Source organism: Pseudomonas umsongensis (genome assembly GCF_012647205.1).
Lineage (GTDB): Bacteria > Pseudomonadota > Gammaproteobacteria > Pseudomonadales > Pseudomonadaceae > Aquipseudomonas > Aquipseudomonas umsongensis.
This window is the reverse complement of record NZ_CP051487.1, coordinates 5,084,320-5,140,774: the sequence shown is the minus strand read 5'-3', so window position 1 is coordinate 5,140,774 and position 56,455 is coordinate 5,084,320. Positions and strand designations below refer to the sequence as shown.

Annotated in this window: 54 protein-coding genes and 1 tRNA gene (2 of these 55 running past the window's edge); 33 read left to right on the top strand and 22 right to left on the bottom strand. The window is 59.4% G+C overall.

Translation table 11 applies throughout. From position 1 onward, the window contains the following. From HGP31_RS23065 to HGP31_RS23045, 5 genes are all read left to right on the top strand, one after another. Window positions 1-90, top strand: partial view of a hypothetical protein gene (locus HGP31_RS23065; protein WP_033043848.1) — the 3' end only. 144 nt of this gene lie to the left of the window's left edge; 90 of the gene's 234 nt are visible here — the last part of the coding sequence; the start codon falls outside the window, past its left edge; its stop codon occupies window positions 88-90. Window positions 91-288: 198 nt separating this feature from the next. Beyond that, complete coding sequence (locus HGP31_RS23060) at window positions 289-633, top strand: ribonuclease E inhibitor RraB (RefSeq protein ID WP_020796118.1); 345 nt, start codon at window positions 289-291, stop codon at window positions 631-633. Window positions 634-934: 301 nt separating this feature from the next. Beyond that, complete coding sequence (locus HGP31_RS23055; RefSeq protein WP_020796117.1) at window positions 935-2,344, top strand: circularly permuted type 2 ATP-grasp protein; 1,410 nt, start codon at window positions 935-937, stop codon at window positions 2,342-2,344. Window positions 2,345-2,356: 12 nt separating this feature from the next. Then, window positions 2,357-3,307, top strand: coding sequence for an alpha-E domain-containing protein (locus tag HGP31_RS23050; protein WP_020796116.1), 951 nt, complete (start codon window positions 2,357-2,359; stop codon window positions 3,305-3,307). Continuing rightward, window positions 3,304-4,113 (top strand): transglutaminase family protein, encoded by an 810-nt coding sequence (locus HGP31_RS23045; RefSeq protein ID WP_020796115.1) that lies wholly within the window; start codon window positions 3,304-3,306, stop codon window positions 4,111-4,113. The genes HGP31_RS23050 and HGP31_RS23045 overlap by 4 nt, the downstream gene beginning before the upstream one ends. 132 nt (window positions 4,114-4,245) lie before the next feature. Here the strand turns inward: HGP31_RS23045 and HGP31_RS23040 are convergent, their stop codons facing one another. Further along, the gene (locus HGP31_RS23040; RefSeq protein ID WP_168758741.1) at window positions 4,246-5,067 is read right to left on the bottom strand and encodes a c-type cytochrome; all 822 of its coding nucleotides are present in this window, start codon (window positions 5,065-5,067) and stop codon (window positions 4,246-4,248) included. Window positions 5,068-5,142: 75 nt separating this feature from the next. Continuing rightward, a complete protein-coding gene (locus HGP31_RS23035) occupies window positions 5,143-5,388 on the bottom strand; it encodes a hypothetical protein (RefSeq protein WP_168756984.1) in 246 nt (81 codons plus the stop codon). Window positions 5,389-5,673: 285 nt separating this feature from the next. On the opposite strand from HGP31_RS23035, the gene HGP31_RS23030 reads away from it, so the two are divergent. The 3 genes from HGP31_RS23030 (at window position 5,674) to HGP31_RS23020 (ending at window position 9,865) form a co-directional block, all read left to right on the top strand. After that, entirely contained in the window at window positions 5,674-6,879 is a 1,206-nt protein-coding gene (locus tag HGP31_RS23030; protein ID WP_168758740.1) for an acetyl-CoA C-acetyltransferase, read from the top strand. Between the two features lie 24 nt (window positions 6,880-6,903). Continuing rightward, window positions 6,904-9,048 carry a 3-hydroxyacyl-CoA dehydrogenase NAD-binding domain-containing protein gene (locus HGP31_RS23025; RefSeq protein ID WP_168758739.1) on the top strand — a complete coding sequence of 715 codons (2,145 nt, stop codon included), beginning with the start codon at window positions 6,904-6,906 and terminating at the stop codon, window positions 9,046-9,048. A gap of 94 nt (window positions 9,049-9,142) precedes the next feature. After that, window positions 9,143-9,865, top strand: a complete 723-nt coding sequence (locus HGP31_RS23020; RefSeq protein WP_020796110.1) for an amidotransferase — start codon at window positions 9,143-9,145, stop codon at window positions 9,863-9,865. 118 nt (window positions 9,866-9,983) lie between these two features. Here the strand turns inward: HGP31_RS23020 and HGP31_RS23015 are convergent, their stop codons facing one another. The 3 genes from HGP31_RS23015 to HGP31_RS23005 form a co-directional block, all read right to left on the bottom strand. After that, window positions 9,984-10,955, bottom strand: a complete 972-nt coding sequence (locus HGP31_RS23015) for a magnesium and cobalt transport protein CorA (RefSeq protein ID WP_083349594.1) — start codon at window positions 10,953-10,955, stop codon at window positions 9,984-9,986. A 169-nt stretch (window positions 10,956-11,124) separates the two neighbouring features. Beyond that, window positions 11,125-11,847: a lysophospholipid acyltransferase family protein gene (locus tag HGP31_RS23010; RefSeq protein ID WP_020796108.1), complete on the bottom strand. Its 723-nt coding sequence runs from the start codon at window positions 11,845-11,847 to the stop codon at window positions 11,125-11,127. Between the two features lie 213 nt (window positions 11,848-12,060). Further along, window positions 12,061-12,750, bottom strand: coding sequence for a crotonase/enoyl-CoA hydratase family protein (locus HGP31_RS23005; protein WP_033045540.1), 690 nt, complete (start codon window positions 12,748-12,750; stop codon window positions 12,061-12,063). Window positions 12,751-12,814: 64 nt separating this feature from the next. On the opposite strand from HGP31_RS23005, the gene HGP31_RS23000 reads away from it, so the two are divergent. Together HGP31_RS23000 and HGP31_RS22995 are read left to right on the top strand one after the other, a co-directional pair. Continuing rightward, window positions 12,815-12,973, top strand: a complete 159-nt coding sequence (locus HGP31_RS23000; RefSeq protein ID WP_168758738.1) for a hypothetical protein — start codon at window positions 12,815-12,817, stop codon at window positions 12,971-12,973. 85 nt (window positions 12,974-13,058) lie between these two features. Then, window positions 13,059-13,148, top strand: a tRNA-Ser gene (locus HGP31_RS22995). An 80-nt stretch (window positions 13,149-13,228) separates the two neighbouring features. Here the strand turns inward: HGP31_RS22995 and HGP31_RS22990 are convergent. The 4 genes from HGP31_RS22990 to phbB form a co-directional block, all read right to left on the bottom strand. Next, window positions 13,229-13,495 (bottom strand): hypothetical protein, encoded by a 267-nt coding sequence (locus HGP31_RS22990; RefSeq protein ID WP_033040196.1) that lies wholly within the window; start codon window positions 13,493-13,495, stop codon window positions 13,229-13,231. A 149-nt stretch (window positions 13,496-13,644) separates the two neighbouring features. After that, window positions 13,645-15,348, bottom strand: a complete 1,704-nt coding sequence (gene phaC, locus HGP31_RS22985) for a class I poly(R)-hydroxyalkanoic acid synthase (protein WP_033040193.1) — start codon at window positions 15,346-15,348, stop codon at window positions 13,645-13,647. Window positions 15,349-15,502: 154 nt separating this feature from the next. Beyond that, complete coding sequence (locus tag HGP31_RS22980) at window positions 15,503-16,681, bottom strand: acetyl-CoA C-acetyltransferase (RefSeq protein WP_083349593.1); 1,179 nt, start codon at window positions 16,679-16,681, stop codon at window positions 15,503-15,505. Window positions 16,682-16,745: 64 nt separating this feature from the next. Beyond that, a complete protein-coding gene (phbB, locus tag HGP31_RS22975; RefSeq protein WP_080725291.1) occupies window positions 16,746-17,492 on the bottom strand; it encodes an acetoacetyl-CoA reductase in 747 nt (248 codons plus the stop codon). Between the two features lie 271 nt (window positions 17,493-17,763). On the opposite strand from phbB, the gene HGP31_RS22970 reads away from it, so the two are divergent. After that, window positions 17,764-18,891, top strand: a complete 1,128-nt coding sequence (locus HGP31_RS22970) for an AraC family transcriptional regulator (RefSeq protein WP_020796101.1) — start codon at window positions 17,764-17,766, stop codon at window positions 18,889-18,891. 61 nt (window positions 18,892-18,952) lie between these two features. Here HGP31_RS22970 and HGP31_RS22965 read toward each other — a convergent pair whose 3' ends face one another. Further along, window positions 18,953-20,824, bottom strand: a complete 1,872-nt coding sequence (locus tag HGP31_RS22965; RefSeq protein ID WP_168758737.1) for a DUF3141 domain-containing protein — start codon at window positions 20,822-20,824, stop codon at window positions 18,953-18,955. Between the two features lie 193 nt (window positions 20,825-21,017). Between HGP31_RS22965 and phaP the strand changes: the two genes are divergently transcribed. Further along, entirely contained in the window at window positions 21,018-21,575 is a 558-nt protein-coding gene (phaP, locus tag HGP31_RS22960; protein WP_020796099.1) for a TIGR01841 family phasin, read from the top strand. A gap of 35 nt (window positions 21,576-21,610) precedes the next feature. On the opposite strand, the gene phaR is transcribed toward phaP, so the two are convergent. Then, window positions 21,611-22,144 carry a polyhydroxyalkanoate synthesis repressor PhaR gene (gene phaR / locus HGP31_RS22955; protein WP_020796098.1) on the bottom strand — a complete coding sequence of 178 codons (534 nt, stop codon included), beginning with the start codon at window positions 22,142-22,144 and terminating at the stop codon, window positions 21,611-21,613. Window positions 22,145-22,400: 256 nt separating this feature from the next. On the opposite strand from phaR, the gene HGP31_RS22950 reads away from it, so the two are divergent. The 5 genes from HGP31_RS22950 to HGP31_RS22930 all read left to right on the top strand — a co-directional run bounded on the left by HGP31_RS22950 (window position 22,401) and on the right by HGP31_RS22930 (window position 25,482). Further along, entirely contained in the window at window positions 22,401-22,589 is a 189-nt protein-coding gene (locus tag HGP31_RS22950; RefSeq protein WP_020796097.1) for a hypothetical protein, read from the top strand. A 309-nt stretch (window positions 22,590-22,898) separates the two neighbouring features. Beyond that, the gene (locus HGP31_RS22945; protein WP_008061778.1) at window positions 22,899-23,267 is read left to right on the top strand and encodes a hypothetical protein; all 369 of its coding nucleotides are present in this window, start codon (window positions 22,899-22,901) and stop codon (window positions 23,265-23,267) included. Window positions 23,268-23,380: 113 nt separating this feature from the next. Then, on the top strand, window positions 23,381-23,848 hold the full coding sequence (locus HGP31_RS22940) for a glycine zipper domain-containing protein (RefSeq protein ID WP_020800469.1): 468 nt from the start codon (window positions 23,381-23,383) through the stop codon (window positions 23,846-23,848). 106 nt (window positions 23,849-23,954) lie between these two features. Next, window positions 23,955-24,173: a hypothetical protein gene (locus tag HGP31_RS22935; RefSeq protein WP_033041340.1), complete on the top strand. Its 219-nt coding sequence runs from the start codon at window positions 23,955-23,957 to the stop codon at window positions 24,171-24,173. A 613-nt stretch (window positions 24,174-24,786) separates the two neighbouring features. Next, window positions 24,787-25,482 carry an HAD-IA family hydrolase gene (locus HGP31_RS22930; protein ID WP_168758736.1) on the top strand — a complete coding sequence of 232 codons (696 nt, stop codon included), beginning with the start codon at window positions 24,787-24,789 and terminating at the stop codon, window positions 25,480-25,482. Between the two features lie 114 nt (window positions 25,483-25,596). Here the strand turns inward: HGP31_RS22930 and HGP31_RS22925 are convergent, their stop codons facing one another. Further along, entirely contained in the window at window positions 25,597-26,343 is a 747-nt protein-coding gene (locus HGP31_RS22925; protein ID WP_020800465.1) for a 3-oxoacyl-ACP reductase family protein, read from the bottom strand. Window positions 26,344-26,468: 125 nt separating this feature from the next. Here HGP31_RS22925 and HGP31_RS22920 point away from each other — a divergent pair, with 125 nt between their 5' ends. Further along, a complete protein-coding gene (locus HGP31_RS22920) occupies window positions 26,469-27,392 on the top strand; it encodes a LysR family transcriptional regulator (protein WP_033044112.1) in 924 nt (307 codons plus the stop codon). 117 nt (window positions 27,393-27,509) lie between these two features. Here HGP31_RS22920 and HGP31_RS22915 read toward each other — a convergent pair whose 3' ends face one another. The 3 genes from HGP31_RS22915 to HGP31_RS22905 form a co-directional block, all read right to left on the bottom strand. Beyond that, window positions 27,510-28,238 carry an aspartate/glutamate racemase family protein gene (locus tag HGP31_RS22915; protein WP_020800463.1) on the bottom strand — a complete coding sequence of 243 codons (729 nt, stop codon included), beginning with the start codon at window positions 28,236-28,238 and terminating at the stop codon, window positions 27,510-27,512. Between the two features lie 56 nt (window positions 28,239-28,294). Next, window positions 28,295-29,836: an NCS1 family nucleobase:cation symporter-1 gene (locus HGP31_RS22910; protein WP_151142974.1), complete on the bottom strand. Its 1,542-nt coding sequence runs from the start codon at window positions 29,834-29,836 to the stop codon at window positions 28,295-28,297. Window positions 29,837-30,411: 575 nt separating this feature from the next. Continuing rightward, on the bottom strand, window positions 30,412-31,146 hold the full coding sequence (locus tag HGP31_RS22905) for a phosphoadenylyl-sulfate reductase (protein WP_033044110.1): 735 nt from the start codon (window positions 31,144-31,146) through the stop codon (window positions 30,412-30,414). Window positions 31,147-31,309: 163 nt separating this feature from the next. On the opposite strand from HGP31_RS22905, the gene thrH reads away from it, so the two are divergent. After that, on the top strand, window positions 31,310-31,927 hold the full coding sequence (gene thrH / locus HGP31_RS22900) for a bifunctional phosphoserine phosphatase/homoserine phosphotransferase ThrH (protein WP_020800459.1): 618 nt from the start codon (window positions 31,310-31,312) through the stop codon (window positions 31,925-31,927). 112 nt (window positions 31,928-32,039) lie between these two features. On the opposite strand, the gene pabB is transcribed toward thrH, so the two are convergent. The 4 genes from pabB to rloA form a co-directional block, all read right to left on the bottom strand. Then, window positions 32,040-33,383: an aminodeoxychorismate synthase component I gene (gene pabB, locus HGP31_RS22895; protein ID WP_020800458.1), complete on the bottom strand. Its 1,344-nt coding sequence runs from the start codon at window positions 33,381-33,383 to the stop codon at window positions 32,040-32,042. Window positions 33,384-33,588: 205 nt separating this feature from the next. Then, a complete protein-coding gene (locus HGP31_RS22890; RefSeq protein ID WP_020800457.1) occupies window positions 33,589-34,575 on the bottom strand; it encodes an alpha-L-glutamate ligase-like protein in 987 nt (328 codons plus the stop codon). Further along, window positions 34,575-36,110 carry an osmotic stress tolerance membrane protein RloB gene (rloB, locus tag HGP31_RS22885; RefSeq protein WP_033044105.1) on the bottom strand — a complete coding sequence of 512 codons (1,536 nt, stop codon included), beginning with the start codon at window positions 36,108-36,110 and terminating at the stop codon, window positions 34,575-34,577. Before rloB ends, HGP31_RS22890 begins: the two co-directional genes overlap by 1 nt. Before the next feature lie 5 nt (window positions 36,111-36,115). After that, window positions 36,116-36,652: a retropepsin-like aspartic peptidase RloA gene (gene rloA, locus HGP31_RS22880; protein ID WP_020800455.1), complete on the bottom strand. Its 537-nt coding sequence runs from the start codon at window positions 36,650-36,652 to the stop codon at window positions 36,116-36,118. Between the two features lie 302 nt (window positions 36,653-36,954). Between rloA and HGP31_RS22875 the strand changes: the two genes are divergently transcribed. From HGP31_RS22875 to prpD, 6 genes are all read left to right on the top strand, one after another. Beyond that, window positions 36,955-37,671 (top strand): GntR family transcriptional regulator, encoded by a 717-nt coding sequence (locus HGP31_RS22875; RefSeq protein WP_173667179.1) that lies wholly within the window; start codon window positions 36,955-36,957, stop codon window positions 37,669-37,671. Next, complete coding sequence (prpB, locus tag HGP31_RS22870) at window positions 37,668-38,558, top strand: methylisocitrate lyase (RefSeq protein ID WP_020800453.1); 891 nt, start codon at window positions 37,668-37,670, stop codon at window positions 38,556-38,558. Before HGP31_RS22875 ends, prpB begins: the two co-directional genes overlap by 4 nt. A gap of 160 nt (window positions 38,559-38,718) precedes the next feature. Then, entirely contained in the window at window positions 38,719-39,846 is a 1,128-nt protein-coding gene (prpC, locus tag HGP31_RS22865) for a bifunctional 2-methylcitrate synthase/citrate synthase (RefSeq protein WP_168758735.1), read from the top strand. A gap of 204 nt (window positions 39,847-40,050) precedes the next feature. Next, window positions 40,051-42,645, top strand: coding sequence for a Fe/S-dependent 2-methylisocitrate dehydratase AcnD (acnD, locus tag HGP31_RS22860; protein ID WP_020800451.1), 2,595 nt, complete (start codon window positions 40,051-40,053; stop codon window positions 42,643-42,645). 56 nt (window positions 42,646-42,701) lie between these two features. Next, window positions 42,702-43,892 carry a 2-methylaconitate cis-trans isomerase PrpF gene (prpF, locus tag HGP31_RS22855; protein WP_020800449.1) on the top strand — a complete coding sequence of 397 codons (1,191 nt, stop codon included), beginning with the start codon at window positions 42,702-42,704 and terminating at the stop codon, window positions 43,890-43,892. Window positions 43,893-44,071: 179 nt separating this feature from the next. After that, window positions 44,072-45,556, top strand: coding sequence for a 2-methylcitrate dehydratase (prpD, locus tag HGP31_RS22850; protein WP_033044496.1), 1,485 nt, complete (start codon window positions 44,072-44,074; stop codon window positions 45,554-45,556). 134 nt (window positions 45,557-45,690) lie between these two features. On the opposite strand, the gene ppsR is transcribed toward prpD, so the two are convergent. Further along, complete coding sequence (gene ppsR / locus HGP31_RS22845; RefSeq protein ID WP_020801102.1) at window positions 45,691-46,509, bottom strand: posphoenolpyruvate synthetase regulatory kinase/phosphorylase PpsR; 819 nt, start codon at window positions 46,507-46,509, stop codon at window positions 45,691-45,693. A gap of 174 nt (window positions 46,510-46,683) precedes the next feature. Here ppsR and ppsA point away from each other — a divergent pair, with 174 nt between their 5' ends. The 8 genes from ppsA to HGP31_RS22805 all read left to right on the top strand — a co-directional run bounded on the left by ppsA (window position 46,684) and on the right by HGP31_RS22805 (window position 54,870). Next, window positions 46,684-49,059 (top strand): phosphoenolpyruvate synthase, encoded by a 2,376-nt coding sequence (gene ppsA, locus HGP31_RS22840; protein ID WP_033039437.1) that lies wholly within the window; start codon window positions 46,684-46,686, stop codon window positions 49,057-49,059. Between the two features lie 203 nt (window positions 49,060-49,262). After that, window positions 49,263-50,252, top strand: coding sequence for an alpha/beta fold hydrolase (locus tag HGP31_RS22835; protein WP_033043617.1), 990 nt, complete (start codon window positions 49,263-49,265; stop codon window positions 50,250-50,252). Window positions 50,253-50,389: 137 nt separating this feature from the next. Further along, window positions 50,390-50,881: a ribonuclease E activity regulator RraA gene (gene rraA / locus HGP31_RS22830; protein ID WP_110749526.1), complete on the top strand. Its 492-nt coding sequence runs from the start codon at window positions 50,390-50,392 to the stop codon at window positions 50,879-50,881. A gap of 34 nt (window positions 50,882-50,915) precedes the next feature. Next, complete coding sequence (locus HGP31_RS22825; RefSeq protein WP_020801097.1) at window positions 50,916-51,911, top strand: zinc transporter ZntB; 996 nt, start codon at window positions 50,916-50,918, stop codon at window positions 51,909-51,911. Window positions 51,912-51,974: 63 nt separating this feature from the next. Then, entirely contained in the window at window positions 51,975-52,223 is a 249-nt protein-coding gene (locus tag HGP31_RS22820) for a hypothetical protein (protein ID WP_020801096.1), read from the top strand. 2 nt (window positions 52,224-52,225) lie between these two features. After that, window positions 52,226-53,050 carry a mechanosensitive ion channel family protein gene (locus HGP31_RS22815; protein WP_008048604.1) on the top strand — a complete coding sequence of 275 codons (825 nt, stop codon included), beginning with the start codon at window positions 52,226-52,228 and terminating at the stop codon, window positions 53,048-53,050. A 90-nt stretch (window positions 53,051-53,140) separates the two neighbouring features. Further along, window positions 53,141-53,731, top strand: a complete 591-nt coding sequence (gene sigX / locus HGP31_RS22810; protein ID WP_075949123.1) for an RNA polymerase sigma factor SigX — start codon at window positions 53,141-53,143, stop codon at window positions 53,729-53,731. A 107-nt stretch (window positions 53,732-53,838) separates the two neighbouring features. Then, a complete protein-coding gene (locus HGP31_RS22805; RefSeq protein WP_020801095.1) occupies window positions 53,839-54,870 on the top strand; it encodes an OmpA family protein in 1,032 nt (343 codons plus the stop codon). A 104-nt stretch (window positions 54,871-54,974) separates the two neighbouring features. Here HGP31_RS22805 and cobA read toward each other — a convergent pair whose 3' ends face one another. Together cobA and HGP31_RS22795 are read right to left on the bottom strand one after the other, a co-directional pair. Then, window positions 54,975-55,742, bottom strand: a complete 768-nt coding sequence (gene cobA / locus HGP31_RS22800) for a uroporphyrinogen-III C-methyltransferase (protein ID WP_168758734.1) — start codon at window positions 55,740-55,742, stop codon at window positions 54,975-54,977. A gap of 50 nt (window positions 55,743-55,792) precedes the next feature. Beyond that, window positions 55,793-56,455, bottom strand: the 3' portion of a protein-coding gene (locus HGP31_RS22795) for a bifunctional protein-serine/threonine kinase/phosphatase (protein WP_168758733.1). It continues 1,008 nt past the right edge of the window; only the last 663 of its 1,671 coding nucleotides appear in the window; its start codon lies off the right edge, out of view; its stop codon occupies window positions 55,793-55,795.

Genomic DNA, 56,455 nt, shown 5'->3' with positions numbered 1-56,455 from the left:
AACGACTATGAGGGCCGCACCCCGGATGCAGGCGTCAAAAGCCTGAAGGCCCAGAACAGTATTGAAATTCGCAGCATCACCCCCGTCTGAACCTCTTCTCGTTATCGACTACAGCAGAACCAGGCCTTGGCAGCGGCTCTATCTTGGGGCTACTCTGCAAGCGAGATCAGCGAATGGATCGCTAAGGTCTGGTCTTGTCAGCTCCATGCTTGTTTCCCGTCGCGCGCACCCTTGGGTTCGCACAAGGGAGTACGGAAAGTCTATCCATCAGTTTGAGGAGGACGTTTCATGAGCACAGCCTATCAAGAAGACATCAGCAGCAGTGTGTTGCGCCGCATGAAAGAAGGCGGTTTTGATTTTTCCCGGTTCCATCCCATCGAGTTCTACGCCATTTTCCCGGACGAGGAGCGGGCACGCAGGGCGGCAGGTCATTTTCACCGTGGTGAATCCCTGGATGCGCAAATCAGTGTGCGCGACGATGGCGCCTGGGCTTTGGAGTTGTGCAAGGTCATGTATGCGACCTACGACGACATTGGCGATTTCGAACAGGGTTTCGAGGCAGTGGTCGAGCCTCTGGGCGGCATCATCGAAGGCTGGGGTGTGAAACAGGAGGTACGAGGGCGACTCGCATAAACCTATGAACAGTTACAACCAGCAATGACGGCTAACCTTCGGGTTGGCCGTTTTCGTTTTTGTCGATGGCAATCGAACAAGGCCGACCCGTTCGCCGGCAAGCCGGCGCCTACGGTCTATGCTGGTGATGGGCGACGACAACGCCTTGCAATGAAGCGGGGGCCGTCAGGTGGGGGCATTTGCCGCACAGGATTGGTGCGGCGCTCGCGTGGTGATTATCCAACCGATTGAAATCAAAGCGTTTCTGCCGATGGCACGGGCCTTGCGAAGGCCTGTATGTCCGGGTGACAAGGAGTACGGCATGATCCGCACCTATTTTGATGAGATGTACGACGCTGGCGGCCAGGTCCGCCCGCATTATCGGGAGTTTGCCCGTTGGCTGGCCGAGACGCCTGACGAGCTTCTGGCACAACGGCGACGCGAGGCCGATCTGCTGTTTCATCGCGCCGGGATTACCTTCACGCTCTACGGTGATGAGCAGGGCACAGAGCGCCTGATTCCCTTCGACACCATCCCGCGCAGTATCCCCGCCAGTGAATGGCGCGTGGTCGAGCGCGGCTGTATCCAGCGGGTCAAGGCGTTGAACATGTTTCTCGCCGACCTTTACCACGAGCAGCGCATCATCAAGGCCGGGATCATTCCGGCCGAGCAGGTGCTGGCCAACGAGCAGTACCAGTTGGCGATGCAAGGCCTGGACCTGCATCGGGATATCTATTCGCACATTTCCGGCGTCGACCTGGTGCGCGACGGCGACGGCACGTACTACGTGCTCGAAGACAATCTTCGTACACCGAGCGGCGTCAGCTACATGCTCGAAGACCGCAAGATGATGATGCGCCTGTTCCCCGAGTTGTTTGCGGCCCAGCGCATTGCCCCCATCGACCATTACCCGAACCTGTTGCTCGACACCCTGAAAAGCTCAAGCCCGATCGAAAATCCGAGTGTCGTGGTGCTGACGCCGGGGCGCTTCAACAGCGCCTTCTTCGAGCATGCATTCCTGGCGCGAGAAATGGGCGTGGAGCTGGTGGAGGGTGCGGACCTGTTCGTGCGTGACGACAAGGTGTTCATGCGCACCACCGACGGGCCGAAAGCCGTCGATGTGATTTACCGCCGTCTCGACGATGCGTTCCTTGACCCGCTGGCGTTCAATCCCGACTCGATGCTGGGCGTGCCCGGCCTGCTGTCGTCCTATCGTTCGGGCAATGTCGTGTTGGCGAACGCCATCGGAACCGGGGTGGCAGACGACAAATCGGTGTATCCATTCGTCACCGACATGATCCGTTTCTACCTGGACGAAGAACCGATCCTGAAAAACGTACCCACGTGGCAGTGTCGCAATCCTTCTGAGCTGTCCCACGTCCTGGCCAACCTTCCGGAGCTCGTGGTCAAGGAAACCCAGGGCTCCGGCGGCTACGGAATGCTGGTGGGGCCCGCGGCGAGCGCAGCGGAAATCGAAGCCTTCCGCGCGCGCATCATCGCCAAGCCCCATGCCTACATCGCACAGCCGACACTGTCGCTGTCGACCTGTCCGACCTTTGTCGAAAGCGGCATCGCGCCACGCCATATCGACCTGCGTCCGTTTGTACTGTCTGGCCGCGAAACCCGGGTCGTGCCCGGCGGCTTGACCCGTGTCGCCCTGCGCGAAGGCTCCCTGGTGGTGAATTCCTCCCAGGGCGGCGGAACCAAGGACACCTGGGTGGTTGAGGATTGAAGGAAGCCTGACATGTTAAGTAGAACTGCCTCGGATTTGTATTGGATGTCGCGTTACCTGGAGCGGGCGGAAAACCTCGCGCGGATGCTCGACATCAGTTATTCGCTGTCGCTGATGCCCCAGGATGGCCGTGGGAACGGCCTGCACGAGTTGGCCATGCCGTTGCTGATTACCGGCACGCTGGATGATTATCTCGAACGCCACGGCGAGCTGCATGCCGAAAGGTTGTTGCATTTCTTTGCCCTGGACGCGGCCAACCCGGCCAGCATCTACAGTTGCCTCGGGGCCGCACGGGCCAGTGCCCACGCGGTACGTGGCCGCATCACCGCCGACATGTGGGAAAACATCAACGCCACTTGGCTGGAGATTCGCGGCATCGCCGAACAGGGCCTGGGCCGCTACGGCATGAGCCGTTTCTGCGAGTGGATCAAGGAACGTTCCCATCTGTTCCGTGGTGCGTCCTACGGCACCATCATGCGCAACGACGCGTTCCGTTTCATTCGCCTGGGGACATTCATCGAAAGGGCCGACAACACACTGCGCCTGCTCGATGCGCGCTACGAAATGGCCGGTGATCAGGCCGAAGCGGTCAGCGACGGCACGGCCCACGCCTATTACCAATGGAGTGCGTTGTTGCGGGCCCTGTCGTCTTTCGAGGCGTACACCGAGATCTACCGTGACGCCCCCGGCGCCCGGCATGTGGCCGAGTTGCTGCTGCTGCGGGCCGATGTTCCACGCTCTTTGCGGGCCTGCACCGAAGAAATCGATCTGATCCTGGCGCAACTGCCAGGGGCCAATGGCCGCCCGGCACAGCGCTTGGCTGCGGAGATGGACGCACGATTGCGCTATACCGGCATCAACGAAATCCTCGACGAAGGCCTGCATGCCTGGCTGACCGAGTTCATCCCGCTGGTGCGCCAGTTGGGTAATGCCATTCACAGTTCCTACCTGGAGGCTGCATGAGACTTTCCATAAGCCACGAGACCACCTATCACTACGAGGATCAGGTGCGGGCGAGCATCCAGTACCTGCGGCTGACGCCTCACGACAGCGAGCGCCAACACGTGCTCAGTTGGCAGCTCGATCTGCCGCGGCCGGTGCGCGCGCAACTGGATCCGTTCGGCAACATCCTGCACGTACTGACCATGGACGAACCCCACGCGGCCATCATCATCGGTGCCCGTGGCCAGGTCGACATCGACGAGTTGCGCGAAGCCGAGCACGAGAGCCAGTCGGCATTGCCGTTCTTGCGTTTCACCCGGCTGACCGAGGCCGACCAGGCGCTACGCGCGTTCGCCGACAAGGCGTGCAAGCAGCGCCGCGACCGAACGGCGCTGATCGACTTGATGCATGGCTTGAACCAGCACATGACCTACACGCCGGGCGCCACCGAAGTGGACACCAGCGCCGCGCAGGCTTTCGCCGGGCGTTCGGGCGTGTGCCAGGACCATACCCACGCGTTCCTCGCCTGCGCCCGCAGCCTGGGCGTGCCGGCGCGTTATGTGTCGGGTTACCTGTACAGCGAAAACAGCGAACACTTGGCCAGCCATGCCTGGGCCGAAGCCTGGCTCGATGACGCCTGGTACAGCTTCGATGTGACCAATGAACTGGCCCGTCCTGAACGCCATTTGAAGCTCGCGGTAGGGCTCGATTACTTGGACGCCTGCCCGGTACGTGGCATGCGCCGCGGTGGTGGGTGTGAGCAGATGCATGCAAAAGTGTTCGTATCGCCGACGCCTGTGCCGGTGATTTCCGTGCAGCAACAGTAAAATCGGGGATACCGCTTCGCGAGCAAGCCCGCTCCCACATTTGATCTTTGTTGGTCACAAATTCTGTGTTCGCAGAAGATCGAATGTGGGAGCGGGCTTGCTCGCGAAGAGGCCGGCCCAGACACCACAAGCTCAGGGTTTAACCTTACGCCCGGCCATGTGCTGCAAATACCCCACCAACATCTGCAGATCCCCATCCGGCAACACCTCGGCCGAGAACCCCGGCATTTTCGCCTGCGGCCACTGGCGCAAACTCTGCGGGTCGCGGATATAGCGCTGGAGGAAATCCGCGCCGAAGTACTCGGTCGGGTTGTACGGGATATTCAGGTCCGGGCCGAACTGCGAATCACCGGCACCGTTGAGTCGATGGCACGCCAGGCAGTTTTTCTGAAACAGCGCAAAGCCCTTGTTCACCGGATCGTCGGCCTTCAACGCAGGATCAGGCAGCAGGGCAGGGAAACGCGCGGCCACCGGTGCCATGCGCTTGATGCTGGCGACTTCGAACGGCCATTGTTCGGGGCTGATGTTGCCTGCCCGCGGATCGGTCCAGACCAGGTAAAACGGCCCGGCGCTGTGTTTGCCTTCAGCCAGTGGCGGCCACGGCTGGGCCGGATCTTCGATCGCCAGCCAGGCACGCGCGCCTTGGGTATTGAGCAGCGGCGCCGCGGACAACTCGGCCGCGAAGCCGTCCAGCGCCACGGCTTGCAGGTGATCGTCAGGCTTGATGTCGGTCAATAGCGCAGCGAGCGGCACGGCGCGATAAGTCATGTCACGCTTGTAGGACACATCATTGCTGATACTGATGGTCTGGATCTGAGGATGCTTGAGCAACTCCTCGGATTGCCACGTGCGACTGTTCGCGCCCAGCTCAAGGTTCAGCTGTGCGGCATGAAGAGGCGTGCTGAGTAGCAGGGCCCCGAACACAATAAGCGTTTTCAAATGATCGCCATCCATGTCGTGCAAGTGCCGCAGAGGTTGGCACAGCCATACTGGCACGGGAAGCGGGCCAGTCACATTTTTACATGGCGATTAAAGACCTGCCGCCGTCTTTTCAAGATCGACTAACCGATCACCTTGGTCAGATTTGGCAAAATCAACAATAGAGTGGTGGCGAAAAGAATGAGCCCGGCTTGACGAACTTTCGATTGTTTGAACATGGCTGACCGCCTTTTTTTTGTTATTTCCTGATGCCTGCCTGCCCATCTCCATGACGGCAAACGTTGCACTTCCTGTAGCACGAGCGCCTCGGCAAAACCCGACGACAACTTCGTACACCTTCACCTTAGAGCCCGCGTCACACTTGGTTTAGATCCATTTAGTATGGTGTTCTAACGGAATGCTATTAAAAAGGCATGAGGCCAATTGCCAGCTTCTTGAGCGGCCTTTTGCTAGACACCTGCGTGTGCTGAACCCCTTCACCGGTGGCGGGATGACCGTCCGTCTGAGCGTGTGGGTCAACGTCGATGAACGTTGCGGTCATTGAATGGCCGGCAGCTCGGAATAAGGTGGAGGCTCTCTGGAAGATCAGAAGATTGCAGCCCCATCAGGTTCGAGGACGCCATGACCCAAGCTTTGATTTTCGACGCGTTACGTACGCCCCGTGGCAAAGGCAAGCCCAGTGGCGCCTTGCACAGTGTCAAGCCGGTGAGCCTGGTGGCCGGCTTGCTCACGGCGCTGCAACAGCGAACCGACCTTGATACCAGCCAGGTCGACGACGTGGTGCTCGGATGCGTGACGCCCATCGGCGACCAGGGCTCTGACATCGCCAAGACCGCGGTCCAGGTGGCGGAATGGGACGTCAGCGTGGCGGGCGTGCAGATCAACCGTTTCTGCGCCTCGGGGCTGGAGGCAGTGAACCTGGGGGCGATGAAAGTCCGTTCCGGTTTCGAAGACCTGGTGGTGGTCGGCGGCGTCGAGTCGATGTCACGCGTCCCCATGGGCAGCGACGGCGGGGCGTGGGCGCTGGACCCGCAAACCAACCTGCACGGCCATTTCATTCCACAGGGCGTGAGCGCCGACCTGATCGCCACGCTTGAAGGTTTCAGCCGGCAGGACGTCGATGCCTACGCCTTGCACTCGCAACAAAAAGCCGCAAGGGCGAGGGCTGACGGGGCGTTCAAAAACTCATTGGTGCCGGTGCAGGACCAGAACGGCATCATCCTGCTCGATCATGACGAGTTCATCCGCGCCGAATCGACCCTGGAAGGCCTTGGCAAACTCAAGCCGAGTTTCGAAATGATCGGGCAAATGGGGTTCGACGCCACTGCGCTGCGGGTTTTCAGCCAGGTGGAGCGGATCGATCATGTACACACCCCCGGCAACAGTTCCGGGATCGTCGACGGCGCGGCGTTGATGTTGATCGGCTCCGAAGCCATGGGCCGGGTCCTGGGCTTGCAGCCACGGGCGCGGATCGTCGCCACCGCCGTCACCAGCACCGATCCGACCCTGATGCTCACCGGTCCTGCGCCGGCCACCCGCAAGGCGTTGGCCAAGGCCGGGCTGCGGGTCGAAGACATTGATCTGTTCGAGGTCAACGAGGCGTTTGCCTCGGTGGTGTTGAAGTTCATCAGGGACATGGCCGTCGACCCGGACAAGGTCAATGTCAACGGCGGCTCCATCGCCATGGGCCACCCGTTGGGCGCCACAGGCTGCGCCATTCTCGGCACGCTGCTCGATGAACTGGAAAACCGGAACCTGCGCTATGGCCTGGCGACCTTGTGTGTCGGCGGCGGCATGGGCATTGCCACCATCATCGAACGCCTCTGAGCCCCGATTGCAAGGAACCTGTATATGAGCCAAGCCATTCGCTACGAAAAAGGCCAGGACCGGATCGTTGTCCTGACCATCGACCTGCCGGGCCAGAGCGCCAACACCATGAATGCGCTTTACCGCGAAGCCATGGCCGACTGTGTCGCCCGCCTGCAGGCCGAAAAAAACAGCATCGCGGGTGTGATCATCACCTCGGCCAAGAAAACCTTCTTTGCCGGCGGCGATCTCAATGAGCTGATCAAGGTCGACAGGCCCCAGGCCACGGCTTTTTACAACAGGGTGCTGAGCCTCAAGGGCCAACTGCGCACCCTGGAAACCCTTGGTAAACCCGTGGTCGCCGCAATCAATGGCGCGGCGTTGGGTGGAGGCTGGGAAATCTGCCTCGCTTGCCATCACCGCATAGCGCTGGACGATCCCTCCCTGCAACTCGGCCTGCCGGAAGTGACCCTCGGTTTGCTGCCGGGGGGTGGCGGCGTGGTACGCATGGTGCGAATGTTGGGCATTGAAAAAGCCCTGCCGTACCTGCTCGAAGGCAAGAAAATCCGCCCGCAGCAGGCCTTGCAGGCGGATCTGATCGATGACCTGGCGAGCGATCGCGAGACGCTGCTGAACAAGGCACGCACTTGGATCAAGGCCAATCCGACGGCGATCCAGCGCTGGGATGTGAAGGGCTTTCAGATTCCAGGTGGCACGCCGTCGAACCCGAAAGTCGCCCAGATGCTGGCGATTGCACCGTCTATCCTGCGCAGTAAAACCCAGGGTACGTTGCCCGCGCCGGAGAAAATCCTGTGTGCGGCGGTGGAGGGTGCCCAGGTGGATTTCGACACGGCGCAGCTGATTGAAACCCGCTACTTCACAGAACTGGTCACCGGCCAGGTCGCGAAAAACCTGATTGGCACCTTCTGGTTCCAGCTCAACCAGATCAATGCCGGTGGTTCGCGTCTTGAAGGTTTCGCGCCTTATGTGACGAAAAAAGTCGGCGTGCTCGGCGCCGGGATGATGGGGGCGGGTATCGCTTTTGTCAGCGCGTCGGCCGGTGTCGACGTGGTGCTCAAGGACGTCAACCTGGCAGCGGCCGATAGGGGCAAGGCGCATTCAGCGGCGTTGCTGGACAAGAAATTGGCGCGCCGGCAGATCAGCGTTGAGCACCGTGAAGCCGTGCTGGCGCGCATCCATACCACGGACAACGATGCCGATCTGGCGGGTTGCGACTTGATCATCGAAGCGGTATTCGAGGACCGTGAGCTGAAGGCCAAAGTCTCCTCGGCCGCGCAAAAAGTGGTGGGCGCCGATGCACTGATCGCCTCCAACACCTCGACCCTGCCGATCAGTGGCCTCGCCACCGCGGTGGCGGACCCAAGCAAGTTCATTGGCCTGCATTTCTTCAGCCCCGTGGAAAAAATGCCATTGGTGGAAATCATCAAGGGCGCCCGCACCAGCGACGAAACCCTGGCCCGCGGGTTCGATTTCGTCCTGCAAATCCGCAAAACCCCTATCGTCGTCAACGACAGTCGGGGTTTCTTCACCTCTCGGGTGTTCGGCACGTTCACCAATGAAGGCATTGCCATGCTGGGTGAAGGCGTCTGCGCGGCGATGATCGAGACCGAGGCGCGCAAGGCTGGCATGCCAGTCGGACCTCTGGCGATCTCCGACGAAGTTTCCCTCAGCCTCATGAGCCATATCCGCCAGCAAACCGCCAAGGACCTGCAGGCAGAGGGCAAGGCGCTGGTCGAGCACCCGGCGTACGCCGTGATTGACTTGCTGCTCAGCGAGTACAAGCGTGCTGGCAAGGCCGCCGGGGGCGGGTTCTATGAATACCCGGCGGGCGGGCAAAAACAATTATGGCCAGAACTGAAAACCCGCTTTGAAAAGGCTGACAGGCAGATTTCGCCCAAGGATGTGCGCGATCGCCTGCTGTTTGTACAAGCCATCGAAACCGTGCGCTGTGTGGAGGAGGGTGTGCTGACGTCGACGGCGGATGCCAATATCGGCTCGATCTTCGGCATCGGTTTCGCTGCCTGGACCGGCGGTGCACTGCAGTTCATCAATCAGTACGGGGTCAAGGACTTCGTCGCCCGCGCCCAGTACCTGGCCGGGCAATACGGCGAGCGCTTTGCACCGCCGGCCCTGCTGCTGGAAAAAGCCGCCAAGGGCGAGGCGTTTTAGGGATCGGTGACACACTGCGGGGCTTGCCTTGTCACGGTGTTTCAAGGCAGGCTCTGGGGTGTGCATTATTCCCATCACGTGTCAGGTATTTTTTATGTCGTTACGCATCTGCATTCTGGAAACCGACAACCTGCGTCCGGAATTGGTCGACCAATATCAGGGCTACGGGCAGATGTTCAAACACCTGTTTTCGCAGCAACCCATCGCCGCTGAATTCACGATCTATAACGTGGTACAGGGTGAATATCCCAGCGATGACCAGACCTTCGATGCCTACCTGGTCACCGGCAGCAAAGCTGACTCCTTTGGCACCGATCCGTGGATCCAGACCCTCAAGGAGTACCTGCTGACCCGCTATGAGCGTGGCGACAAACTGTTGGGCGTGTGCTTCGGCCATCAGTTGCTGGCGCTGTTGCTGGGCGGCAAAAGCGAACGTGCAACGCAAGGCTGGGGCGTTGGCACGCATAAATACAAACTCGCTGCCAAGGCGCCTTGGATGAACCCGGTGAGGGAAGAGCTGACCCTGTTGATCAGCCACCAGGATCAGGTCACCTCGCTACCGGAAAACGCTACGGTGATCGCCTCCAGCGATTTCTGCCCGTTTGCCGCCTACCACATCAACGACCAGGTGCTGTGCTTCCAGGGGCATCCGGAATTCATCCACGACTATTCCCGGGCCTTGCTGGAAATTCGCCAGCAGGCGCTGGGGGAGCAGGTGTATTCCAAAGGAATCGCGAGCCTGGAAAGTGAACACCACGGCACCACGGTCGCCGAGTGGATGATGCGGTTTGTGGCGCACAAGCCAGAAACCGTTTAACACCGATCTCTTGTAGGAGCTGCCGAAGGCTGCGATCTTTTGATCTTGCATTATAAAAATCAAAAGATCGCAGCCTCGTTGCACTCGGCAGCTCCTACAAAAGAGCGCGAGCTCGCTCCTAAAGCCACCCCGACCTCTTGAAGCTCACCCACAACCCCACACACCCCACCGTGATGAACCCCAGAACCCCGAAATACCCGTAATGCCAGGTCAACTCCGGCATGTTCTGGAAGTTCATCCCGTAAATTCCCGCCACCGCCGTCGGGAACGCCAGGATCGCCGCCCACGCGGCAAACTTGCGCTGCACCACGCTCTGGCGAGAGGCCTCCAGCAACACCCCGACCTCAATGGTCTGGCTGGCAATGTCCGCCAGGGTCGTCAGGTCCTCCATCTGCCGCGTCACATGAATCTGCACGTCGCGAAAATACGGGCGCATGTTCTTGTCGATGAAGGGAAAGCTCAGCTTCTGCAGTTCCTCGCCAATTTCCACCATCGGCGCCGCGAACCGACGCAAGCGCAATACATCGCGACGTAGGCTGTGGAGTTTTTGAATGTCGTGCTCGTTCAGGGAGCCGCACATGACGTTGCGTTCCAGCTCATCGATTTGAGCATGAATGGCTTCGCCCATTGGCTGGTAGTTTTCAATGACAAAATCGAGAATGGCATAGAGTACGAAATCTTCCCCATGCTCCAGCAACAATGGACGCGCCTCACAACGCTGACGCACATAGGCGTAGGACGCCGAATGGCCGTTGCGCGCGGTGATGATGTAGCCGTTGCCGGCAAAAATATGGGTCTCAATGAACTTGAGCTTGCCTTCTTCCATGATGGGCGAATACGTAACGATGAACAGCGCATCGCCAAAGGTTTCCAGCTTCGGACGGCTGTGTTTTTCCAGGGCGTCTTCAATGGCCAGTTCATGCAGGTTGAACTGGCGTTGCAGGTTGTACAGTTCCTCGGCGTTCGGCTCTTCAAGGCCGATCCAGACAAAGTGCCCCGGCTTTGCAGCCCAGGCTGCGCCTTCGTCGAGGGTGATGTTGGTGACTTTTTTACCAGCGCTGTAAACCGCAGCAGCAACAACTCTACCCATGATGTTGATTCACTTCTTCTTGGCAGCTTTCTATGGCAAATGGCCGTGGCAGGCAGCGTTCAGCTTAGCCTTGTCTGCTATCGAGAGTCAGTGAAATCTTGTAGGAGCCAGGCTTGCCGGCGAAGGCGCCCGCCCATTCGATGGATTTGTCTGCGGTCGTACTGCATTTTCAAGCGGCTTGCAGCTGCCGATCCATCGAATCGATGCATTCGCGCATCTGCTCGCGGCACTGGGCCATTAACATCGGCATGTCATCCAGGCTCAATCCCGCGGTCGGAATGGCCGGCAAGGAACGGATCAGAATTTTCCCACTGCGCCAGCGGTTCAATCGCATGTGCTTGACGTAACTGCTGACACACACCGGTACGATGGGCACCCCGGCCGCGATGGCCATCTGGAAGGCGCCTTTTTTGAACGGCAACAGCTCTTCGCCCAGGTTGCGCGTGCCTTCCGGGAAAACCCAGATCGAAGTGTCTTCGTTTTGCAGGGTATGGGTGGTGGTCAACATCGACTGACGCGCCTTCTGCGCATTGCCACGGTCGATCAGCACATTGCCGGCCAGCCAGAACAACTGCCCGAACAAGGGCACCCATTTCAGGCTCTTTTTGCCGATGCATACCGTACGGCGGGGCACCACATTGCCAAACACGAACAAATCATAGTTGGACTGGTGGTTGGCAATGATCACGCAACTGTCGGGTTTGTCCATCAACGGCCCGACGTCGGCTTTTACCCGCAGTCGCAGAATGCACATTGCTGGCCACGCATAGAGGCGCGCGCACAGGCGACTGTTGTCCGGATTGAACGGGCGACACAGGCCAAGCACGACGCCCAGCACGCCCGCCACAATAAAGTGCAGGCCCATCAAAGACATACGTAAAGCGAACAGCATTTGCAGGCCCCACCGGGACAAAAGGTGGCGCAGTGTACGGATGTGCACTGTTTTCGGCAATTGCCACTATGGAGGCGGGAGATAGGCGATGTTTGAGCGCATGTTTCCGACTGATGGGTCAGACGCGCTCTAGAGCGGTTGCAGGCTTTTCAACGTGGCGCGTACGAAAAGCCCGACACGACCGTCGGGCTTTTCGTTGCTGCAGGTTGGGGCTTAACCCATATGCTCCTGATCCAGCATGATTGCGTTGTCCAGGGTTTCCAGCAGTGCCTTGCGTACTTTTAGCTTGGTGTTCTTGTGGGCGGTCATGTTGATCTTCTTCAACTGACGAGCCGCTGTCAGTGCTGCACCTTGCAGCTCCTCGGCCGACACCACCACGTCAAGGAAACCGGCATCCACCGCAGACTGCGGATTGAACATCTCAGCGTTGATCACCGAACGGTGGAACGCCGATTTGCGCAGGCGATCACGGGCCAGCTCGATACCGGCGTGGTGCATGGTCATGCCGATCTGTACTTCATTCAGGCCAATGCTGAACGGACCGTCGACACCGATGCGATAGTCGGCGGACAGCAGCAGAAACGCGCCCTTGGCCACGGCATGCCCAGGGCAAGCCACAATCACCGGGAAAGGGTGCGACAACAGGCGACGGGCGAGCGTCGAGCCGGCAGTCACCAGCGCCATGGCTTCTTTAGGGCCGGACGTCATCACTTTCAGATCGTACCCGCCCGACAGAATCCCTGGCTGACCGGTAATGATCACCACCGCGCGATCAGTCACCGCCTGATCCAGCGCAGCGTTGAACGCCGCAATCACGTCCGGAGAGATGGCATTGACCTTGCCGTTGCTCAAGGTCAGGGTCGCGATACCGTCTTCGAGGTGGTAGGAAATCAACTCACTCATGACGCTAATCCTTTCAGTAAAGTAGGGCAGACGTTACTCACCGACACCCGCCAGGTAAAGCGCCGTGACTGACTCGCCAGTCACGCTCCAAGCCGTCGGCCAGCGTCCCCCGGCACGCCAGCCGCGCATCGCCAGCTATATAGAAGGGGATGCCAAGCCGGAGATTGGCCGGTTTGCCATTACCCAGGGCAACCAGAAACAGCTATGCGAGTTAAGCGCATGAAAATTCTGAAAAAAATGTTTGCCATCAGAAAAGCTTTCGACTACATTAGCGCGCCTCGACAGACAGAACTTGTTTGAAGAGATACGGTGAAGTGTCCGAGTGGCTTAAGGAGCACGCCTGGAAAGTGTGTATACAGGAAACTGTATCGAGAGTTCGAATCTCTCCTTCACCGCCACATTTATACGAAAAAGCCCTGATTATTCAGGGCTTTTTCGTTTCTGCGTTTCTGAAAAAAATCCCAGCCCGCGACAATGCTTACCCTGGCATCGCCCAGGACTGCAGCGTGTAACCCCCCTGGCTCAACTCGGCGCGCACTTCTTGCAGCAGGCTTTCCAGCTGCGCCGGGTCGGAATAGGTGCTGCTTGGAATCTGTTTGCGACAAATTCGAGTGGCGGCCCGGTCGATGACGGTCAGGCTCAGGTCGCCATTACCGTCTTGCGGAGCCCAGGCGACGCATTGAAAGGGTTCGAATGCTCGACCTGCAATCAAGAGTGCTTCGTTGATGCGGAACGGGGTGCTCATGGAGCCTCTCTCCTTGTACCCAAACAAATGAAGTGCCGCCGGTTGGGCTTACCGGCGGCTATCTATTGCGTTTGCGTGATTTGATCTTCGTCTGTGCGATCAAGCTGCTGTGTTGCAGGCAGTGTTGCGCAGCGCTCCACAGCAGTATTTCATTGCTTTACAAAGCTGCCTGGCGCCGGCTCCAGAGGCGGGTATTGGTCATTGCCGATGTGCGCAACCGCGGGTTGACGCTCGCCTGAGTGCCCCGCCAGCCAGTTGAACCAGTCATTCCACCAGCTACCTTGTTGCTGCTCGGCATTCTTGAACCAGGTCTCGGGGTTTTTAGTCACCCGATTGTTGGTCCAGTAATGACGCTTCTGCTTGGCCGGCGGATTGACGACGCCGGCGATGTGCCCGGAAGCACCCAGTACGAAACGCTTGGGCCCGGAAAGCAGGTGGGTGCTGGCGTAGGCGCTCTTCCACGGCACGATGTGATCGTCATGGGTGGCGAGGATGTAGGCGGGCGCGTCGATTGCACGAAAATCCAGCTTGGTCCCGCAGCACTCCAGCTCGCCTGACTTCAAGTCGTTCTGCAGGTAGGTGTGGCGCAGGTACCAGCAGTACATCGGCCCTGGAAGGTTGGTGCTGTCGTTGTTCCAGAACAGCAGGTCCAGTGGAATCGGCTTTTGCCCCTTGAGGTATTTGTCGACGTTGTAGTTCCACCACAGTTCGTTGGGGCGCAGCAGGGAAAAGGTATTGCCCATGTCTTCGCCACGGAACAATCCGATAGGGCCGTCGACACCGCCAATGGTGCGCTCGCGGTAGGCCACCAGTTCTTCATCGACGAAGATGTCGATGGGACCGGTATCCAGGTAATCGAGGAACGTGGCGAACAGGCTCAGGCTGGCGATCTCGCGGTCGCCACGTGCAGCCAATACGGCCAGCGCCGTGCTCAACAGGGTGCCGCCTATGCAGAAACCCACGCAATTGAGGCGCTGTTGGCCACTGATCTCGCGGGTCACTTTCACGGCGTTTATCACGCCGTGCTCGATCAGGTCGTCCCAGGTGGTACCGGCGTGTTCCTGGTCAAAGTTGCGCCAGGAGACCAGGAATACGGGATGTCCCTTTTCCAGCAGGTGGCGGACCATCGAGTTGTCGGGGCGCAGATCAAGTATGTAGTACTTGTTGATCGATGGAGGTACGACGAGCACCGGCTGCTGGTACTGGGTTTCGCTTTGCGGGTAGTACTGGATGAGTTGGAAGATGCGATTCTCGAAGACGACTTCGCCGGGGGTATTGGCCAGGTCGACTCCCACCTTGAAGGCGCCGCTATCGCACTGGCGCATTTTGCCTTCGTTCATGTCGCTGGCCAGATGCTGCATCCCTGTGATCAGGCTGGCACCTTGGGTCTCGACCGCACGCTGCAACGCATCAGGGTTGCTGGCCAGGAAATTGCTCGGTGCACTGGCGGCAATGGCTTGCTCCACCAGATAGCGCAGGCGTTGGCGTGCTTTCTTTTCGTCGATTCGCAGCTTGTCGAGCAGTTTCAGCAGGAAGCTGGAGTTGAGCAGGTAAAACGCAGCGAGGGAGCCGAACAGGGGGGCGCTCCAGTTGCCGCTGGTGAAGCGTCGATCATCAAAGCTGAAGGGCTGGCCGGTCAGCAGTTTCTGGCCGAGTTGAGCCCATTCAACCTGGTAGTCCGCTTGGAGGCTGTCCAGGGTCTCGCGAGGCAGATCGAACCAAGTGTCGTGGTCATGCCCGGAAAACCACGGATTGGTGCTCACCCACAGGCGCAATTGTTGCACTGCAAAAGAGGCGATGAACGGAACCTGTCCTGACCAGAAGGTTTTGAATGTATGCGCGTTGTTGTCCATAAAATTCATACCGATGTGCCGGGCAGAAAAAAGCCGCGCTATACCGGATTGCGGCTTAGCGACGGCAAGGGAGGCGGGCAACGTTGTCCGAGGCCAGCCTGATGCGCGGAGCAAGGAGCCCAAGTCCGCGCATTGGCTATTCGTATGCCGTTGGTTAGCGTTCGATAGCCAGGCCGACGCCTTGTCCGCCACCGATGCACAAGGTGGCCAGTCCTTTCTTGCCATCGCGACGGATCAGTTCGTGCACCAGCGACACCAGGATCCGTGCGCCCGACGCGCCGATCGGATGGCCAAGGGCGATCGCGCCGCCGTTGACGTTGACTTTGCTGGTGTCCCAGCCCATCTCTTTGCCAACCGCCAGGGCCTGGGCGGCGAAGGCTTCGTTGGCTTCGATCAGGTCCAGGTCCTCGACACTCCAGCCGGCCTTTTGCAGGGTCAGGCGTGTGGCCGGGACCGGGCCGATACCCATGATCGACGGGTCCACACCGGCGCTGGCATAGGCCTTGATTTTGGCCAGTACTGGTAGGCCCAGCGCTTTGGCTTTGGCGGCGCTGGCCAGCAACAGCACGGCCGCACCGTCGTTGAGGGTCGAAGCGTTGCCAGCGGTCACGCTGCCGTCTTTCTGGAAAGCCGGTTTGAGCTTGGCCAAGGCTTGCGCCGTACTGTCGACACGCGGCTGTTCGTCGGTGTCGAAGGCCAGCGGTTCGCCCTTGCGCTGAGGGATCAGGATCGGCGTGATTTCGCTCTGGAAACGCCCGCCCTCGATGGCGGCGGCGGCCTTCTGTTGCGAGGCGGCAGCGAAGGCATCCTGTGCTTCACGGGAGATTTCGTACTTCTGCGCCAGGTTCTCGGCGGTGATGCCCATGTGGTAGTCGTTGAATGCATCCCACAGGCCATCCTGGATCATGCTGTCTTGCAGTTGCGCATGGCCCATGCGCAGGCCGGTGCGTGCCTTGGGCAGGACATAGGGGGCCAGGCTCATGTTTTCCTGACCGCCAGCGATGATCAGTTCCGCGTCGCCGCAACGGATGGCCTGTACGGCGAGGTGGACCGCCTTGAGGCCGGAGCCGCAGACTTTGTTCAAGGTCAGGGCAGGCGTGGTGTGGGGCAAGCCAGCCTTGATCGCGGTCTGGCGTGCCGGGTTTTGCCCGGCGCCGGCGGTGAGCACCTGGCCGAGGATCACTTCATCAATTTGCGCAGCTTGGACACCCGTCTGCTCCAGCAGGCGGCGAATCACTGCTGCACCCAGTTCGGTCGCGGGAATTGCAGACAAGGCACCCTGGAAACTGCCAATGGCGGTACGCGTAGCGGCAACGATTACGACTTCGTTCATGCATGACCTCATGGAAAAGACAAAATTCGACGAGCAAACCTGGGCATTAAGGCCCGGGTCAGGGTTACTGCATGTTCATGCCGCCGTTTACCGAGAAGTCGGCACCGGTGCTGTAGGCGGATTCATCGGACGCCAGCCAGGCAACGATCGAGGCGATCTCTTCCGGCAGGCCAAGGCGACCCACCGGGATTCCCGAGATCATGCCTTCGAGAATGTCCGGGCGAATGGCCGCGGTCATGGAGGTCTGGATGTAGCCTGGGGATACGGTATTGACGGTCACGCCCTTGCCGGAGACTTCCCGGGCCAGTGCCATGGTGAAACCATGGATGCCAGCCTTGGCGGCGGAGTAGTTGGTCTGGCCGAACTGGCCACGCTGACCGTTGATCGAGGAGATATTGATGATCCGCCCCCAACCTTTGGAGAGCATGCCCTCAATGACCTGCTTGGTGGTGTTGAACAAGCCCGTCAGGTTGGTCCCGATCACGCTGTCCCAGTCTTGCGGGGTGAGCTTGCGAAAAGAGGCGTCGCGAGTGATGCCGGCGTTGTTGACCAGCACATCGATCGGGCCGAATTGTTCACGAGCCATCTCGAAAGCCTTGCGGGTCGACTCCCAGTCGGTGACGTCGCCATAGATGAACTCGAACTCGTAACCTGCCTCACGCTGGCTGGCAGCCCAGTCGTCCTTGCGGCTGGAGTCAGAACTGCAGCCGACGATTACCTTGAATCCTTCCTTGTATAGACGTTGGCTGATTGCTGTACCGATACCGCCCATACCACCCGTTACCAAAGCAATACGACTACGCGATTCCATACATCTACTCCGTTTTTTTTTGCGCTGCAGGAGTGGTGATTGTTGGTTATCGACGGGCTGTGGGGGAAGTGTTTGAAGGTGACGTTCTCCTGTCCTTCGGTGCCACGCGGAAGGGAGGGGGATGGCAAAAAATGAGGAGTACCTATACTTGGATCAATACTTAAAACTGAATGGATAGTTAATATTTCTGCAACAGAGTTGAAATATGTTCTACACGTGTCAGCATCGGCTCCGGACAGGACGTTCGGTTCCACTGGTCATTGAGGACGCCATGTACAGGATAAGTTCAGGTTATGCCAGCGTGCTGGCGAATACGTTTTTGGCCCAGGGTCTCGACCTTGCCGCTCTGTGCGAGGAGGCGGGACTGGATATCGGGTTCGTGAATAAACCAGGGGCATTCTGCGAGCGAAACGTTATCTATCGTCTCTGGGATCTGGCGGCCCAGGCTTCGAACGATCCGAATATCGGTCTGAAAGCCTACGGGGAATGCCATCCCAGCAGTTTTCAGATCGTGGGCTACACGATGATGTCCAGTTCGAACCTGAAAAGGGCGCTTGAACGCCTGGTCCGTTTCAGCCCGTTGATCGGCACCGGATTCAGCCTTTTCCTTGTCCAGGAGGAGCAGCATTACCGATTGGCCAGTCTCGATCATCAGCAAGATGGCTCGGTCAAACCACGGCAATATACGGATGCAGCCTTGGCGTCGCTGCTGGGTTTCTGCCGTTGGCTGGCAGGTGGCAAGTCACCGCAACCCATGAGTGTGGAGTTCTCCTATCCCGAGCCAGAAGACACGTCGCAGCATCAGCGACTTTTTGGCTGCCCGCTGAGTTTCGGGGCGGCCTATGACAGCATCCTGTTCGACGGCCAGGAGCTCCTGACGCCATTGAGCATGGCCAATGAGGCGCTGGCCACGCTGCATGACAGTTTTGCCGAAGCTCAATTGGACCAGTTGTCCGGGTACTCGATCGTTGGCAGGATTCGCCGCCTTTTGACCGAGCGCTTGAGCCAGGGGCAAGGCCAGGGGCAGTGTGATATGGAGTCGATTGCAGCAGCGCTGAACATCAGCAAGCGCACACTTCAGCGCGGTCTTGAGAAGGATGGGACGCAATTCAAGGATGTCCTGAGCGATGTGCGCCGGCAGATGGCCGAATTCTACTTGCGCCACTCTCATTTCAACCTGAAGCATGTCACCCACCTGCTCGGCTTTCATGATCACAGCAGCTTCCACAAGGCGTGCACCCGTTGGTTCGGTATGACCCCCGGCCAATATCGAACCCATGAGTCGTTGCCTGTGCTCAAGGACGTCGTGCCGGTCCTACCCATGAGTGCTATAGGTCGGCGCGGGGATCACAAGATCCCAAGCTTCGCCAGAGATTACGTCGAACGGATGCACCGCTAATCTCCTGTGAAGGCACATTGAGAGATGGAGTTCCACGAGGGCCTCCAGGATGACAAACGATTCACTGGGCGCTCGGCTCAGGTGCGTGGAGATTTCGCGGAGACTGGGCGCCGGTGAAGGCGCCCAGTACGCCGTAAATACCGTAGAAACAGATCTCTTGAGTGGCGTCACGCACGTCGCGGTACGCATTCAGGGTGTCTTGCATCTGGTTGGAGAACAGCTCCTGCCAGGCCAGCAGCGGGTTGTCCTGGTGTGCGGGACGACGGTTACGGTTGACCGCTGAAACTGTCCCGGGCAACCACCATAGCGTCGGATTCAAGCTGCTCCAAAACAATTGCTGCTGATGGAAGGGGTGCGTCCTGCGCATCCATTCGGCCGTGGGTTCGTTGATGATCTGACGCAGCCACGGACGTATCGATCCGTCGTAAAACGCACTGTTGATTTCAGAGGCGCGCACGACCGAAGAGAATTCGCGATCGTCATCACGGACAGGCTCGTGGTCATCGTGAATATCGGCAATTCGCCTTGATTGGAAATGCACCCGGTATTGCATGTCACCGCTGCCTGAAGTGGCCGGCAGGTCGTCAATCAGCATCTCATGCAGCCCGGGCGGCAGCGCATTGATGGCTTCGACCGCACCTAGCAACCCTCGGTGTTCGCGCCGCGCCACCTGGCCCGAGACAAAGATACCCAAGTGGCCGATGCTGGCATGCCGCAGGTAGACGATGGTGCGGCCTGCCTCCTGCAAGGCGAGATCGCTGGAATAGACATCGGCGATCCAGTTCAACGCCTGTTGGGGAGGGGTGATGTTGTCCCCGTAGGAGCAGAACACCACCACCGGCACTTCGATCCGTTTCAGGTCGATACCGTTACTCTTGCGGTCGGCACGGCCCGACAATTGGTTGCCGATGAACAGATCATCGACAATCATCTCGATCTCTTCTCCATTGAGCAGGGTCGGGCTACCCCACCAGCGTTCGAAATCGAGGAAGCGCCCGGCCTCGCTGTCGATCTGGCTGAACAACTGGTAATACTTGCCCCAATAGGTGTTGGCCGGGTCGAGGTTTTCGAAGTTGCTGACCAGCCAGGTACCGTCAAATCGGCCATTGCCCAAGTCGCTGCCAAGGCGAGCCATCCAGCCGCCACCCAGCAGGCCGCCGGTATAGCGCATGGGATTGCGTCCATTGATGCCGGCCCAGTAAGACAAGGGGGCGCCGTTGATAATGATCAGGCCGGGTAGCTCCGGTCGTGTGGCCGCCAGGCCCATCAAGGCCCAGCCGGCCTGGCAGTTGCCGATGATGATCGGCTTGTCGTTGGCTGGGTGCAGGGCGCTGACGGCTTCGATGAACCGGGCCTGGGCCTGGACGATATCGTCCAGGGTTTGCCCAGGCTGTGGCGAGTGACTGAAAGAGATGAAGTAGGTGGGGTGCCCGGCCCTGAGGCTCTCACCTATGATCGAATCCTGCTTGAAACCACCGATTCCCGAACCATGTCCCCCGCGCGGGTCAATGATGATCACCGGCTGGCTGTTACCGTCGATTTCTTGCTCGGGGCCGGGGAGGATCCGCAGCAGTGAAAAATTGACCGGGCGCGCAAGATCAGGGCCAGCGATCAAGGTTTCATGATCGAACTTGAGCAGCAGTGGATACCCGGCGCGTTCATGGGCCAGCCTGTTGTCGCCGCGCTGGCGCAGGGTGTCCCAGAACAGCAGGCAGCGTTGGCTGAAGTCGATGACATATTCCTGCCATTGAGCGGGAGTAGGTTGTCTGAGTTGGCCTCGTTTCAGGGGCGTGAGGGTTTTTTTCTGGCGTTGGCGCACAGCCTCGAGGACGTTCAGCGCATTGAGGCGCTGCAGATGACTCAGGTGTTCCCACAGGCCGCGTGGTGAGGTGGGTTTTTCCTGTTGCGATGCACTAATGTCTTCCTGGTCCATGGTGATCTCCTGACGATAGGCATGTAGGAGTCTATAGCGAACATCCATAGGATGGAAAAGTCTTTTGTGCGGTGCACAAAAAATCGTTGCCAAAAGAAATTGTGCACTGCAATATAAACCCTAACGCGATGACCGGCAGGATCGCTCTCGCGTCCTCAGGCCCGAGTCGGCCTTCAAACCAGGAGATTCAAGCATGTCTTTTTTCAACTCGGAAAAATTGCAAGACGCTCAGAAAGCCAACCTCGACCTCCTGCAGCAAATCAGCGGCAAAATCTTTTCCAGTGTCGAGCAACTGAGCCAGTTGCAGTTCAAGACCCTGCAGGCCTCCACCGAGGAGCAGTTCGAGGGCTTTCGCAAGCTGCTTTCAGTACGTGATCCACAAGGATTCGCCGAGCTCCAGGCGTCTTTCATCCAGCCGAATGTGCAAGCCGAACGCCTGGCTGATTACAACCGTCAAGTACAGGCGCTGATTGTCGATACCCACTCGGAAATCGCCAAGCTGACCTCGCGTCAGGTCGAGGCGGGCACTCAGCAGGTGCGAGAGTTTGTTGACGTGATCAGCAAGAATGCACCGGCTGGCTCCGAGCCTGTCGTGGCTGGGTTCAAATCGTCGCTGGCCAATGCCGGTGCCGTTTTTGAAAGTGCACAGAAAGCGGTAAAACAGGCTGCTGACGTTGCCCAGAGCAACTTTGACGCAGCGACCGCTGCAGTTGGCAAAACCGCTGCTGGTGGCAAGGCTGATAGCAAGTAAGCCTGATCAGGCTGGTTACAGGATGGCGATGGGGATTACTCCCCATCGCCATTTTTTTTCGGCCCGCCATCGGCACCTGGCTTGCCTGGGGGCACGGCGCCGAACATTCCGAAGAGGTTCTGGGTGTTCAGGTAGAGCGCTTTTGACTGGTCGACATACTGGCGCATCAAATCCTGCATGACCGGTGCCTGCTGGTGCATGAACGCGCTCCAGGTTTCGGAGGACTGAGCGCCGGTCTGGGACTGGATGTCGATGACCGTCTGGATGCTTTTGTCCAGATAGCTGCCAAGGACGCTCTGGTAGGGACCGTAGAACTGGATGATCCCCATCAGCATCTCACTGGAGAAGATCGGCTGACCGCCACTTTCGGCTTCCAGAATGACCTGCAGCAAAATACTCCGGGTCAGGTTCTCGCCAGTCTTGGCGTCGACTACCTCGAATGGGATTCTATCGACGACCAATTGGCGAATATCCGCAAGGGTCAGATGACTGCTGGTGTGCGTGTCATACAGACGGCGATTCGGGTATTTCTTGATCAGACGGGTGGTGTTCCGACTGTTTTCTGTCATGCGGGGCTACTCACAGCGAGCCTGGTTTGCTGGCATCTTAACCTACTCTGGGCACTGCCACTCTTATGTGTCGCCTCACATCACACTGCGGTGTCGGTCAAACTGCTCTGACAGGCTTCGCCCATTCGTCGGGCATTCGGTTGCCTGAACAACAAGTCCGTTAATGACCGGCTAGTCTCAAAATCCTTGGTGATCGATATTTTTCGGGCAAAGGGCTTGCCGGTGTCGATCCCGTATTTTTGAGAGGGGTGAAGCGATGACTGAACCGTACATCGAAGACGACGGCGCAGAATATCCGATCAACAACTACGTTCAATGCGGCCAGACAGAGTATGTGGCCAGCTTTGGCGAAGATCAGGCCAAGGTCCTCAAGATCAAGACCAAGGCATGCCGAGTGTTGAAGGGAAAATTCCTGCCGAAGCTTACAGAACCGGCCAGCAAGTAAATGATCCGCGAGCCAACCCCGTCATCGAACGGGGTTTTTTGTGCCCGGAATCTGAACGAATATTTAATTTGGAAAGTTTTCACAAACTTTTCACAAGGCCCTACGTAGGCTCAAACCATCCGTTAGACGCAACACCCTGCCCGTTCCCCAGCGGGCTTTTTTTTGCCTGCGATAAAACCTTTTCCAAAAAAGCTGTCCAACCGTCGCGAACAACGAGGTTGAGCGCGCGCATGTCTGGACTTTGTTCCCTCTAAAGCATTCAATCTCGACCCTTTTGAATTTTACCCCCTATTTTTTGAGGTTTTCGTCATGCGTTTCACACTGCCTGCTCTGGTTCTGGGTCTTCTGGTTACTCAAGGTGCAATCGCCGGTGACGGTACAGCCGCCCTTGGTGGTGGCCTGGGTGGTGCGCTGGGTAATGTCGTTGGCCGAAGCATGGGCGGCAGCACCGGTGCCGCGATTGGTGCGGGGGTTGCGGGTGCAGCCGGCAGCGCGGTTGCCGCCAAGAAAGGCCACCGTACCAGTGCCGCCATCGGTGGTGGCGTGGGCGCTGCCGGTGGTTCGGTGATCGGCAACAGCCTGGGCGGCAAGACCGGTTCGACCATCGGCGCAGGCCTGGGTGGCGCCTTGGGCGGCGGCGTAGGCAGCAACCTGGCCAACGGTCACAAGCGTCACTGATACCCCAAGGGTCGTGAACAAAAGCCCGGCTTGATGCCGGGCTTTTGCGTTTTTGAACGTTTATGGAATTAACGGCTCCAATTCACATACCCCCGATAAATAAGAGGCGTGCCATGACCCCGAAAACCCAAGGTAATGAAGTGCAGTACCCGAGTACTCGACGCTTGACGTTACCGGCAATTGTTTTTGGATTGTTGTTTACACCATTCGCACTGGCTGCAGGCGATGGTACCGCAGCCGTTGGCGGCGGTATTGGTGGTGCGCTGGGCAACGTGGTAGGTGGACAAATGGGCGGCAGCACGGGCGCTGCGATTGGTGCCGGCGTCGGTGGCGCCGCCGGTAGCGCGATCGGTGCGCCCAAGGGTAGTCGCACCGAAGCGGCGGTAGGCGGTGGCTTGGGTTCAGCCGGCGGTTCAGTGATCGGCAACAGCCTGGGTGGCAGGACCGGTTCGACTATTGGCGCAGGCCTGGGTGGTGCAGCCGGTGGTGCGGTCGGCAACAACCTGGGAAGCGACGATGGCGACTCCCACTCCGGCGGCGGTCACAAACATAAGCACAAACACAAGAACAAACATCACTGACGGATTCGATCGGCAAAATAACCGATAGTCTCCCTGATCGAACCTGACGATCGACGCTGCCTCCAACGGTCAGGGCCTGCCTTTCAGGTCCGTTGCGAGGTGCTCCATGAACGCAGATCCGAAAGTCGCCGACATCGACGAAACCCCCGAATACCCCCTGCCTTCACCTACCGATTCCCTGAGTCGCGATCAGCGGCCTCCCGATGACGAGCCCGGTGTCGAGCAGGTCCCCAACGATGACCTCAAGCGCACGGATTCTGATGTCGAAGTCGACCCGGACGATCCGGACATCGCCGGTGAGGACGCATCCGGCGAGCCGAGCTGACCGACCTCTGGCGCGAGACCGCCTGTCGAATGAGTGGCAACCCTGCCGATGCACTGCTGCCAGACTCAAGGTATGCAACGGGTAAAAGGAGACGTCCATGATCAGGTCAAGCGTGTTGGCCCTGGCAGTGGCTAGTCTGTTATCGATCGGTTCAGGCGTGGCATTTTCACAATCCTCAGGTAACGACGCGCCCGTCGATAAGGGCGGTATGCCGCCGTCTACTGAAATGAATGCAGGCTCTGGAACTGAGAACGCATTGCCGCCTGGCGCCATCAGGAATGGCAATGCAGGCGATGCCAATGGGAGCACCACCCGCCCGGAGACGGGAAGCGGGTCGACCAGCGGTGGCAGTTCGACGGGGAGCGCTTCTGGCAATGGGTCTGGAGGATCAGATAGTGCTGCCAAAAGTAGTGGGACAGGCAAGGCGTGCGGTTAGCCTGGCATAAATCAACAGCGCGTAAAGCTGTCCGGGCCCGGCGATTTGCCGGGCTTTTTGCGTCATGCGCCCGTTGCTCTTGGCCACGGCTGCTCGTTATGCTGCTGAAACCTTTAACCTGTCGAGGACCGGCCATACCAGAGCCGCCTGGGATGTCATGAAAACGGATCAGATGCGATGAATTTACCGCTCAAGGAGTTCGGCCCCATCAAGGCCGTGATTTTCGATATGGACGGCTTGTTGCTGGACACCGAGGGGATTTACACCGAAGTCACGGCCACGATTGCCGCGCGCTATGGCCGAACGTTCGACTGGAGCGTCAAGCAGAACATCATCGGCCGTGGCGCAGGTGACCTGGCGAGTTATGTGGTGCAGGCGCTGGACTTGCCGATCAGCGCCGAAGAGTTCCTGGTGATTCGCGAGCCGCTGATGCGCGAGCGTTTTCCTGCGGCGCAGTCGATGCCGGGAGCAGAAGAGCTGGTTCGGCACTTGAAGGCGCACAACATTCCCATTGCGGTGGGAACCAGTTCCTCAAGCCAGTCGTTCGGCCAGAAAACCACCTTGCATCGCGACTGGTTCGCCTTGTTCGACTTCATCGTCACGGCTGATGATCCAGAAGTCGGTGCGGCCAAACCGGCGCCGGATATCTTCCTGACGGCGGCACGACGCCTGGGTATCGAGCCACGTGATTGCCTGGTGTTCGAGGATTCGCCGTTCGGTGTCACGGCGGCCAAGGCGGCGGGGATGACGGCGATTGCGATTCCGGATGCGGCGATGGCCGATGAAAAGTACGCACACGCCGATGGCATTCTTCGAACGCTGAAGGCGTTCGTGCCGAGTGCCTGTGGCTTGCCAGCACTCGATTGGGCCTGATGATCAAAATTTGTAGGAGCGAGCATGTTCGCGATGAGCCTGAGAGCGCCGCTGGGTGTCAGGTTTCCCTCGTCATCGTTGACGACCATCGCGAGCATGCTCGCTCCTACAGGGTCAAGCGCCAAAACCACCGTCGATGGTCAGGCTCGCACCGGTGATGTAGCCCGCTTCGGGACCGACCAGGTAGGCGACGAAACTGGCGATCTCTTCGACTTTGCCGTAGCGCCCCACTGCCATCAGCGGGATCAGGCTGTCGGCGAAGTCGCCGTGGGCAGGGTTCATGTCGGTATCGACCGGGCCCGGTTGCACGTTGTTGATGGTGATGCCCTTGGGGCCGAGGTCGCGGGCCAGGCCCTTGGTCAGGCCAACCAGCGCCGATTTGCTCATGGCGTACGGGCCACCACCCGCGAAGGGCATGCGGTCGGCATTGGTGCTGCCGATATTGATGATGCGACCGCCTTCGGTCATGTGCCTGGCGGCAGCCTGGGTGGCGATGAACACGCTGCGTACGTTGATCGCCAGGGTCTGGTCGAAGTCTTCGAGCTTGAAGTCTTCCAGCGGTGCGACGGCCAGCACACCCGCGTTGTTAACCAGGATATCCAGCTGGCCAAACGCTTCTACGGTTGCCGTCACGGCGTTGCGAATGGCCTCGGCGTCAGCGCTGTCAGCCTTGATCGCCAGGGCTTTGCCGCCGCCTTGGGTGATGCTGTTCTGCAGTTCTTCGGCCTTCGCCGTGGAGCTTACGTAGGTAAAGGCGACAGTCGCGCCTTCAGCGGCCAGGCGTTTGACGATGGCAGCGCCGATGCCGCGGGAACCGCCTTGGATCAAAGCCACTTTGCCGCTGAGGTTCTGAGTAGTCATATCGATCTCCAAAGTCCCGAGGCGAGATGTCCCGGTTGATGGAGCCTAGTATCGATTCACGATTACAAGCTGAGTAGACAGCAATTGCGATAGTCTGTGTAAACCATAAGTTTATAATGGCTCCTATGGAAACCTTCAGCAGTATCGAATGCTTCGTGCGCAGTGCCGAGGTGGGCAGCTTTGCCGAAGCCGCGCGACGCTTGAGCCTGACCCCGGCGGCAGTCGGCAAGAGCGTGGCCAAACTGGAAGTGCGGCTGGGGGTACGCTTATTTCAGCGCAGTACTCGCAGCTTGACGCTGACCGAGGCCGGGCAGCTGTTTCTGAGCGAAGTCAGTGCCAGCCTGCACACGATCCAGAATGCCGTGGCCAATCTGGCCAGCGCCGAGGGGCGTCCCGCGGGCACTTTGAAGGTCAGCATGGGCACCGTCTTCGGGCGTCTATACATCGTGCCGCTGCTCGGTGAGTTTTTGCGGCGTTTTCCAGCGATCAACCCGGACTGGCATTTCGATAACCGTCAGGTCGACCTGATCGCCCAAGGTTTCGACGCCGCGATTGGTGGCGGGTTCGAACTGCCCCAAGGGGTGGTGGCGCGCAAGCTGACCCCGGCCCATCGCGTGTTGGTAGCCTCGGCCGGTTACCTGGCGGCGCATGAAGCGATTGTCGAGCCCGATGATCTCAAGCTTCACGACGGCATCCTCATTCGCTCACCGCAGACCGGCCGCGTGCGCTCCTGGCAGTTGACCAGCCGCACCCGACAACACAGCCCGCTGACGCTCAGGGCGCGGATGACCATGAGCGATTCGGAGGCGGCCTGCGCCACGGCGGTCCAGGGTTTGGGCATTGCCCTGGTGAGCATGCCGTTTGCCGTGGGGTATCTGGAGGCGGGGACGCTGGAGCGGGTGCTGCCGGACTGGTATGTCGATGATGGCAATATTTCGATCTATTACGCCGAGCACAAACTGCTGCCGGGCAAGACCCGGGCGTTTGTGGATTTTATTATCGAGCAGTTTGCCGGGCAGGGGTTGGGGCAGCGTTTTAGTGCTATTTGAGTCAGGCTTGAAACCGAGTCGCCCCCATTCGCGAGCGGGCTCGCTCCCACAGGGGAGTTTTGTACGCCGCGGAACCAATGTGGGAGCGAGCCTGCTCGCGAAGAACGATAACGCGGTTTACCTGCCAAATCGCCCCGGCCAGCCAATGATTTTTTTCGGCCGCGGCGTCGCATAGGTCCGCACCTTGGACGTCGACAACCCCAGCCGCACCAGCGATTCGGCGATGGTCACCGCCGCCGTCACACCATCGATTACCGGAACGCCTGTGCGCTGGCGAATCTGCTCGTCCAGCCCGGCCATGCCACCGCAACCCAGGCAAATCACTTCGGCCTTGTCCTGGGTTACTGCCAGTTCAGCCTGATGCACGATGGCCTCCAGTGCGCGTTGCGGCTCGTGTTCCAGTTCCAGCACCGCCAGGCCGCTAGCTCGCACCGAGGCACAACGGTCCCAGAGCCCCGACAGTTTCAGGCGATCTTCGATCAGAGGAACGGTGCGGTCGAGGGTAGTGACGACCGAGTAGGCATGGCCGAGAAACATCGCGGTGCTCGCTGCCGCATCGGTGATGTCCACCACCGGTACGTTGAGCAATTCCTGCAGGCCTTCGCGACCGTGTTCGCCATAGCCTGCTTGAATCACGGCATCGAAGGGCTGGTCGTAGGCCATGACCCGATCCATCACCGCAATGGCGGCCAGGTAGCTTTCGAAGTTGCCTTCGATCGAGTCGGCACCGAAGTAGGGCGTCAGGCCAACGATTTCCGTGCCGGGCGCAGCCACGGCCTGGGCCGAACGGGCAATGGCCTGGGTGATGGATTCGGTGGTGTTGACGTTGACCACGAGAATACGCATGGGGATTCCTTATAGCGGGTGGTTCAGCGGCCCGACGCTGCCGGGCCGCGATGGAGTCAATGGCTGACGTTGTCCACGGCGATGGCTTCACCGCTGACGTCGGCGTAGTGAGGTTGGCGCTTGGCGATGATCAGGTAGAGCATCCCGGCAATCCCGGCCCCAATCAGCCAGGAGAACGGCGACACCAAGTGGAAGCCCGGTACCAGCGCCAGGACGATGGCGATCAGTGCGGCAGGAATGAATGCCGCCACGGCGCGCAGGTTGACCCCGCGGCTGTAGTAATAAGCACCGTTCGGGTCTTCGCTGTACAACTGCGGCACGTTGACCTGGCCTTTTCGTACAAGCCAGTAGTCGACCATGATCACGCCATACAGCGGGCCGAGCAGGGCGCCAAGGCCGGAGAGGAAGTAGACGATCACCAACGGGCTGTTATAGAGGTTCCACGGCAGGATCAGCACGGCGATGGTCGCGCTGATCAGCCCGGCACGACGGAACGTCAGGTATTTGGGCGCCAGGTTGCTGAGGACAAAGGCCGGCGCGACGAAGTTGGCCATGATGTTGACCGCCACGGTGACGATCAGGAACGCCAGGCAGCCCAGGACCAGGAAGAAGGTGTTGGGGATCGAAGCGATGATCTCTGTAGGGCTTTCGATAATGTGGCCATTGATCTGGAATTGCGCGCCGCACAGCAGGACGGTGATGGCAGCGAATACCAGGATGTTCACCGGCAGGCCCCAGAAGTTTCCGACCTTGATGGTCTTGCGGCACGGCGAAGAGCGGGCGAAGTCGCAGAAATTGAGGATCAGCGTACCGTAGATCGCCAGCCACAATGCACCGCCGGCAAAGATGTTGCGCCACATCTCGCCGCCGCTCAGCGGCTCGCGGATCGACCAGGCGATGGTCGCATTGGCCTGAAAATACATCCAGGCGGCCAGGGCGGCGACGGTCAGCAGGATCACCGGCCCGGCAAAGGCTTCATAGCGCCGCACCATTTCCATGCCGTAGGCAAGGATGCCCAATTGCACCAACCAGATCGCCACGAAACACACCCAGCCCAGGCTGGACAGGCCGAGGATCGAATCGTGGTCGTACTCGGCGAACCCGGGATGGATGGCGGTCAGCAGGACGCGGAACACAACCGAGGCCAGGTACGTCTGGATGCCGAACCAGGCGATGGCGATCACGGCGCGGATCAGGGCAGGAATCTGCGCGCCATGGATGCCGAAACTGATGCGGCTGATGACCGGAAACGGCACACCGGTCTTCTGGCCCATGTAGCCCGACAGGTTCATGAAGCAATACACCAGCGCCGCGCCGATGCCCAGCGACAGGAGAATCTGCCAGCCGCCCAGGCCCAGGGCGTAAAGGCCAATGGCAAACGAGTAGTTGGCGATGTTATGCACATCGTTGGTCCATAACGCGAAGATGCTGTAGCGACCCCAGCGCCGGCCTTCTGCCTTGGTCGGGGCCAGGTCTTTGTTGTGCAGGCGGGGGCTGAGCACGACAGGGGGTTGCAGTGGCTGCCCAAGGTCGGTCTGGGTGACGTGGGAAGAAGGTAGATCCAGCGCAATATCGTTGGTGGAGAGACTTGTACGCATTCCGGCAGGCTCCTGATGTTCGACGCCGCGATGACTGTGCATGAGCGCAAGGCTCGACAAATCTTCGTCGCGGGTAGCGAAAACCATTGGTTATGGGGCATCTGCAGCCTGTACGGGATAGGGCGCTTCAGGCTTGCGGATCTGAGTGTTTTTATGTTTTGAGGTGATTGTATACAAAACATGTATGCACTTAAGCGAGATGCGTGCCAGTCTTGAATCTATGGATTTGGTTGCTCATTTCGTTTTGTTATCAGCGGGTGCTAAACCGCTGAAAAACGGGTGATATAAGTTGACCGATTGCGCAGGTATTTATTTTTTCGGAGGGGGCTACAAAAAGCTGTGGCGAGGGTTGTCAGGCAGGGAAATGTAACTTTTTAGGGCGAAGAAACAAAAAGTGCACACAAAAATGACACCGATGGTGACAGTGGTGTGTACATATTTTCAGGGCTGATGTTGACACCTGTGGGAGCTGGCTTGCCCGCGATTGTCTTCAACGATAACGCAGGGTGCCTGATACACCGCGGCGTTCTCACGTTTTTCGCGAGCGAGCTTGCTCCTACATGTGGGTATCGCTGTTATGACTTGCTGATGATATTGCCGGCATGCAGCCCGCATTCCTTCTGCGTGGCCTCTTCCCACCACCAGCGACCTTCACGCTCGTGCTGGTTTGGCAGTACCGGGCGGGTGCACGGCTCACAGCCAATGCTGATGAACCCGCGTTCGTGCAGGCTGTTGTACGGCAGTTCCAGCATCCGGATGTAGCCCCAGATTTCCTCGCTGGTCATCTGCGCCAGCGGGTTGAACTTGTACAGGGTGCGTTCCGGGGTAGAGAACGCGGTGTCTATTTCCATCACGGCCACAGCGCTGCGCGTGCCAGGGCTCTGGTCGCGGCGCTGGCCGGTAGCCCAGGCCTTCACGCCAGACAGCTTGCGACGCAGCGGCTCGATCTTGCGGATGCCGCAGCACTCGCCATGGCCGTCCTTGTAGAAACTGAACAGGCCTTTTTCCTTCACGAACGGTTCAAGCTTGGTGTGATCCGGGGACACCAGTTCGATATCGATCTTGTAATGCTCGCGCACCTGATCGATGAAGCGGTAGGTTTCGGGATGCAAGCGGCCAGTGTCGAGGCTGAACACTTTGACGTTCTTGTTCAGCTTCCAGGCCATGTCCACCAGCACCACGTCCTCGGCGCCGCTGAAAGATATCCACAGATCATCGCCGAACTCGGCAAAAGCGAGTTTCAGGATGTCCTGGGCGGATTTGTTGGCATAGGTCGTGGCGAGTTCCACGACGTCGAACGTTGGGCTCATCAGGGCGGCTTCCTACAGGTCGGTGGCGCTGGGCGCTCTATATGGGGCCGATGGTAACAAAAAGCTGCGCTGGCCGGGGCGTCCTCTGCGTTGCGTGGTGGGGGAGTTGTCGCTAGAGTTCGGGCTCGCTCGACTCAATAAACAATACCAATGGGAGTGTCTTGTGGAAATTGCCTGTCTGGATCTTGAAGGTGTGCTGGTCCCGGAAATATGGATCGCCTTCGCCGAAAAAACCGGGATCGAATCCCTCAGGGCCACCACCCGGGACATTCCCGACTATGACGTGCTGATGAAGCAGCGCTTGCGGATTCTCGATGAACACGGCCTGAAACTCGCCGACATCCAGGAGGTGATCGCCACGCTCAAGCCGCTGGACGGTGCCGTCGAGTTCGTCGATTGGCTGCGCGAGCGCTTCCAGGTGGTGATTCTGTCGGACACCTTCTACGAGTTTTCCCAGCCGCTGATGCGTCAGCTCGGCTTCCCGACCTTGCTCTGCCATCGTTTGATTACTGACGATACCGGCCGGGTGACGGGCTATCAGCTGCGTCAGAAAGATCCCAAGCGCCAGTCGGTGCTGTCCTTCAAGAGCCTCTACTACCGGGTGATTGCAGCGGGCGATTCCTACAACGACACCACGATGCTGGGTGAGGCGGACGCCGGGATTCTGTTCCATGCGCCGGACAATGTGATCGCCGAGTTCCCGCAGTTCCCGGCGGTGCATACCTTTGAAGAGCTGAAGCAGGAGTTCATCAAGGCTTCGAATCGTACCTTGAGTTTGTAGTCGTTCTTCAGGACGCCTTCGCGGGCAAGCCCGCTCCCACAGTGTTTTTTCGTCGGTCACAAAATCTGTGAACAACCATTAACCTGTGGGAGCGGGCTTGCCCGCGATGTTTTTAGAGGTTCTGGAGGGTATCGAGCAGCACCTTCACCTTGGTGATCGATTCCTGATACTCGGCCTGCCACTCGGAATCGGCGACGATTCCGCCACCACCCCAGCAGCACACCTGCCCATCCTTGACCAACAGGCTGCGGATGGCGATGGAGCTGTCCATCTCGCCGCGCACGTCCAGATACAGCAATGAACCGCAGTACAGCCCGCGTCGGGTGGGTTCCAGCTCGTCGATGATCTGCATCGAGCGAATTTTCGGCGCACCGGTAATAGAGCCGCCCGGGAAGCTGCCGGCGATCAGGTCCAGCGCATCGCGATCATCTGCCAGTTCGCCGGTCACGCTGCTCACCAGGTGATGCACATTGGGGTAGCTTTCCAGGCTGAACAACTCAGGCACTCGAACCGAACCGGTGCGGCAGGTGCGACCGAGGTCGTTGCGCAACAGGTCGACGATCATCAGGTTTTCCGCACGGTCCTTGGGGCTCGCCAGCAGTTCGGCGGCGTTCGCCGCGTCCTCGGCAGCGCTAAGGCCGCGCGGGCGTGTGCCTTTGATCGGACGGGTCTCAACATGGCGTTCGCTGACTTTGACGAAACGTTCCGGTGACAGGCTCAGCACCGCGCCGCCGTCGGGCAGGCTCTGGAAGCCGGAAAACGGAGTGGGGCAAGCCAGTCGCAACGCGCAATACGCCGTCCATGGATCACCTTGGCAGGGTGCACGGAAACGCTGGGCGAAGTTGACCTGATAGCAATCGCCTGCCTGGATGTATTGCTGGATGCGCTCGATCGCCTGGCGATACTGATCAGCGTTCAGATCGGCATTCATCGGCGCTTGCAGCTTGAACGGCTCGACCGCTTCAGCGGCGGGCTGGCTGAACAGCTGGATCAGGCGTTGGCGCTCGCTGTCAGCCAGCGTTGGGTGAAACACCAATTGGCTGGTGGCCTGGTGGTGATCGCTGATCAGCGCCCAATCGTACAGGCCGAAGCGCGCATCGGGTAACTGCAGGTCATCCAGGGCCTGGCTCGGCAGGTTTTCCAGGTGGCGGCCGAAGTCGTAGCTCAGGTAACCGATCAAGCCGCCCGCAAACGGCAGTTCATAAGGTGCAGGCAGCGATGCTTCGCCCAATCGTGTCAGATTGTCCCGAAGGCGTTGCAGGAAATCGCTGCCGCGTTCGTCAGGCGCTACGGCCAGTTGTTCCAGCGGCCAGGCGCTGAGCAAGTCAAAGCGCCCGCGCTCGGCGCTGGGGCGGCCGCTGTCGAGCAGCACGGCACCTGGGGCATGACGAATGGCCGCGAAGTAGTCGGCAGGGTTGGCGCGATAGGGCAGCGGGTGTACGGAGCAGGTCAGCATGGGCGGGTTGGATCAGCCATCGAGGCGGGGTGGCGATTGTAGTCCCCTCGGGGAATTGCTCCTAGAGGGGATTGGCAGATTGGAGGCAGGCATGGCTACTGTGGAATCTGGCAGATTGTATTCGCGAGCAGGCTCGCTCCCACAGGGTTCAGCGCAATACTTGTGGGAGCGAGCCTGCTCGCGAAAGACACACCTGGGTTCTGGATCAACCCTCGACCGGTGGAATATGCCCGAACATCTCCTGCACAAACGCCACTCGCTCTTCGACGGTTTCGCTGACGCCGCGTGCTTTCAAGTCTTCCAGCCGCGCCTCGACCGCATGGGTGCGCAATGTCAGGCCGCAATCATTGGCAATCTGGATATTCAAGCCAGGTCGGGCGTTGAGCTCGAGGATCAGTGGGCCTTTCTCCTGGTCCAGCACCATGTCGACACCGATGTAGCCCAGCCCGCACAGTTCATAGCAACCCGCGGCGAGTTTCATGAAACCGTCCCAGTAGGGTAGTTGCACGCCATCCACCGCGTTGGTGGTGTCCGGGTGTTTGGCGATGATGTTGTTCAGCCAGGTGCCGCGCAGGGTCAGGCCGGTGGCCAGGTCGACACCCACGCCGATGGCGCCCTGGTGCAAGTTGGCCTTGCCGCCGGACTGACGGGTGGGCAAGCGCAGCATGGCCATGACCGGATACCCCATCAACACGATGATGCGGATGTCCGGCACACCTTCATAGCTGATGCTCTTGAAGATCTGGTCCGGGATCACCCGGTATTCGATCAGTGCACGGTCGCGATGCCCGCCCAGGGAATACAGGCCGGTCAGGATGCTGGAAATATGGTGCTCGAGCTCTTCGTGGCCGACGATCTTGCCGGACACCGTGCGATAGCGGCCCTCGAAGCGGTCGGCGATGACAATGATGCCATCGCCGCCGGCGCCTTGGGCCGGCTTGATCACGAAATCGGTGTGCCCGTCGATGATCTCGTCGAGCTTGTCGATTTCCTTTTCGGTCGATATCACCCCATACAGTTGCGGCACATGGATGCCGGCGGCGATGGCACGTTCCTTGGTGATGATCTTGTCATCGACGATCGGATACAGGCTGCGCTTGTTGTACTTGAGCACGTAGTCCGCGTTACGCCGATTGATGCCCATGATGCCCCGGGCTTCCAGGGCTTTCCAGGTCTTCCAGAAGCCGAACATCAGGCGTCAGCCTTCTTCAGGAAAGCCTTGAAACGCACCAGCTCGGTCAGGCGGTAGCCGCGATAGCGACCCATGGCCAGCATGAAGCCCACCATGATCAGCAGGATCGCCGGGAAGGTGAACACGAAGTACACCAGCTCCGGAATGGTCATGATCAGGTGCGCCAGCGTCGCGGCGAACAGGGTGCCGATTGCCACTTTCATGGCATGGCTGGCGCCACGTTCCTCCCAGGTGATCGACAGGCGTTCGATGGTCATGGTCAGGATCACCATCGGGAACAGCGCCACCGACAGCCCGCGCTCCAGGCCGAGCTTATGGCTGAACAGGCTGATGGCCGCGATCAACACCACGACGAACGTCAGCACCACCGACAGCCTTGGCAGCATTTGCAGTTTCAGGTGCTCAAGGTAAGAGCGCAGCGACAGCCCCAGCGCCGTGATGATGGTAAACAGCACGATACCGAAGCCGAGCTGGGTCTCGCGGAAGGCCAGGGCGATCAGCACCGGGGTAAAGGTGCCGAGGGTCTGCAGGCCGATCAGGTTGCGCAGGACCAGGATCACCAGCACGCCGATCGGGATCATCACCATGATCATGAAGGTCTGCTGGGTTTGCAGCGGCAAGCCGTACAGCGAGTACTCGAGGAAATTGGCGTCGGTGTTCTCGTCGGTCAGCTTGGCCAGGCGAATGGCGTTCATCTCGCTGTTGTTCATGCTGAAGGTCACAGTGGCCTTCTTGCCGCCATCGACGGTGATCAGGTTTTCGTCGCCGGTCCACCACAGCAGGCGGTCGGTCGGCAGGCCCTGTTCGCCGGTTTCCGGGTTGAAGTACAGCCAGTCGGTGCCATTGAAGCTGCGCAGCCAGAGCTCCGGGGTTTGCGGCTGGTCGGCCACCAGGCGAATGGTGTGGACCTTTTCCACCGGCACGTGGGCGATGGACAGCAGCAGCTCGACGATCTTTGCCTTGTGGGCCGGTGTCGGGTCGCCGGCCAGGAGCATCTTGGCGTTGTCGTCGTTGCTGTTGTTGACCCGCTTGATCGCTTCGCTGATGAAGGTCTCGACGTCGGCCGAGTGTTGGCGAATCGGCGCCAGCAGCGCTTCGGCGGCGAGTTTTTCAGGGCCTTCCACGGCAATGCTGTCGCGGAAGGTCGGCCCCTTGATCTTGGCTTTTTCGGCGGTGTAGCGCTTGGTCAACACCAGACGGTAATAAAGGGTCTGGTTGCCTTTGGCCCGGCGCGCCGACCACGTGACCTTGCGGTTGCCGTCGACTCGGTTCACGGCCACGCCGTAATTATTTGAAATAAAGCTTTCGTTGAGACTCACGTAATCGCGGCTCAAGGGTGGCACGAACATCTGGATCTTGACTGGGTCCTTGGCACTGGCGACGAACTCGACCTTGGCGTCGATGTTCCACAAGTCGTCGGTGGCGTCTTCCGTCACGGGAATGCCGAGTACGAAGATCTGGTAGGCCGTGACTGAAATGCCCAATACCACCAGGATGGCGATCAACATTTTCAGATGAAGGGTAAGAGAGCGCATTTAAATTACTCGGCGGTATGAGCGTCGGCGGCGCAGGCGGGTTTGCCGGCAGCGTATTTAAGACTGGGGTCGACCAGCGCATCGAAGCGTTTGAGTGCTTCGGAGCCGATCAATAGCGGGTATTGGAACGCGCTACGGTCGGTCAGGTTCACTTCGATGCTACGTAAAGCTGAACCCATGCAGATATCCAGCTCGATCACCGGACGGGCAGTGTACTTCTTGCCCTCTTCCGGGTCGTAGTCACCGGCCCGGCGTTTGATCTTGCTGACGCGGGCCAGCGGTCGTTCGATCGGGTGCGAATGGGCGGTGTCGATGGCCAGGTAGAAGCGCACCCAGGACTCGCCATTGCGTTTGAAGCGCTTGATGTCGCGGGCGCTCAAGGATGCGGTTTTTGCCCCGGTGTCGAGTTTGGCGGCCACTTCGAGGTCGATGCCGCCCAACGAAGCATATTCATTGAGGCCGTACACGGTCTTGTCCCCGGCAGCAGCGAACCCGGGCAGGCAAAGAAGAAAAAGGAAGATCGGGAAGGGCTTGAGTCTCATAAATCCTGGTGCGCAGCGGTCTGTTCTTTAATTCAAGACCCTGGCATCGCTGCGCAAGCTCCTCGTATGCCTATCAGCTATTTATGACAAGCCGTGCAGATGTCACAAACAAATGCGGGCGGCATTCTAGCACGGCAGGTTGATGGCGCCAGCGCTGGCGGGCGGCTGTGAATCGAGGGCACTGCTTTGTTATGGTGCAGGAGGTTATTAGACGATTGTCGACAATATCTAATTATCCTTTGACTGTGGCGGCAGTTTTGGTTAATTTTTGCCGCACTGGCTTTCAAGGTGTCGACAATATGCTGGATCAACTGGCTCCCCCGCTTACCGTTCAGGATGACTCGGAAACGCTTTCCGAAAACGTCTTCCGACGCATTCAAGCGGCCATCGTCAAGGGTGAGATCGCCCCGGGCAGCAAAATCTCCGAGCCCGAGCTGGCCCGTACCTACGGCATCAGCCGTGGCCCGTTGCGCGAAGCCATCCACCGCCTGGAAGGCCAACGCCTGCTGGTGCGCGTGCCACACGTCGGAGCACGGGTGGTGTCGCTCAACCATGCCGAGCTGGTGGAGCTCTACGAAATCCGCGAATCCCTCGAAGGCATGGCCTGTCGCCTGGCCGCCGAGCGCATGAGCGTCGAGGAAATCGATGAGCTGCGCCGGGTCCTTGAAACCCACGAACGCGATGAGGCCTTCCAGGCTGGCCGCGGCTACTACCAGCAGGAAGGCGATTTCGACTTCCACTACCGGATTATCCAGGGCAGCGGTAACCGCACCCTGACGCAAATGCTCTGCGGCGAGCTGTATCAATTGGTGCGCATGTACCGCATCCAGTTTTCCACCACGCCCAATCGCCCGCACCAGGCCTTTGCCGAGCACCACCGAATTCTCGATGCCATCGCCGACCGTGACGGTGAACTGGCCGAGTTGTTGATGCGCCGTCACATCGGCGCCTCCAAACGCAACATCGCCCGTCATTACCAGGACGGCGCTAACCCGACAGCCAAACGAGGTGAGTCATGAGTTTGAACAAGAGCACTCCAGGCCAGCGTTTCCGCGATGCGGTCGCCAGCGAGCATCCATTGCAAGTGGTCGGCGCCATCAACGCCAACCACGCCCTGCTGGCCAAGCGTGCCGGTTTCAAGGCGATCTACCTGTCGGGTGGCGGGGTGGCTGCTGGCTCCCTTGGCGTGCCGGACCTGGGCATCACCGGCCTGGATGACGTGCTGACCGACGTGCGTCGCATCACCGACGTCTGCGACCTGCCGCTGCTGGTGGATGTGGACACCGGTTTCGGCTCCTCGGCGTTCAACGTCGCCCGTACCGTCAAGTCGATGATCAAGTTCGGTGCGGCGGCGATTCACATCGAAGACCAGGTTGGCGCCAAGCGTTGCGGTCACCGTCCTAATAAGGAAATCGTGACCCAGCAGGAAATGGTCGATCGCATCAAGGCGGCCGTCGATGCCCGTACCGATGACAGCTTCGTGATCATGGCCCGTACCGACGCCCTGGCAGTGGAAGGCCTGGAATCGGCACTGGATCGCGCCGCCGCGTGCATCGAGGCCGGCGCCGACATGGTGTTCCCGGAAGCCATCACCGAACTCGAGATGTACAAACTGTTCGCCAGCCGTGTGAAAGCGCCGATCCTGGCCAACATCACCGAATTCGGCGCGACGCCGCTGTACACCACCGAGCAACTCGCCGCTGCGGACGTGTCGCTGGTGCTGTACCCGCTGTCGGCCTTCCGCGCCATGAACAAGGCTGCGGAAAATGTCTACACCGCGATCCGTCGCGATGGCACGCAGGCGAATGTCATCGACACCATGCAGACCCGCATGGAGCTTTACGATCGCATCGACTACCACACCTTCGAGCAGAAGCTCGATGCGTTGTTCGCCGCGAAAAAATGAAGATCAAAAGATCGCAGCCTTCGGCAGCTCCTACCTCGGCCGTGATCCTCTGTAGGAGCTGTCGAGTGCAACGAGGCTGCGATCTTTTCGGCATCACCCGAATAACCTGATGAAGCACAATTTGCCGATTCCCTAACAAAATTAAAAACTGGAGGCAGAAATGGCCGAAGCAAAAGTACTCAGTGGCGCCGGGCTCCGTGGCCAGGTTGCCGGGCAAACCGCACTGTCCACCGTAGGCCAGTCGGGCGCAGGCCTGACCTACCGCGGCTATGACGTACGCGAACTGGCGGCTGACGCACAGTTCGAAGAAGTTGCCTACCTGCTGCTGTACGGCGAACTGCCGACCAAGGCGCAACTGGCCGCCTACATCACTAAATTGAGCAAGCTGCGTGACCTGCCGCAAGCGCTCAAGGAAGTGCTGGAACGCATCCCCGCCGACGCCCACCCGATGGACGTGATGCGCACCGGCTGCTCGTTCCTGGGCAACCTGGAGCCAGAGAAAGACTTCTCCGAGCAGCACGACAAGACTGACCGCCTGCTGGCGGCATTCCCGGCGATCATGACCTACTGGTATCGCTTCAGCCACGAAGGCAAGCGCATTGAATGCGTTAGCGACGAACCATCCATCGGTGGTCACTTCCTGCACCTGCTGCACGGCAAGAAGCCGAGCGAGCTGCACGTCAAGGTGATGAACGTTTCGCTGATCCTCTACGCGGAGCACGAATTCAACGCCTCGACCTTCACCGCGCGCGTGTGTGCCTCGACCCTGTCCGACCTGTATTCGTGCATCACCGCGGCCATTGGCTCGCTGCGCGGTCCGTTGCATGGTGGCGCCAACGAAGCGGCGATGGAAATGATCGAGCGCTTCAGCTCGCCGGAAGATGCGATCAAGGGCACCCTCGGCATGCTCGAGCGCAAGGACAAGATCATGGGCTTCGGCCACGCGATCTATAAGGACAGCGACCCGCGCAACGAGGTGATCAAGGGCTGGTCGAAAAAACTCGCCGACGAAGTGGGCGATAAAGTGCTGTTCCCGGTCTCCGAAGCCATCGACAAGACCATGTGGGAGCAGAAGAAGCTGTTCCCTAACGCCGACTTCTACCATGCCTCGGCGTACCACTTCATGGGCATCCCGACCAAGTTGTTCACACCGATCTTCGTCTGCTCACGCCTGACCGGCTGGGCGGCCCACGTGTACGAACAGCGTGCCAACAACCGCATTATCCGTCCGAGCGCCGAATACGTCGGCGTTGAACAGCGCAAGTTCGTGCCAATCGAACAACGCTGAATGGTGGGGGTTGAAGCTGGGGTCTGAGTTCAACGCAGATCCCTGTGGGAGCGGGCTTGCCCGCGATAGCGGTGGGTCAGTCGACAACTATGTCGAGTGTGACTCAGTCATCGCGGGCAAGCCAGCTCCCACAGTGGATAGCGTGCAATTCAAACCCTGTACCAGACCCCACCCTTTGAAACTACCGTGACCGAGTCCTGACCGATGAACACAGAATTCCGTAAATCGCTGCCCGGCAGCCACCTGGATTACTTCGACGTCCGCGCGGCGGTCGAGGCCATCCAGCCCGGCGCCTATGACACCCTGCCGTACACCTCCCGCGTGCTGGCGGAAAACCTGGTGCGTCGCTGTGACCCGGCCACGCTGACCGAATCCCTGAAGCAATTCATCGAGCGCAAGCGCGACCTCGATTTCCCCTGGTTTCCGGCTCGTGTGGTGTGCCACGACATTCTTGGCCAGACCGCGCTGGTCGACCTCGCCGGCCTGCGTGACGCTATCGCTCTGCAAGGCGGCGACCCGGCGCAAGTCAACCCGGTGGTGCCAACCCAACTGATCGTCGACCACTCCCTGGCCGTCGAGCGCGGTGGCTTCGATCCGGAGGCGTTCGAGAAGAACCGCGCCATCGAAGACCGTCGCAACGAAGACCGTTTCCACTTCATCAACTGGACCAAGAAGGCGTTCAAGAACGTCGACGTGATCCCGCCGGGCAACGGCATCATGCACCAGATCAACCTGGAGAAAATGTCTCCGGTGATCCAGGTGCGCGACGGCGTGGCGTTCCCTGATACTTGCGTCGGCACCGACAGCCACACCCCGCACGTCGATGCGCTGGGCGTGATCGCCATCGGTGTCGGTGGCCTGGAAGCGGAAAGCGTAATGCTCGGCCGCGCCTCCTGGATGCGCCTGCCGGAAAGCGTCGGCGTCGAGCTCACCGGCAAACTGCAGCCGGGCATCACCGCCACCGACATGGTGCTGGCGCTGACCGAGTTCCTGCGCAAGCAAAAAGTCGTCGGTGCCTGGCTGGAGTTCTTCGGCGAAGGCGCCGCGGCCCTGACCCTGGGCGACCGCGCGACCATCTCCAACATGGCCCCGGAATACGGTGCCACCGCGGCGATGTTCTACATCGACCAGCAAACCATCGACTACCTCAAGCTCACCGGCCGTGAAGACGATCAGGTGCAGCTGGTCGAGAACTACGCCAAGACCACGGGCCTGTGGGCCGACAGCCTGAAAGGCGCGCAATACGAGCGCGGCCTGACCTTCGACCTGTCCTCGGTGGTGCGCAACATGGCCGGCCCGAGCAACCCGCACGCCCGTGTGGCGGTGTCGGACCTGGCTGCCAAAGGCATTTCCGGTCAGTGGGACGATGTACCCGGCCAAATGCCGGACGGTGCGGTGATCATCGCCGCCATCACCAGCTGCACCAACACCAGCAACCCGCGCAACGTGATCGCTGCCGGCCTGCTGGCGCGCAACGCCAACAAGCTGGGCCTGACCCGCAAGCCATGGGTCAAGTCGTCCCTGGCACCGGGCTCGAAAACCGTCGCCCTGTACCTCGACGAAGCCGGCCTGACCGATGAGCTGGAGCAGCTTGGTTTCGGCGTCGTGGCCTTCGCCTGCACCACCTGTAATGGCATGTCCGGCGCACTGGACCCGGTGATCCAGCAAGAGATCATCGACCGCGACCTGTACGCCACCGCCGTGTTGTCCGGCAACCGCAACTTCGACGGGCGGATTCACCCATACGCCAAGCAAGCGTTCCTGGCTTCGCCGCCATTGGTGGTCGCTTACGCCATCGCTGGCACCATCCGCTTCGACATCGAAAAAGACGTGCTGGGCGTGGTCGATGGCAAGGAAATCCGCCTGAAAGACATTTGGCCGAGCGACGAAGAAATCGATGCCGTGGTGAAAGCCTCGGTGAAGCCGGAGCAGTTCCGCCAGGTCTACATCCCGATGTTCGCCATCCACGAAGACACCGGCCCGAAAGTCGCGCCGCTGTATGAATGGCGCGAGATGAGCACCTACATCCGCCGTCCGCCGTACTGGGAAGGCGCACTGGCCGGCGCGCGTCCGCTCAAGGGCATGCGCCCGCTGGCGGTGCTGCCGGACAACATCACCACCGATCACCTGTCGCCGTCGAACGCGATCATGCTCGACAGCGCCGCTGGCGAATACCTGGCGAAAATGGGCCTGCCGGAAGAGGACTTCAACTCCTACGCGACTCATCGGGGCGACCACCTGACCGCGCAGCGCGCGACCTTCGCCAACCCGAAACTGTTCAACGAAATGGTTGTGGAAAACGGCAAGGTCAAGCAGGGCTCCCTGGCCCGTGTCGAGCCGGAAGGCAAAGTGATGCGCATGTGGGAAGCCATTGAGACCTACATGGATCGCAAGCAGCCGCTGATTATTATCGCGGGTGCCGACTACGGTCAGGGTTCATCCCGCGACTGGGCAGCCAAAGGCGTGCGGCTGGCGGGTGTGGAAGCGATCGCGGCCGAAGGTTTCGAACGTATCCACCGCACCAACCTGGTGGGCATGGGCGTGTTGCCACTGGAGTTCAAACCGGGCACCAACCGTCACACCCTGGCCATCGACGGCAGCGAAACCTACGACGTGATCGGCGATCGCACCCCACGTGCCGAGCTGACGCTGGTGATCCATCGCAAGAACGGCGAGCGCGTCGATGTGCCGGTGACCTGCCGCCTCGACACCGCTGAGGAAGTGTCGATCTACGAGGCCGGTGGAGTGCTGCAACGCTTTGCCCAGGACTTCCTCGAAGAATCGGCGGTTGCCGTTTAACACACGCTGCATGGACACGGGACTTTGAGTCCCGTGTCTGTTTTGAAGGAGCACTCATGTCTCACGCACCGCAAATCAAAATTCCCGCCACCTACATGCGCGGCGGCACCAGCAAAGGCGTGTTCTTCAGCCTCAAGGACCTGCCCGAAGCGGCACAGGTCCCAGGCCCGGCTCGCGATGCATTGCTGCTGCGCGTGATCGGCAGCCCCGATCCCTACGACAAGCAAATCGACGGCATGGGCGGCGCGACGTCCAGTACCAGCAAAACCGTGATCCTGTCGAAAAGCACCAAGGCCGATCACGACGTCGACTACCTGTTCGGCCAAGTGTCGATCGACAAACCATTCGTCGACTGGAGTGGCAATTGCGGCAACCTGACCGCTGCAGTCGGCTCGTTCGCCATCAGCAATGGCCTGGTGGACGCCAGCCGCATCCCGCACAACGGCATCGCCGTGGTACGCGTATGGCAAGCCAACATCGGCAAGACCATCATCGCCCACGTGCCGATCACCAACGGTGAAGTGCAGGAAACCGGCGATTTCGAACTCGACGGCGTGACCTTTCCAGCGGCGGAAGTGCAGGTCGAATTCCTCGATCCGGCAGCAGAGGAAGAGGGCGGTGGGGGTTCGATGTTCCCTACCGGCAATCTGGTGGATGACCTGGAAGTGCCTGGCGTCGGGACCTTGAAGGCAACCCTGATCAACGCGGGCATCCCGACCATTTTCGTCAATGCCGAAGACATCGGCTACAAGGGCACTGAGTTGCAGGGCGCGATCAACGGCGATCCAAAAGCATTGCTGATGTTCGAAACCATTCGTGCCTACGGCGCACTGCGCATGGGCCTGATCTCCAACATCGACGAAGCGGCCAAGCGCCAGCACACGCCGAAGGTGGCGTTCGTCGCCAAGCCTGCGGACTACGTGTCGTCGAGCGGCAAAGCGGTTGCGGCGGGCGATGTCGACCTGCTGGTGCGCGCGCTGTCCATGGGTAAGTTGCACCACGCGATGATGGGCACGGCGGCAGTCGCCATCGGCACGGCAGCAGCGATTTCCGGGACGCTGGTGAACCTCGCGGCAGGCGGTGTAGAACGCAATGCGGTGCGCTTCGGTCACCCTTCAGGCACCTTGCGCGTCGGCGCCGAGGCCAGCCAGGTGAACGGTGAGTGGACCGTGAAAAAGGCCATCATGAGCCGCAGTGCGCGGGTGTTGATGGAAGGTTTTGTCCGCGTGCCAGGCGACTCGTTCTAACTCACACAACCCCCTGTAGGAGCTGCCGCAGGCTGCGATCTTTTGATCTTGATCTTAAAAAGCAAGATCAAAAGATCGCAGCCTGCGGCAGCTCCTACAGGGGATCGCATTTCCATAATAAGACTGAGATTGCCCTGAACCGAGGTCCCATCAACGAACCACCGCCGAGTGAATCGAACATGAGCGCCAACGTCGACCTAAACAACCGTCCCGACTACGACCAGGTCCTGCAGGACATTGCCGATTACGTCCTCAACTACAAAATCGAATCCGAAGAGGCGCTGGATACCGCGCGCAACTGCCTGATCGATACCTTGGGCTGCGGCTTGCTGGCCCTGCGTTTTCCCGAATGCACCAAGCACTTGGGGCCCTTGGTCGAAGGCACCTTCGTGCCGTTCGGCGCCCGCGTACCAGGCACCAGCTATCGACTTGATCCGGTCAAGGCCGCGTGGGACATCGGCTGCATCGTGCGCTGGCTCGACTACAACGACACTTGGCTCGCCGCTGAATGGGGCCATCCGTCGGATAACCTCGGCGGGATTCTCGCGGTGGCCGACCACCTGTCGCAAAAGCGCCTCGCCAATGGCGAGACGCCGCTGACCGTTCGTACGGTGCTCGAAGCAATGATCATGGCCCATGAGATTCAGGGCGTGATTGCTCTGGAAAACTCGTTCAACCGCGTGGGCCTCGATCACGTCATCCTGGTGAAAGTCGCTTCGACCGCGGTCACCGCCAAACTCATGGGTGCCAATCGCGGGCAATTGCTCTCAGCGTTGTCCCATGCGTTCGCCGATGGCCAGGCATTGCGCACCTACCGCCATGCACCGAATGCCGGCTCGCGCAAATCCTGGGCGGCGGGCGATGCAACCAGTCGTGGAGTGCGCCTGGCGGACATTGCCATGCGTGGCGAGATGGGCATCCCCGGTGTGTTGAGTGCCAAACAGTGGGGCTTTTACGACGTGCTGTTCAGCCACACCAACGATGACTTGGCGCTCAAGCCTGGAGACCGGCGCGAGTTCAGCTTTTCGCGGCCGTACGGCAGTTATGTGATGGAAAATGTGCTGTTCAAAATCAGTTTTCCTGCCGAGTTCCACGCGCAAACCGCCTGTGAAGCCGCGGTAATCCTGCACCCCCAAGTGCGTAATCGCCTGCATGACATCGACCGGATCGTCATCACCACCCAGCAATCGGCGATCCGCATTATTTCCAAGGTCGGTCCGCTGGCCAATGCCGCCGACCGCGATCACTGCATCCAGTACATGACCGCGGTGCCGCTGGCCTTTGGCAACCTGGTGGCCGAGTACTACGAAGATGATTTCCACAAGGCGCATCCGATCATCGATGTACTGCGCGACAAGATGGTCATTGTCGAAAACCCGGATTACACCCGTGAATACCTGGAAGCCGACAAGCGGTCGATTGCCAATGCCGTGCAGGTGTTTTTCAAGGATGGGTCCAGCACCGGGAATGTGGTGGTGGAGTACCCGATAGGCCATCGTCGGCGCCGTGCCGAGGGCATTCCGTTGTTGGAGGACAAGTTCAAGGCGAACCTGCTGACACGCTTTACCGCGCAGCGTAGCGAGGAGATTTTCGAGCTGTGCAAGGATCAGCAAAAGCTTGAGGCAACACCGGTGAACCGGTTTGTAGACATGTTTCTTATCTAGGAGACCGCGTTATCGTTCCTTCGCGAGCAGGCTCGCTCCCACATGGGATTCGTGTCGTTCACAAATGCGGTGTTCAACGAGATCTACTGTGGGAGCGAGCCTGCTCGCGAAGACGTCCGAATAGGCGCTACAGGTTATTTGAACCGCCGCTCGACACCTTTCTCCACCAGGATTTTCGCGGAAATTTCTTCCACCGAAAAATGCGTGGAGTTGATATTGGGAATGTTCTCGCGGCGAAACAGGTTTTCCACCTCGCGCACTTCGAATTCGCACTGGGCGTAGCTCGAATAGCGGCTGTTGGGCTTGCGTTCGTTGCGGATGGCGGTGAGGCGGTCTGGGTCGATGGTCAGGCCGAACAGCTTGTGCTGGTGGGCACGTAGCGCGCTAGGCAGTTGCAGGCGTTCCATGTCGTCTTCGGTCAGCGGGTAGTTGGCCGCGCGGATACCGAATTGCATGGCCATGTACAGACACGTCGGCGTCTTACCACAACGCGACACGCCCACTAGTATCAGGTCGGCCTTGTCGTAATAGTGCGTGCGGGCACCGTCGTCGTTGTCGAGGGCGAAGTTCACCGCCTCGATGCGCTCCATGTAATTGGTGTTGGCACCGATGGAGTGGGATTTGCCCACGGTATAGGAAGAATGCTCGGTCAGTTCCTGTTCAAGCGGCGCCAGGAAAGTCGAGAAAATATCGATCATGAAACCATTGGAGGTTGCGAGGATCTCACGAATGTCCTGATTGACGATGGTGTCGAAGATAATCGGACGGAAGCCGTCGGTTTCGGCGGCTTTGTTGATTTGTTGTACCATGGCCCGCGCTTTTTCCACGCTGTCGATGTATGGCCGCGTGAATTTGCTGAAGGTAATGTTTTCGAACTGCGCCAGGAGGCTTTGACCCAGGGTTTCGGCGGTAATGCCGGTGCCATCGGAGATAAAGAAAGCAGATCGTTTCATTTGCACCTTGGGCCTTAAGCTAATGAGCATTCTTGGATATGATAGGCGCGATTTGTCGGCCGCCAATGGCCCGCATTCTCACTTATTTTCCAGGTCCAGGCCATACAGCTGGCAAATGCTCCCCCGAGCAGCCGGCTTCTGAGCTTTTCCAACACAGTTAGTGGAGAGATCACCTTGGTAGAGTACGTAGTTTCCCTCGATAAGCTCGGCAAACACGATGTTGAGCATGTGGGGGGCAAGAACGCATCCCTGGGCGAGATGATCAGCAATCTTGCGGGTGCCGGTGTATCGGTACCCGGTGGCTTCGCCACGACCGCTCAGGCATATCGTGATTTCCTGGAACTGAGCGGCCTGAACCAGCAGATTCATGACGCCCTGGATGCCCTGGACGTCGACGACGTGAATGCCCTGGCCAAGACCGGCGCCCAGATCCGCCAATGGATCATGGAAGCCGAGTTCCCGGAAAAACTGAACACCGAAATCCGCACCGCGTTCGCCGCGCTGTCCGCAGGCAACCCTGACGTGGCCGTGGCCGTGCGCTCTTCCGCTACCGCCGAAGACTTGCCCGATGCGTCCTTCGCCGGTCAGCAGGAAACCTTCCTGAACATCCGTGGTGTCGAAAACGTCATTCGTGCCGCCAAGGAAGTGTTCGCCTCCCTTTTCAACGATCGCGCGATTTCCTATCGCGTGCACCAGGGCTTCGACCACAAGTTGGTAGCCCTGTCGGCCGGCGTACAGCGCATGGTCCGCTCCGAAACCGGCACCGCCGGCGTGATGTTCACCCTCGATACCGAGTCGGGTTTCCGTGACGTGGTGTTCATCACCGGCGCCTACGGCCTGGGTGAAACCGTCGTACAAGGCGCGGTGAACCCGGATGAATTCTACGTCCACAAAGGCACCCTGGCCGCCGGTCGCCCGGCGATCCTGCGCCGCAACCTGGGCAGCAAGGCCATCAAGATGATCTACGGCGACGAGGCCAAGGCCGGTCGTTCGGTCAAGACCGTCGATGTCGACAAGGCTGAGCGTGCGCGTTTCTGCCTGACCGATGCCGAAGTCAGCGAGCTGGCCAAGCAGGCGATGATCATCGAGAAGCACTACCAGTGCCCGATGGACATCGAATGGGCCAAGGACGGTGACGACGGCAAGCTGTACATCGTGCAGGCCCGTCCGGAAACCGTGAAGAGCCGCACCCAGGCCAACGTCATGGAACGTTACCTGTTGAAGGAAACCGGCACCGTGCTGGTCGAAGGCCGTGCCATTGGCCAGCGCATTGGCGCCGGCAAGGTTCGCATCATCAAGGACGTGTCCGAGATGGACAAGGTCCAGCCAGGCGACGTACTGGTATCGGACATGACCGACCCGGACTGGGAACCGGTCATGAAGCGCGCCAGCGCCATCGTCACCAACCGTGGCGGTCGTACCTGCCACGCGGCCATCATTGCCCGCGAGCTGGGTATCCCGGCCGTGGTCGGTTGCGGCAATGCCACCCAGCTGTTGAAAGACGGCCAGGGCGTGACCGTTTCCTGCGCTGAAGGCGACACCGGTTTCATCTTCGAAGGCGAACTGGGCTTCGACATCAAGAAGAACTCCGTGGACGCCATGCCGGATCTGCCGTTCAAGATCATGATGAACGTCGGCAACCCGGACCGCGCCTTCGACTTCGCACAGCTGCCGAACGCCGGTGTGGGCCTGGCCCGCCTGGAGTTCATCATCAACCGCATGATCGGCGTGCACCCTAAAGCGCTGCTGAACTACGACGGCCTGCCGCAAGACATCAAGGAAAGCGTCGACAAGCGCATTGCTGGCTACGACGACCCGGTCGGCTTCTACGTCGAGAAACTGGTCGAAGGCATCAGCACCCTGGCAGCGGCGTTCTGGCCGAAAAAGGTCATCGTGCGTCTGTCGGACTTCAAGTCCAACGAATACGCCAACCTGATCGGCGGCAAGCTCTACGAGCCGGAAGAAGAGAACCCGATGCTGGGCTTCCGCGGCGCCTCGCGTTACATCAGCGAATCGTTCCGTGACTGCTTCGAACTCGAATGTCGCGCCCTCAAGCGCGTGCGCAACGAGATGGGCCTGACCAACGTCGAAATCATGGTGCCGTTCGTCCGTACCCTGGGCGAAGCGAGCCAAGTCGTGGATCTGCTCGCCGAAAACGGCCTGGCCCGTGGCGACAACGGCCTGCGCGTCATCATGATGTGCGAGCTGCCGTCCAACGCGATCCTGGCGGAAGAGTTCCTCGAATTCTTCGACGGTTTCTCCATCGGCTCCAACGACCTGACCCAGCTCACCCTGGGCCTGGACCGTGACTCCGGGATCATCGCGCACCTGTTCGACGAGCGAAATCCTGCGGTCAAGAAGCTGCTGGCCAACGCCATTGCCGCCTGTAACAAGGCTGGCAAGTACATCGGCATTTGCGGCCAGGGTCCTTCGGACCACCCTGACCTGGCCAAGTGGCTGATGGAGCAGGGCATCGAGAGCGTTTCGCTGAACCCTGATTCCGTACTGGAAACCTGGTTCTTCCTGGCGGAAGGTCAAGCGCAGGCTTGATGGTGTGTGAACGGCTCGCTCACGTGCCTTTGTAGGGGCGAGCATGCTCGCGATGGACGTCAACGATAACGCGTTTGTCATGGATGAACGTGGTGTCTTGACGTTTTCGCGAGCATGCTCGCTCCTACAGGGGTGGGGCGGAGCCTTTGAGATTCAAGTAGGGCGGGCTCCTCTGGAAGCCGCCCTTTTTTGTGCAAGAGATTATGCAAAGCAGCAGCAACCTGTTTCCTGTCGCCCTGATCAGCGCCGAGCGCCGCGGTGATCTGAGCGAAGATGTCTACCGCTTGAAACCCGGTAACAGCCCGGACGGCACCGTAGAACTGGCGGTGACGCGCCTCGGCATGGCCGATGAACCGGCATCCCGTGGCGTGCCGGTGATCCTGTTGCACGGCAGTTTTTCCAATCGACGCTTCTGGTTCTCCCCCAAGGGGCTGGGCCTGGGTGCCTATCTGGCGCGCCAGGGGTTCGATGTCTGGATTGCGGAAATGCGCGGTCACGGCCTCTCCCGGCGCAACCAGAGCTATCGCAAGAACCGAGTTGCCGACTATGCACGATACGACCTGCCAGCCATCGGCGCCTTCGTACGCGAGCAAAGCGGCCAGGTTCCGCACTGGATCGGCCATTCGCTGGGCGGCATCACCCTGGCGGCCGCGCTGGGTGGCCAATACATAGGCGAACCCGTGGTGGCGTCCGCGGCGCTTTTTGGCACGCAAGTCAGTCGCACTTACTGGCCGCTGAAGATTCCACCGGTGGAATGGAGCGGTCGTTTCATCCTCAAGCGCTTTGCCCAGCTCTCCGGTTCACGGCTCAAGCGTGGCCCAGAGGACGAGCCGATTGGCCTGGCCTTGGAAAGCATGCGCTGGTACGGTCTGTTCGGGCGCTTTGGCGATGCCGACAAAGACTGGTGGGCGGGCCTGGCCGAGGTCAGGATGCCGGTGCTGGCGGTGAGCGCCGCGGGCGATCATCAGGACCCGGCCTGGGCTTGTCGCAAGCTGTTCGATCAGTTGGGTTGCGAGCACAAGCAATTCATTAACCTGGGGCGTGAGCAGGGGTTTGCCGATAATTTCGGTCATGTCGAGATGTTGGTCAGCAAAGCCGCCCAGGCTGAAGTCTGGCCGTTAGTCGCTCGCTGGCTGTCAGATCAGCAGACGCCGTTGCTCGGTGATCAAGCGGATTTGGCCGCGGCGATCTAAGCTGGACGCTCTATCAAGGGCATTTCGCTCTGGTCGGGTTGCAGTTAAGATATGACGCATTGAGCTGTTCTGGTCATTTTCTGTGACTAAATCAGTAGTGATGTTCGTGCTTTCTTCCTAATTACAGGAGTTTCTCGATGAACCATTACCTCACCCCTGACCTGTGCGACGCCTACCCGGAATTGGTGCAGGTGCTGGAACCGATGTTCAGCAATTTCGGTGGCCGGGATTCCTTCGGCGGCGAGATCGTGACCATCAAGTGCTTCGAAGACAACTCGCTGGTAAAGGAGCAAGCCGAGCTCAAGGGTAATGGCAAAGTGTTGGTGGTCGATGGTGGTGGCTCCCTGCGTCGCGCTTTGCTGGGCGATATGATCGCCGAGAAAGCCGCGAAGAACGGCTGGGAAGGGATGGTGATCTACGGTTGCATCCGTGACGTCGACGTCATCGCGCAAACCGACCTGGGGGTCCAGGCGTTGGCCAGCCACCCGATGAAAACCGACAAGCGTGGTATTGGCGACCTGAATGTTGCCGTGACCTTCGCCGGCGTGACCTTTCATCCCGGTCATTACCTCTATGCGGACAACAACGGCGTGATCATCTCGCCGAGCCCGCTTGCGATGCCTGAGTAAGTCCTGGCCGATTTTTTTGAAGAATGGAATGCGGATGTTCGAGGAAGAAAACGCGCAGTGGGGGCTGGTACATGCCCTGGTGCTGGATGGTAAAGGCGGTGCGCGTTCGATAGCCCGGACAGAACTCGACGAATTGCAGCTGCAGGCTCATGAAAGCCTGTGGCTGCATTGGGATCGCAGTCACCCGCAAACCCAGACCTGGCTGCGCAAGTCCAGCGGCCTGAGTGAGTTCAGCTGCGATCTCTTGCTGGAAGAAAATACCCGCCCGCGTCTCCTGCAGCTTTCGGACAGCGAACTGCTGCTATTTTTGCGTGGCGTAAACCTTAATCCGGGCGCCGAGCCTGAAGACATGGTGTCGGTACGCATCTTCGGTTCTGCCCAGCGAGTCATCTCCCTGCGTCTGCGTCCGCTGCGTGCCACTGAAGATTTGCTGGTGCAACTGGAAGCAGGCAAGGGGCCGAAAACCGCCTCCGAACTCATTCTCTACATGGCTCAGTACCTCACCAACAAGGTGCAGGATCTGGTCAGTTGCCTGTCGGAAGTGGTCGATGAGGAAGAAGAAAAGCTGGATTCCGACGAGCGGTATACTCCTGAGCACGGTGCTGTTTTGCAGATCCGGCGCCGGGCTGCTGCGTTGAAGCGATTCCTCGCTCCGCAGCGGGACATTTTTGGTCAACTGACGCGCATCAAATTGCCCTGGTTCGTCGAGGACGATGGCGATTACTGGAACGAATTGAACAACAGCCTGACCCGCTATCTGGAGGAGCTGGAATTAACCAGAGAGCGCGTGGGGCTGGTCCTGGAGACTGAAGACCGGCGATTGAGCGTGCGCATGAACCGCACCATGTATCGCTTTGGCATCATCACCGGGATTTTTTTGCCGATGAGTTTTCTGACCGGTCTTTTGGGAATCAACGTCGGGGGCATTCCATTTTCAGAAAGCCCCTATGGCTTCCTCGTCGCCTGCCTGCTGATGATCTCGGTGGCGCTCGGGCAGTGGTGGTTATTCCGACGTTTGCGCTGGGTTTGAACGTGCGCCATGTGACCCGGGCAAATTTGACCGCGTCTTTCACAGACATCACGAGAGGTGCGTATGCACGATCCGTTTGAACAGTCTTTGCGCGACATGCTCAAGGCATCACCGTCCACCCGGGATGACGATGCATGCCTGGGGCGTGTCCTGAAAACCGCCAATCGCCAGGTTGGCGCAGGTGATTTGTTCAGCCTGCTGGGCCGCTGGTTGCCCGCCCTGATGATCGCCCTCAATAATGGCTCGGCCCATGTCGCGCCGGTCTCCCGTCTTCGTAAACCTACCGCTCGCACTGCTGATAAGGCTGATTGAATATGGAACTTGATCTCTGGACACAGAGCCTCGTCACTGCAATGACTGCGTTATGGACCAAGGTTGCGAACTTCATCCCGAACCTGTTCGGCGCACTGGTCGTGCTCCTGCTCGGTTTTGTCGTGGCCAAGCTGTTGGACACCTTGCTGTCCAAGTTGCTCGCCAAACTCGGTCTGGATCGCCTGATGGGTGGTACCGGCCTGACGAAATTGTTGTCCCGTGCCGGCCTTCAAGTACCTATCTCAACGCTGATCGGTAAAATCGTCTATTGGTTCGTTCTGCTGATTTTTTTGGTTTCTGCCGCAGAATCACTTGGACTTGAACGAGTTTCAGCTACGCTGGATATGCTTGCGCTATATTTGCCGAAGGTATTCGGTGCGGCGCTGGTGCTGTTGGTGGGTGTCTTGCTGGCGCAATTGGCCAATGGGCTGGTGCGCGGAGCGGCAGAAGGCGTAGGCCTGGACTACGCTTCGGGACTTGGGAGAATTGCCCAGGGCCTGGTGATCATCATCAGTATCTCGGTCGCGATCAGTCAGTTGGAGGTCAAGACTGACCTGCTTAACCACGTGATCGTGATCGTTTTGATTACCGTTGGTCTGGCGGTTGCACTGGCCATGGGGTTGGGAAGCCGGGAAATTGCCGGTCAGATTCTTGCGGGAATCTATGTGCGTGAGTTGTACCAGGTTGGGCAACAAGTGCGTGTTGGAGAGGTCGAAGGGCAGATCGAAGAGATCGGCACGGTTAAAACTACATTGCTGACGGATGAGGGTGAGCTAGTCTCTCTTTCCAATCGGATCCTCCTCGAGCAGCATGTGAGTAGCCGCTAACCCGGCAAACCCTGCTAATGTATGCCGCCGCGAAATGCCGCCTGATGCTGGCTGCGGCGGACATTGACCTGACTGTCGGCACGACTTGTTTTGAATAAAGCCCAATCGTTATCCATGCGCTACGACCCCCGCGAGCTCTCTGATGAGGAGTTGGTCGCGCGCTCGCATACCGAGCTGTTTCACGTGACGCGCGCATATGAAGAACTGATGCGGCGTTACCAACGAACATTATTTAATGTCTGTGCAAGGTATCTCGGGAACGATCGCGACGCTGACGATGTCTGTCAGGAAGTCATGTTGAAGGTGCTGTACGGCCTGAAGAACTTCGAGGGCAAATCGAAGTTCAAGACATGGCTATATAGCATCACGTACAACGAGTGCATTACGCAGTATCGGAAAGAAAGGCGAAAGCGTCGCTTGATGGACGCCTTGAGTCTTGACCCCCTCGAGGAAGCGTCCGAAGAAAAGGCGCCGAAACCCGAGGAAAAGGGTGGACTTGATCGCTGGTTAGTGTATGTGAACCCGATTGACCGAGAAATTCTGGTGCTACGATTTGTCGCAGAGCTGGAGTTTCAGGAGATCGCAGACATCATGCACATGGGCTTGAGCGCTACAAAAATGCGGTACAAACGCGCTCTAGATAAATTGCGTGAGAAATTTGCGGGCATTGCTGAAACTTAGTTCGGCGCAAATATCTCTTACGTGTAGGCAAGTTCTGATAGACTTGCCGCCGAGTTGTCCCCCGGTTTGCGGGACTGCTTCACAATCACCAGATGGGGATTTAACGGATGAAACTGAAAAACACCTTGGGCTTGGCCATTGGTTCTCTTATTGCCGCCACTTCGATCGGCGCTCTGGCACAGGGCCAAGGCGCAGTTGAAATCGAAGGCTTCGCCAAGAAAGAGTACTTTGACAGCACCCGTAACTTCAAAAACGACGGTAACCTGTTCGGTGGCTCTGTTGGTTACTTCCTGACCGACGACGTTGAGCTGCGTCTGGCTTACGACGAAGTTCACAACGTACGTTCCGACTCTGGCCAGAACATCAAGGGCGCGAACACCGCTCTGGACGCTCTGTACCACTTCAACAACCCAGGCGACATGCTGCGTCCTTACGTCTCGGCCGGTTTCTCCGACCAGAGCATCGACCAGAACGGTTCGAACGGTCGTGACCGTTCCACCTTCGCCAACGTTGGCGGCGGCGCCAAGCTGTACTTCACCGACAACTTCTACGCCCGTGCTGGCGTTGAAGCTCAATACAACATCGACCAGGGCAACACCGAGTGGGCTCCTAGCGTCGGTATCGGTGTGAACTTCGGTGGCGGCTCCAAGCCGGCTCCTGCTCCAGTTCCAGCACCAGAAGTCTGCTCCGACAGCGACAACGATGGCGTTTGCGACAACGTAGACAAGTGCCCGGACACCCCAGCCAACGTAACTGTTGACGCTGATGGCTGCCCAGCAGTTGCTGAAGTTGTTCGTGTAGAGCTGGACGTGAAATTCGACTTCGACAAGTCGGTAGTCAAGCCTAACAGCTACGGCGACATCAAGAACCTGGCTGACTTCATGAAGCAGTACCCATCCACCAGCACCACTGTTGAAGGTCACACTGACTCCGTCGGTCCTGACGCTTACAACCAGAAACTGTCCGAGCGTCGTGCAAACGCCGTTAAGCAAGTTCTGACCAACCAGTACGGTGTTGAATCGTCCCGCGTTCAGTCTGTTGGCTACGGCGAATCCCGCCCAGTTGCTGACAACGCTACTGAAGCTGGCCGTGCTGTAAACCGTCGCGTAGAAGCGCAGGTTGAAGCTCAAGCTAAGTAATTAGCCCACAGCTACGAGAAAAGCCCGGCTCATGCCGGGCTTTTCTTTGTCTGCGATTTGAGATTTGTGTGGTGACTTGAAAAGATCGCAGCCTGCGGCAGCTCCTACATTGGTACTGCGCAAATCCCTGTAGGAGCTGCCGCAGGCTGCGATCTTTTGATCTTCTCGCCAACCGCCACTGCACCGATGACCAATATCGCCGGGCTTTTCAGCTCAAAGACGTAGGCATCTTCCTCCATAGCCGTCAGATCGCTCCGACATTCTCGCTGTTGCGGTAATGAAGCGTTTTCGATCATCGCCACCGGCGTATCCTCCGCCATCCCCCCGGCCAACAACTGCTCGCGGATTTCGCTGAGCTTGGCCACCCCCATGTAGATCACCAGGGTCGTACCGCCTTGGGCCAATGCCTGCCAATTCAGGCTGCTGCCGTCCTGGGTATGGGCGGTGACCAGTGTCACGCCGCGCGCGACACCGCGCAGGGTCAGCGGAATATCGCATCGTGTGGCGCCCGCGAGCCCGGCAGTGATGCCATTGACCAGTTCGACCTCAACCCCGCGCTCGCGCAACCACTGGGCCTCTTCGCCTCCGCGCCCGAAAATGCACGGGTCACCCCCTTTAAGCCGCACCACGCATTTGCCCTGCCGGGCATAACGCAGCATCAGGCGATGGATGAACGCTTGTGGCGTGGAGCGGCAACCGCCGCGTTTGCCCACCGCCACGATCCGCGCTGCAGGGCAATGTTCGAGTATTGCGCCGTTGACCAGGTCATCGATCAGCACCACGTCGGCTTCTTTCAATGCGCGCACCGCCTTGAGGGTCAGCAATTCAGGATCACCGGGACCCGCACCCACCAGCCAGACTTTTGCGTTCATAGTGTTGTTCCTCACGAAATGACGATGATCGGTTTCAAGGGCAATGCAGGTCAGCCATGGAACACCAGGAACAGCAACGCCAGGTTCGCCAGCAGCGACATCAGGGCCAATGTCCGCCACACCTTCAGCGGTTCGCGCTCCAGCAAAGGCCTGGGACGTACGCTTAAACTGCGTCGCTCCCCCTGTTCCAGCAGGCGCAACCATTCCTCGGCGGTTTCAAAGCGCTCAGCCGGGTCTGCGGCAACCGCACGTTCCAGACTTTGCGCCAGCCATTCGGGCAGGTCAGGGCGGTAGCGGCTGGCACTGACCGGAACGCCGAACCGGGGGCGCTGGAAGGCTTCGATTTCGCCGTAGGGAAAATGCCCGGTGAGCAGAAAGTACAAGGTCACCCCCACCGCATACAGGTCCTGCTGCGGCGTCGGTGACTCCCCGCGGAAGGCTTCCGGGGCGATATAGCTTGGAGTTCCAGGCAGGGTACTGGGCTGATCTTCAGACAGGCCGGGGCAGTAGGCGAGGCCGAAGTCCAGCAGGCGCAACTCGCCGTCGTCCCCTGACAGCAGGTTCTGCGGCTTGATATCGCGATGCAGGATCTGCCGTCGATGGAGCATGCCGACCGCTCGCAGCAGGCGTTCAGCCACGTCCTGCCATTGGGCCAGGGGCATGGGTCCGATCTGTTCATGCACTTGAGCAAGGGTCGAGCCCGAATATTCGCG

Excerpts from the sequence above, each read along its gene's own strand:
- HGP31_RS23045 (WP_020796115.1), top strand. The coding sequence starts at position 3,304 with ATGAGACTTTCCATAAGCCACGAGACCACCTATCACTACGAGGATCAG.
- HGP31_RS22940 (WP_020800469.1), top strand. The coding sequence starts at position 23,381 with ATGACCCCGAAAACCCAAGGTAATGAAGTGCAGTACCCGAGTACTCGA.
- phbB (WP_080725291.1), bottom strand. The coding sequence starts at position 17,492 with ATGGAATCGCGTAGTCGTATTGCTTTGGTAACGGGTGGTATGGGCGGT.
- HGP31_RS22915 (WP_020800463.1), bottom strand. The coding sequence starts at position 28,238 with ATGCGTATTCTCGTGGTCAACGTCAACACCACCGAATCCATCACCCAG.
- HGP31_RS22950 (WP_020796097.1), top strand. The coding sequence starts at position 22,401 with ATGACTGAACCGTACATCGAAGACGACGGCGCAGAATATCCGATCAAC.
- rloB (WP_033044105.1), bottom strand. The coding sequence starts at position 36,110 with ATGCGCTCTCTTACCCTTCATCTGAAAATGTTGATCGCCATCCTGGTG.
- phaC (WP_033040193.1), bottom strand. The coding sequence starts at position 15,348 with ATGGACAACAACGCGCATACATTCAAAACCTTCTGGTCAGGACAGGTT.
- HGP31_RS22815 (WP_008048604.1), top strand. The coding sequence starts at position 52,226 with ATGGAACTTGATCTCTGGACACAGAGCCTCGTCACTGCAATGACTGCG.
- HGP31_RS22925 (WP_020800465.1), bottom strand. The coding sequence starts at position 26,343 with ATGACTACTCAGAACCTCAGCGGCAAAGTGGCTTTGATCCAAGGCGGT.
- rloA (WP_020800455.1), bottom strand. The coding sequence starts at position 36,652 with ATGAGACTCAAGCCCTTCCCGATCTTCCTTTTTCTTCTTTGCCTGCCC.
- HGP31_RS23005 (WP_033045540.1), bottom strand. The coding sequence starts at position 12,750 with ATGAGTGAGTTGATTTCCTACCACCTCGAAGACGGTATCGCGACCCTG.
- pabB (WP_020800458.1), bottom strand. The coding sequence starts at position 33,383 with ATGCTGACCTGCTCCGTACACCCGCTGCCCTATCGCGCCAACCCTGCC.
- ppsR (WP_020801102.1), bottom strand. The coding sequence starts at position 46,509 with ATGAAACGATCTGCTTTCTTTATCTCCGATGGCACCGGCATTACCGCC.
- HGP31_RS22965 (WP_168758737.1), bottom strand. The coding sequence starts at position 20,824 with ATGGACCAGGAAGACATTAGTGCATCGCAACAGGAAAAACCCACCTCA.
- HGP31_RS23020 (WP_020796110.1), top strand. The coding sequence starts at position 9,143 with ATGTCGTTACGCATCTGCATTCTGGAAACCGACAACCTGCGTCCGGAA.
- prpD (WP_033044496.1), top strand. The coding sequence starts at position 44,072 with ATGAGCGCCAACGTCGACCTAAACAACCGTCCCGACTACGACCAGGTC.
- rraA (WP_110749526.1), top strand. The coding sequence starts at position 50,390 with ATGAACCATTACCTCACCCCTGACCTGTGCGACGCCTACCCGGAATTG.
- HGP31_RS23015 (WP_083349594.1), bottom strand. The coding sequence starts at position 10,955 with ATGGGTAGAGTTGTTGCTGCTGCGGTTTACAGCGCTGGTAAAAAAGTC.
- prpF (WP_020800449.1), top strand. The coding sequence starts at position 42,702 with ATGTCTCACGCACCGCAAATCAAAATTCCCGCCACCTACATGCGCGGC.
- HGP31_RS22970 (WP_020796101.1), top strand. The coding sequence starts at position 17,764 with ATGTACAGGATAAGTTCAGGTTATGCCAGCGTGCTGGCGAATACGTTT.
- HGP31_RS23040 (WP_168758741.1), bottom strand. The coding sequence starts at position 5,067 with ATGGATGGCGATCATTTGAAAACGCTTATTGTGTTCGGGGCCCTGCTA.
- prpB (WP_020800453.1), top strand. The coding sequence starts at position 37,668 with ATGAGTTTGAACAAGAGCACTCCAGGCCAGCGTTTCCGCGATGCGGTC.
- HGP31_RS23050 (WP_020796116.1), top strand. The coding sequence starts at position 2,357 with ATGTTAAGTAGAACTGCCTCGGATTTGTATTGGATGTCGCGTTACCTG.
- phaR (WP_020796098.1), bottom strand. The coding sequence starts at position 22,144 with ATGACAGAAAACAGTCGGAACACCACCCGTCTGATCAAGAAATACCCG.
- HGP31_RS23055 (WP_020796117.1), top strand. The coding sequence starts at position 935 with ATGATCCGCACCTATTTTGATGAGATGTACGACGCTGGCGGCCAGGTC.
- HGP31_RS22905 (WP_033044110.1), bottom strand. The coding sequence starts at position 31,146 with ATGAGCCCAACGTTCGACGTCGTGGAACTCGCCACGACCTATGCCAAC.
- HGP31_RS22930 (WP_168758736.1), top strand. The coding sequence starts at position 24,787 with ATGAATTTACCGCTCAAGGAGTTCGGCCCCATCAAGGCCGTGATTTTC.
- phaP (WP_020796099.1), top strand. The coding sequence starts at position 21,018 with ATGTCTTTTTTCAACTCGGAAAAATTGCAAGACGCTCAGAAAGCCAAC.
- HGP31_RS23010 (WP_020796108.1), bottom strand. The coding sequence starts at position 11,847 with ATGCTGTTCGCTTTACGTATGTCTTTGATGGGCCTGCACTTTATTGTG.
- HGP31_RS22825 (WP_020801097.1), top strand. The coding sequence starts at position 50,916 with ATGTTCGAGGAAGAAAACGCGCAGTGGGGGCTGGTACATGCCCTGGTG.
- HGP31_RS22890 (WP_020800457.1), bottom strand. The coding sequence starts at position 34,575 with ATGTTCGGCTTCTGGAAGACCTGGAAAGCCCTGGAAGCCCGGGGCATC.
- HGP31_RS22945 (WP_008061778.1), top strand. The coding sequence starts at position 22,899 with ATGCGTTTCACACTGCCTGCTCTGGTTCTGGGTCTTCTGGTTACTCAA.
- cobA (WP_168758734.1), bottom strand. The coding sequence starts at position 55,742 with ATGAACGCAAAAGTCTGGCTGGTGGGTGCGGGTCCCGGTGATCCTGAA.
- HGP31_RS23060 (WP_020796118.1), top strand. The coding sequence starts at position 289 with ATGAGCACAGCCTATCAAGAAGACATCAGCAGCAGTGTGTTGCGCCGC.
- HGP31_RS23030 (WP_168758740.1), top strand. The coding sequence starts at position 5,674 with ATGACCCAAGCTTTGATTTTCGACGCGTTACGTACGCCCCGTGGCAAA.
- prpC (WP_168758735.1), top strand. The coding sequence starts at position 38,719 with ATGGCCGAAGCAAAAGTACTCAGTGGCGCCGGGCTCCGTGGCCAGGTT.
- HGP31_RS22835 (WP_033043617.1), top strand. The coding sequence starts at position 49,263 with ATGCAAAGCAGCAGCAACCTGTTTCCTGTCGCCCTGATCAGCGCCGAG.
- HGP31_RS22805 (WP_020801095.1), top strand. The coding sequence starts at position 53,839 with ATGAAACTGAAAAACACCTTGGGCTTGGCCATTGGTTCTCTTATTGCC.
- HGP31_RS22980 (WP_083349593.1), bottom strand. The coding sequence starts at position 16,681 with ATGAACGAAGTCGTAATCGTTGCCGCTACGCGTACCGCCATTGGCAGT.
- acnD (WP_020800451.1), top strand. The coding sequence starts at position 40,051 with ATGAACACAGAATTCCGTAAATCGCTGCCCGGCAGCCACCTGGATTAC.
- HGP31_RS22820 (WP_020801096.1), top strand. The coding sequence starts at position 51,975 with ATGCACGATCCGTTTGAACAGTCTTTGCGCGACATGCTCAAGGCATCA.
- HGP31_RS22935 (WP_033041340.1), top strand. The coding sequence starts at position 23,955 with ATGAACGCAGATCCGAAAGTCGCCGACATCGACGAAACCCCCGAATAC.
- HGP31_RS22990 (WP_033040196.1), bottom strand. The coding sequence starts at position 13,495 with ATGAGCACCCCGTTCCGCATCAACGAAGCACTCTTGATTGCAGGTCGA.
- HGP31_RS22910 (WP_151142974.1), bottom strand. The coding sequence starts at position 29,836 with ATGCGTACAAGTCTCTCCACCAACGATATTGCGCTGGATCTACCTTCT.
- HGP31_RS22920 (WP_033044112.1), top strand. The coding sequence starts at position 26,469 with ATGGAAACCTTCAGCAGTATCGAATGCTTCGTGCGCAGTGCCGAGGTG.
- HGP31_RS23025 (WP_168758739.1), top strand. The coding sequence starts at position 6,904 with ATGAGCCAAGCCATTCGCTACGAAAAAGGCCAGGACCGGATCGTTGTC.